The following is a 47,329-nucleotide window of genomic DNA, read 5'->3' as shown; positions in this document are numbered from 1 at the left end:
TCGCGGTACTTTCATCACTCCGTCACCCCATCACAATTATAAGTAGTACGGGAATATTAACCCGTTGGCCATCGACTGTCCCTTTCGGGTTCGCCTTAGGACCCGACTAACCCTCAGCTGATTAGCATAGCTGAGGAAACCTTAGTCTTTCGGTGTGCGGGTTTCTCGCCCGCATTATCGTTACTTATGCCTACATTTTCTTTTCTAAACAGTCCAGCAATACTCACATATCACCTTCAACCCAGTTTAGAATGCTCCCCTACCACTTGTATATACATACAAATCCATAGCTTCGGTAGTATACTTATGCCCGATTATTATCCATGCTCGTCCGCTCGACTAGTGAGCTGTTACGCACTCTTTAAATGAATGGCTGCTTCCAAGCCAACATCCTAGCTGTCTGGGCAGACAAACCTCGTTTTTTCAACTTAGCATACATTTGGGGACCTTAGCTGATGGTCTGGGTTCTTTCCCTCTCGGACATGGACCTTAGCACCCATGCCCTCACTGCTGAAAATCATTATATAGCATTCGGAGTTTGTCAGGAATTGGTAGGCGGTGAAGCCCCCGCATCCAATCAGTAGCTCTACCTCTATATAACTAAATCAGCGCTGCACCTAAATGCATTTCGGGGAGTACGAGCTATTTCCGAGTTTGATTGGCCTTTCACCCCTACCCACAGGTCATCCGAAGACTTTTCAACGTCAACCGGTTCGGACCTCCACTGTGTGTTACCACAGCTTCATCCTGCCCATGGGTAGATCACACGGTTTCGCGTCTACCACTACTGACTATAGCGCCCTATTCAGACTCGCTTTCGCTACGGATCCACACCTGAAGTGCTTATCCTTGCCAGCAACGGTAACTCGTAGGCTCATTATGCAAAAGGCACGCCGTCACCCCACTTAAGGGCTCCGACCGCTTGTAGGCGTATGGTTTCAGGATCTTTTTCACTCCGTTATTCACGGTTCTTTTCACCTTTCCCTCACGGTACTGGTTCACTATCGGTCTCTCAGGAGTATTTAGCCTTAGCGGATGGTCCCGCCAGATTCAGACAGGGTTTCACGTGCCCCGCCCTACTCAGGATACCACTATTCTTATCTTCTCTTACTTGTACGGGACTATCACCCTATATCGTTAACCTTTCCAGGTTATTCCAATTCAATCCGCAAGAAATATCGTGGTCCTACAACCCCAAAACTGCCGTAACAGCTCTGGTTTGGGCTTTTCCGCGTTCGCTCGCCACTACTTACGGAATCACTTTTGTTTTCTTCTCCTCCGCCTACTTAGATGTTTCAGTTCAGCGGGTTCGCCCATCTATCGATGTACTATGTCTTCAACATAGTGGGTTGCCCCATTCGGATATTTACGGATCAATTCGTATGTGCCAATCCCCGTAACTTTTCGCAGCTTATCACGTCCTTCTTCGCCTCTGAGAGCCTAGGCATCCCCCATACGCCCTTATTTTGCTTATTGTACTTACTTTTTTTAAAATATACCTTAACGGTACACCCTAAATTCTGTGCTTTCTAATTTTTTTGTTTTCTTATCTCAATATGTCAATGAACGGTTTCTTTTAGAGGAAAGAGTCTAGAACAAAGATCAAAGACAACGTCTTTTATCTTGATTCTTGTTTCTCTTTTCTACCTCCTAAGATAGTGGAGAATATCGGAGTCGAACCGATGACCTCCTGCGTGCAAGGCAGGCGCTCTAGCCAGCTGAGCTAATCCCCCATTCTTTCTTATTTTGAATGTTGAATTTCGAATTTTGAATTAATCCCTAATCCAAATCCCAACTTCCAGAATTTCCTTATAAGTAAAAATTGTAGTCCCGGGCAGACTCGAACTGCCGACCCCTACATTATCAGTGTAGTACTCTAACCAGCTGAGCTACGAGACTATTTTTAAATTATTTTAAATTTTGAACGTTAAATTTTAAATGATATATCTAAAATCTAAGCATCACTCTTTAAAAATAGTATAAACTCTTTTTTTTACTTATTCTTCTTTTTTTTTGAACTAACAGCGAGAGTAAAATCTCTTGTATGCATAAACCCTAATTATCGTGTCTCTAGAAAGGAGGTGTTCCAGCCGCACCTTCCGGTACGGCTACCTTGTTACGACTTAGCCCCAGTTACCAGTTTTACCCTAGGCAGCTCCTTGCGGTCACCGACTTCAGGTACCCCCAGCTTCCATGGCTTGACGGGCGGTGTGTACAAGGCCCGGGAACGTATTCACCGGATCATGGCTGATATCCGATTACTAGCGATTCCAGCTTCACGGAGTCGAGTTGCAGACTCCGATCCGAACTGTGACCGGTTTTATAGATTCGCTCCTGGTCACCCAGTGGCTGCTCTCTGTACCGGCCATTGTAGCACGTGTGTAGCCCAGGACGTAAGGGCCGTGATGATTTGACGTCATCCCCACCTTCCTCTCGGTTTGCACCGGCAGTCTCGTTAGAGTTCCCGACATGACTCGCTGGCAACTAACAACAGGGGTTGCGCTCGTTATAGGACTTAACCTGACACCTCACGGCACGAGCTGACGACAACCATGCAGCACCTTGTAATGTGTCCGAAGAAAAATCTGTTTCCAAATCTGTCACACTACATTTAAGCCCTGGTAAGGTTCCTCGCGTATCATCGAATTAAACCACATGCTCCACCGCTTGTGCGGGCCCCCGTCAATTCCTTTGAGTTTCAAACTTGCGTTCGTACTCCCCAGGTGGGATACTTATCACTTTCGCTTAGCCACTGAGCTTGCGCCCAACAGCTAGTATCCATCGTTTACGGCGTGGACTACCAGGGTATCTAATCCTGTTCGCTCCCCACGCTTTCGTCCATCAGCGTCAATATATTGATAGTAACCTGCCTTCGCAATTGGTATTCCATGTAATATCTAAGCATTTCACCGCTACACTACATATTCTAGTTACTTCCCAATAATTCAAGTCTTGCAGTATCAATGGCCGTTTGATCGTTAAGCGACCAGATTTCACCACTGACTTACAAAACCGCCTACGGACCCTTTAAACCCAATGATTCCGGATAACGCTTGGATCCTCCGTATTACCGCGGCTGCTGGCACGGAGTTAGCCGATCCTTATTCCTACAGTACCGTCAATCTACCACACGTGGTAGGGTTTCTTCCTGTATAAAAGCAGTTTACACACCATAGATGCTTCATCCTGCACGCGGCATGGCTGGATCAGGCTTGCGCCCATTGTCCAATATTCCTCACTGCTGCCTCCCGTAGGAGTCTGGTCCGTGTCTCAGTACCAGTGTGGGGGATCTCCCTCTCAGGACCCCTACCCATCATCGTCTTGGTAAGCCGTTACCTTACCAACTAACTAATGGGACGCATGCTCATCTTGTACCGTTGGAACTTTAATAATCAAATGATGCCATTCAATAATACTATGAGGTATTAATCCAAATTTCTCTGGGCTATCCCTCTGTACAAGGTAGATTGCATACGCGTTACGCACCCGTGCGCCGGTCTCAGGTTAGCAAGCTAACCCTACCCCTCGACTTGCATGTGTTAGGCCTGCCGCTAGCGTTCATCCTGAGCCAGGATCAAACTCTTCATCGTATATTTTTAATATTTTACGATAATCTCTAGGTCTAATTTGTTATACTCGAAAAATCTTACTCTCTCTTTGTATGCTGTCAATCCAATATGTCTATGAACTTAATTCTCTTTGTTTTACCACTAACGCGTCTCCTTGTTAGCGGCTGCAAAACTAAAAATTCTTTTTGTTTCTCGCAAGATTTTTTTGAAGTTTTTTTTTGAAAAAATTTTCTTCGTTTATCTTACTCAATATCTTTAAGAACTTCCCTGTTTTGCGGGTGGCAAAGGTAAATCACTTTTTTATTTCTCGCAAATCTTTTTTGACTTTTTTTCTAACCTTAGTCAATCCCAATCTGCCGTACTATACTTCAATGAACTCCCTTATTGCGGCTGCAAAACTAGAACCTTTTTCCATCTTTACAAACTTTATCAAACCTTTTTTTAAATCTTTTTCTTAACAACCTCATTACAAAGACATAACAGCAATACCTTTTTTTCTTTCTCCAGGGCTTTGCTCGCGCAAATCCAAGGATTGGGCAGGTTTTACGCATTTTTAAACTATATATACCGGGTAAAAAAACACCTGACAGATTCCAAAAACCTATCAGGTGAGGTGAAATTAGTACAATCATACCTATATATAGGTGCGTTTTCTGAAAAATAATGCCCGATAGCTTATCAAAAACTGTCGGGCATATAAAAAATATCGTATATTATTTCTTTTTTAGTCGAAACGAATTGCTTTTACCGGTGATATCTTCGTAATAATATAAGACGGAATCAGCAAAACCAGCAAACAGACGACTATTGTTCCCAGGTTTAATAGTAAAACCGGAAGCACCTCAATTACTACCGGCGCTTCGGTAACATAATAATTCTCCGGATTCAGTTTTACAATTCCAAAATATTTCTGAATCAACAACAATCCGATTCCGATTCCATTACCCCAAAGCAGTCCTCTTATAATAAGGTATAATGCATTGTATAAAAATATTTTTCGAATCATCCAGTTATCGGCACCAATCGATTTTAGAATTCCGATCATTTGTGTACGCTCCAAAATAAGTACCAACAAAGCCACTACCATATTAATTGTCGCCACAACCACCATCACGATTAGTATCACTACTATATTAAAGTCGAACAATTTCAGCCATTCAAATATATTATAATATTTCTCTTGAATCGTTCTACTATTATAGGTAGGCGGAATTTCAGCGTAAATCGCCTCACCCTTTTCTTTTATCTTCGAAAAATCATCAATAAAAACTTCAAACTCCCCTACGTCATCTTTACTCCATTTATTGATACGCTGCACATGTCGGATATCACCTATTATATAAGACGCATCAAACTCCTGAAATCCGGAATTATAAATCCCGACGATTTCGAAACGACGCAGGTTGGGTAATTTATTTCCTTCTTCCTTCATAAAAAAGGTATTAAACTTATCCCCTAACTTTAATTGTAAGCGATCTGCCAGGTATTTTGAAATGATCACTTCATTATTAAGTGCCTCTTTTAAATTCGGAATCCGACCGGCAACAATATACTCTTGAAGATCATTCCATCGGAAATCCTTCCCAACACCTTTAAACACGATCCCTTCGAAAGCCGTCTCCGTTCGTATAATCCCCGCTTTGGACGCTGTGGCCTGTACATGACTGATACCCTCTATATTTTTAAACTTCGGATAAAACGATTGGTGAATCGAAATGGGTTCCACACTTACCTCGGACTGATTATCATCGTAGTTGGTAATAATCACATGCCCGTTAAAGGCCGCGATTTTCTGGCGTATTTTTTGCTGCAATCCAACGCCCGTCGCCACGGAAACAATCATCATAATGATTCCGATGGCAATAGCTGCAATTGCAATTTTTATTATTGGTGCAGATATACTACTTTTATAGTTTTTAGTAGTAATTAGGCGTTTTGCTATAAAATATTCTAATCTCAAAACTTATGGTATCAAATTCCGTTTTCAAAAATACAGTTTTATTCTTGGTTTTAGCGATAGTATCCTGCGGAAATTCTGCGATTAAGCACAAAGATCCGAAAACTAATCCGACAAACGAGGCCACAACTACCAATCGACCAAAGGAACCGATTCTTACCGGAGCCGATAATTTTGAGAAATACCAGTCACTTCTTAGCGGCAAGAAAATTGGCATTGTAACCAATCCGACCAGTATTGTCAACTACAACGGCGACAAACAAAAGCTAAGTAAGCCGCTTCATCTGGTTGACTTTCTATTGAAAAGCAAATTGGATGTTATAAAAATATTTGCACCGGAACATGGTTTCCGCGGAACCGCCGATGCAGGAGAATTGATCAAAGACGGAAAAGACACGCAAACCGGTTTGCCGATCATCTCCTTATATGGTAACAATAAAAAGCCAAAACCGGAACAATTAAAGCAAATTGATGTTATGGTTTTTGACCTGCAAGATGTGGGCGCTCGTTTTTACACCTATATCTCCTCCTTACATTATGTAATGGAAGCCTGTGCCGAAGAAAACATTCCTTTAATTGTCCTGGATCGTCCGAACCCGAACGGTAGTATAATTGATGGTCCAATATTGGAAAAAGAATTTACCAGCTTTGTAGGCATGCATCCGATTCCGGTTTTACATGGGATGACTATCGGGGAATATGCCCGAATGATCAATGGGGAAAAATGGCTAAAAAACGGGGCACAATGTCAGTTAGAAGTTATTGCCTGTACAAACTATAAACGGACTATGCCGTATAGCCTACCGGTAAAACCGTCGCCCAACCTTCCTAATGATCAATCCATCAACCTATATGCCAGTCTTTGTTTGTTTGAAGGCACCAATGTGAGCATGGGACGGGGTACCGACAAACAATTTCAGATTTACGGTTCTCCATTTCTGCCAAAATCCGAATTTAGTTTTACGCCCGGGCCGAATTTAGGAGCTAAAGATCCGGTACATAACGGTAAAATGTGTTATGGCGAAGACCTCTCAGGTATTCCAAAGGTAACCAAGCTCGAACTAAAATGGCTGATCAAAGCCTATCAAGAAACATCCGATAAAAAAGTATTCTTTAACAACTTCTTTTCCAAACTAGCCGGAACGCAAAAATTACAACAGCAAATTGAATCCGGATTGCCCGAAACAGCCATTCGGAAGTCCTGGGAAAAAGGTCTGAATTCCTTTAAAAAAATGCGCACCGCCTACCTTATATATGAAGACTAATTTTTCAGTTGCTTGAAATTCCCGATTAAAAATACCATTTCCCGACGCACGTTCTTAATTACCTCGCTTATTGTGATCGTAATTACGACCGTTGCGGTCTTTATTTTAAGCAATCTGATAACCCAAATCACCGAAAAATCCAATGAAGAAATTGCCCAGCGTAGTTTCCTAAAAAAATACGAAGTCTTACAACAGGAATTCGGTCGCTTGCTGGAACAAAAGAAAAACGTACAGGAAGTCCTTAAAATAAGTAATGATCAAAACATAATCAACAACCTTACGGTACTCAATGCGATTCAACTAAGCAATCCGGTTGTATTATGCAATTGGTTTCAGATTAACAACGGTACGATTTACACCAACGATTCTGAAAAAGGTACTTTCCAAAAGCACCTGAATCTTTTGGTTGATCCTTCTGATAAAGAAGAGAACTCCAGCATACTTTTAAAACAGGGCGATACCTTAATATGGCGCAACTATTTTAAAATTAAAAAAGACGCCGCCACTACCATTCGTTATGGTTATGATATTGATTTAAAAAAACTACACGACTATTTTGCATTAATCGATGGTAATGCGCCCAACTATGCGTTTGTTTTCGACCAAAACGGAACCTGTATCTTCCACCCGGAAGCGGAGAAAAACGGTAAAAACATTTTTGATTTTACCAGTCTGAATCCTTCGGATACGCTTATCACGAACAAATCCGGATTTAATGAAACCGTCGCTTTATCGGAATACCTGCAACTGGATGTAATACGGTTTGTAAAGCCTTTAAAACTGGAAGGCATTAACTGGTATGTGTGTATCAACTTCCCGAAAATGATCGCCGATGAAAATGTAAATAAAGTCAAACAACATGCCTCGGCCATATATTTGATCACTACATTTATTCTGGTTTTTATCTTTTACCTTTTTAATCGTGCCAACCGAAAAGAATATCTGGAAAAAGAAGCCCTGGTTGCTGATAAAAACAATCTTTTACTGGAAAACGAAAAGGTTCACAAAGAAAATGCATTGATTCAGTTACAACAACTCAAGGAACAAATCAATCCGCATTTTCTGTTCAATACGCTCAATTCCTTATATATGTTAATTGACGTTGATGCGCCAAAGGCTAAAAAATTCACTTTAAACCTGTCGAAAATATACCGTTACCTGATTGACCCGCCACAGGAAAATATTGTCCCGTTAAGCGATGAACTTTCTTTTATCGAGCAATACATCTTTTTACAGATGACCCGTTTTAATCAGGAGCTACAATTTTCGATTGAAATTGAGGACGATTCGGGACTAATCAAAAACATTCCGTATTTATCGTTACAGATTTGTATTGAAAATGTAATTAAACACAATTTGGCCACCATAGCATCGCCTTTAAAATCCCGCATTATTGTTAAAAAAGATGCTGTATTTATTATCAATAATTTACAAAAAAAGACCAGTACTGAACAAAGTAATAATTTTGGCTTAAAATACTTACAAAGTATCTATAATTATTATTCTAAAAAAGACTTCAAAACCTTTGAAGAAAATGGAGAATTTATTTGCATTCTACCACTAATTGAGTAAGAATAAGTCATTCACTCCCAAATTAGAGCCACTCACTCCGTTTTGTTTTTATATCGTCACAGGAACTTCTAAATTTCGAGACAATTATTTAACCAAAACTTAACATAAATGAAAAAAAAGACACTCATATCAAGCACAAAATATGTATTGGTATTGTTGTTTTTATTGAGTAATGTTACTGCATTTTCCCAGAAAAAGAAACAAAAAGAAACAAAAACAGAAACTACTAAAGACACAATTGCAAAAACCAAAGGTTATGCTGAATTACTAAAAAAAGGATCCTTGAAAAAGGGGCTTTTTAACGTTATTCAGGTAAAGACCGACATTTATTTCGAAATCCCCGACAGTTTGATGGGGCGGGAATTTCTGGTGGTAAATAAATTGTCTCAGGTTCCGATGCAGGTGAATGAGGCTGGATTAAACAAAGGAATGAATTACGAAAACAAAGTAATCTCGTTCTATAAAGATACCGTTGCCAAAAAGGTATGGGTAAAATCGTCACTTCCAAAAGTTTCCTCTCCGGAAACGGATGCCATTACGGCATCGGTAAAGGATAACTTTTCCGAATCAATCATTGAAGTTTTTGATATCGAAACCAAAAACAGTGATTCCACCTCGGTAGTGATCAAAGTAAACAAAGTATTCGACGGAAAACAAAAAAGCTTTAACGATGTACTGAGTAACATCGGATTTGGCGGATCGGTCAAATCGGATCTGTCGTATATCGAAGCTGTTAAAACCTTTCCGGGTAATATTGTTGTAAAATCGCAATTAACGACCTCTGTAAGTGAAGGCGGACCTGCTTTATCCGTAACTTTAGGGGTGACTAGCAATATTGTTTTGTTGGATAAAGTCCCGATGAAGCCCCGTTTTCTGGATAAGCGAATCGGGTACTTTACCGAAAAACACTGGTATTTTAATGACAACCAGCATGCGATGGTTGAGAAAGAATTAATTACGCGATGGCGATTGGAGCCGAAAAAAGAAGATGAAGCGCGTTATTTAAAAGGGGAGTTAGTAGAACCGAAAAAACCGATTGTATACTATATCGATCCGTCCACACCAAAACAGTGGCGTCAATATATTATAGACGGTGTTCATGACTGGCAGGCCGCTTTTGAGAGAGCCGGATTTAAAAATGCCGTAATCGCCAAAGAACCAACGGAAAGCGATACGGATTTTGACATTGATGACGTTCGTTATTCCGTTATCACGTATGCAGCTTCCCCAAAAGCAAATGCCATGGGACCATCGGTTGTGGATCCAAGAAGTGGTGAGATTATTGAAGCCGACATTATCTGGTGGCACAATGTAATGACCTCATTACACAGCTGGATGCGAATTCAAACGGGACCAATTGACCCGAAAGCCAGAGAGAACAAATTCAGCGATACTCATATGGGAGAAGCGATTCGTTTTGTATCCTCACACGAAGTGGGTCACACGTTTGGTTTAAAACACAATATGGGTGCTTCGTTTGCTTTTGAAGTGGATTCATTGCGTTCGAAAGTCTTTACCGAAAAAATGGGAGGAACCGCTCCATCGATCATGGATTATGCCCGTTACAATTATGTGGCACAACCGGAAGACGGTGTAACGGCAATCACCCCGAAAATTGGTGAATATGACAAATATGCTATTGAATGGGGGTATCGTTGGTATCCGAATGAATCGGAGGAAAAGACAAAGCTAAGTGCTTTGATTGGCAAACATCAGAACGATCCGATGTATTTCTACGGAGAGCAACAGGATGGTGGTGCCATTATCGATCCGCGCTCACAGTCGGAAGATTTAGGAAACGATGCTGTTAAAGCAAGCGAATATGGATTGAAAAATCTGAAACGCGTTGTAGACAATATTTTAACCTGGACGTATGAAAAGGATGCTTCCTATTATGAAACCGGAAAACTGTATATCGGAACAATCGGTCAATGGCAATTATACAACCGTCATGTTTTAAACAATATCGGAGGTGTATACCTGAACACTACCGTTCACGGTGATCACAAATCCAGTTATGTTCCGGTTTCGGCTACGATGCAACGTAAAGCAACCGATTATTTGCTTCGAAATGTGATTACAATTCCGCAATGGTTGTTTTTTAATCCGATCCTTGACAAAACCAATCCTTTAAAAGATTCTCCTGTGGGTCCCTACGAATACACACCGTATACCCTTTCGAGAGAATTACAATATGGAATACTATACGATCTGTTTAGCGACGAGCGTTTACTTCGTATGATTGAAAATGAGCTTTACCAGCGAAATGGCGCAAAAGACAAATTGTTTACCGTTAGTGATCTTTTTAAACGTGTTCATCAACAGGTATTCAGTGGTACAATTCAAAATAAATCACTATCGATCTTGGAACGTATGACACAGAAAAATTATGTAGATGTATTGATCGTTTCGACCAATAAATTATTCGAAAAGACAGATGCTAAAAAATTAATGTTTACCAAAACGCTGAACATGCCAATGCTTTGCAATCATGTTCATGAAGACCAGATGATACGGAACATTAATCAGTCATCATTAAAAAGAGTTACCGAAGTAACCTCTGAAAAGAAAGGAGAACTAAACAAGGTATTACAACTTTTAAAACTAAAGAAAAACACTGGAAATCTGGAAACCCGAAACCACTATTCGGATTTAATCAATCGAATTGAAAAAGCACTAAACAATCCTCTATAAACTAACAATTCAAAAATGAAAAGACTATTAATTTTAATGACACTCCTCCTCTCCCTTGCGGGATATTCCCAAGAGAGCAGGACGATTACAGGAAAGGTAATCGATGCACAGGACAAGTTACCAATGCCTGGCGTTTCGATTTATGTAGAAAATAAATCGATAGCCACCAAAACCGGTCAAAGCGGAATTATTGAAAGTACCGGCGTGGGTACGGTAACCGACATGGACGGTAATTTTAAACTGGAAATCACCAAAGATGTAAAAAGCCTGCGCGTTAGTTTTATAGGTTATGAATCCTACCTGATCGATTTGACTTCACAAAGCCACTATACTGTTAATCTGAAGTCCGATTTAAATCAATTACAGGAAGTAGTTGTAACCGGTTATCAAAAAATTGAAAAGCGTAAGCTAACCTCTGCTTTGGTAAAAGTAGATATGGAAAATATCCAACAAGCCGGTGTAGCCAGCGTCGACCAACTTTTAATAGGTCAGGTTGCCGGTGTAGCCATAACACCAGGTAACGGAGCACCGGGAGGCGCTGCAAAAATCCGAATCAGGGGAACGGCTTCACTATCCGGTCCTCAGGATCCGTTATGGGTATTGGATGGACTTCCATTAGAAGGGAACGATGCTCCAAAATTTAATGACAAAGAGAATATTGATCAACTAAATAATTTTTCAATTGCCGGTTTAAATCCGGATGATATTAAAGACATTACCATCCTAAAAGATGCTGCCGCTACCGCCATATATGGAGCGCGTGCTGCTAACGGAGTAATTGTAATTACAACCAAAAAAGGTAGAAAAGGACGTATGGCGGTTAATTTTACTGCCAATACATTCGTAACACAAAAGCCTGATTTTTCAAAGTTAAACCTGATGGATGCCAACCAAAAGGTTGATTTCGAACTCGGTTTGGCTAGTCGTCCGGAATTAACATACCGCGATGATAAAGGTGCTATTTCGCGTATTTTGAACACCAGTGGTGAGCTAGGTGCCTACCGTGCCGGTGGTTTTTCGGCTCTGACACCTGGAACACAGCAGGCGATCAATGCGTTACGTGCCAACCAAACCAACTGGGGTGATTTATTATACCGTACAGCTGTGAACCAACAATATGGATTGAGCTTGTCTGGTGGTGGTGAAAAATCGGATTACTATTTTTCATTAGGGTATTACGACGAAAAAGGAGCCACTATCGGAACCGGATTCGAACGTTATAACATTACCTTGAAAAACAATTATGAAGTATCGGATAAATTAAAAGTAGGCGTTGGCCTTTTCGGAACGCAGAGTAAAAACACCTCGTATATTTCCGATACAGATGCTTTTACCAACCCGGGAAATTATTCAAGAAATGCCAACCCGTATTTGTCACCATTGGATGCCGACGGTAACTATGTGTACGACAAAGATATTCAGGGTTATTCGGATCGTTATGTACCGTTTAACTTTCTGGAGGAGCGTAACAACACTTCCTATCAATTAAAAACGAGAGCGTTAAAAGCGATTTTCGATTTGGAATACAAGGTAACCGACGATTTAAAGTTAACCTCTCAAATCGGTTTACAAATGGACAATTCCGACACTGAAAAATATGCCGGTAAGGAAACGTATTTCACCCGTAAGGAACGTGAAAAAACGAGACGTTTTAAAAACGGAGGCTTTTATTATTTCCTTCCGGATGGTGGAATCATCCAGAATTGGGACACTGATTTTTTCCAGTATAACATTAAAACACAGTTAACCTATAACAAAACACTTGGCGAGAAACACGAACTGGATCTTTTGGTAGGTAACGAATTACGCAGAACATACAATACGAATATTTATTCCAGAGGCTACGGTTACAACCGTCAAACCGGAACAACATCACAAATCCTGTTCCCGGACCAATCATTAGCAGATAGCCCTGAATACAAAACATACGCCAGAACCCATAACGAAAATGCCTTTGCATCGTTTTATGCTACGGCATCCTATACCTACGACAGAAAATATACTGTTTTCGGAAGTGTACGTTATGATGGTTCCGACTTATTTGGTGTAGATCCGAAGTATAAATATTTACCATTATGGTCTATTTCCGGATCATGGTTGGCTTCGGAAGAAAGCTTCCTGAAAGACAATGTTCCGACGATCAGCAACCTTCGTTTTAGAGGTTCTTATGGTCTACAAGGAAATATCGACAAAAACACCTCGCCATTTGTAGTAGGAAACTACGGAAATGTGAGTATTCTTCCGGGACAAACGGAACAAACTATTGTCGTAACGAGTCCGCCAAACAGTAAATTACGTTGGGAAAAAACCGAAAACGTAAACGTTGGTTTCGATTTAGGCGTATTGAAAAACCGTATCAGCGTGGCCGCCGACATGTATGGACGTAAGAGTACCGACCTTTTAGGCGTACGTGCTTTACCGCTTGAAAACGGTTTCGAATATACCAATATGAACTGGGCTCAGGTTACCAATAAAGGTTATGAGATCTCATTAACCACAAAAAATATTGACAACCAGAATTTCAAATGGACGACCAATTTCAATTTAGCACACAACAAAAGTAATATCGACCGTATAGAAGTACGTGCCAACAGTTATTTACCATCCGGTGAAGGTTATCCGGTAAATGCCGTATTTGCATTGAAAACCGCAGGAATCGACGCCAATGGTTACCCTCAGTTTGTAGGTAGCGACGGGCAAGTGGTGAGTGCTATAGAGTTCTTCCAGTTATACGATCCGTATGCCGATATTATACCAGGTGAATTAGCGCAATCCCGTTTAACCGAGAATGCAGATAAATTCAGAAGTTTATTCTCCTATGTAGGAGATCGTGATCCAAAATACACCGGAGGTTTGATCAACACATTTAAAATTAAAAACTTTGATGTAACGGTTTCGGCCGCGTTCAACTTAAAACAAACGGTAGTAAAAACACCGCCCTACAACGGAACACAGCTTGACAGAGGTCAGAACTATACTACTGATGTCCTGAATGCCTGGTCACCAACCAATACCGGTTCAAATTTACCAGGTATCGTTGGAAAAGGAGATCCGTTTACCGACAACTCCTGGATGGCCTATCAATGGTTTTCAAGTAGTAACCCAATAAACACCTATGCGTTATTGGATACCTGGGTAGAAGAAATGAGTTATATGCGAATCAGCAGTATCCGTTTGGGATATTCCCTACCGAAAACGGTTACGGATAAAATGAATATTCAGAATGTACGTTTTAGTGTGGAAGGAAGAAACCTGTTTGTGATCAGTTCGGATTACAAAGGTTATTTTGATCCGGAAACCTTTGGTAACATCTATGCACAACCCATCCCCAGATCGGTAACGTTAGGGTTAAACGTAACTTTTTAAAATTAAGATCATGAAAAAACTATCAAAATATATCGTTCTGGCTTTAGCGGCAATCGGGATGACCAGTTGCGATGATTATCTGGATATCAAACCGGAAGGAAAAGTAATCCCGGAAACACTTCAGGATTTCAGAGCCGTGATGACCCGTGCTTATGGTGTATATCCACAACACAAATCACTCACAACTTTACGAGGTGACGAATTGTCCTTAAACGAGTTTGACGATCAGTTGGCCTATATCAAAGATATTTATATCTGGAAAGATGCGAATCCCGATCCGGTTACGACAAGTTTTCAATGGGCACAATTGTATAATGCTATTTTCTATACCAATGTGGTAATCAACGACGGTAGTTCCAAAATTCCAACATCCGATGAAAAAAATCAGTTATTAGGAGAAGCGCACGCGTTAAGAGCTCTTACTTATTTTGATCTGGTAAACCTTTTTGGCAAACCGTATAATGTGGCGACTTCGGGTTCCGATCGTGGCGTTCCGTTGGCATTACAAGTAGATTTGGAGCAGGATTTTATTCCGGAAAGCGTAGCGAATGTTTACAATCAGATTTTATCGGATATTGAACAGGCTAAAGGTTTATTAAACCAGCCGACACAAACCACCGGTTTAAACTATCGTTTTTCGAAAGCGGCTATTTATGCTTTGGAAGCGCGTGTGCGTTTGTATCGCAACGAATGGCAAAATGCTTTGGATGCAGCCAATACGGCACTGACCTATAAAAACCAGTTGGTTGATTTGAACACCACTGCTGTTCTTCCAAACAAATACAACACGGTTGAATCGGTTATGGCGTTGGAAGATAATTTTATCAACTCGCTAAAAAATGCCTCATTTGCATCAACCGATCTGATCGGAACCTTTAATCAAACAGGTGATTTACGTTTCCCGTTATATTTTCAGGCATCAGGCAGTCGTTTCAAATTCCTCAAAGGTGGTGAACAAGAACAGAAATGTACCTTCAGAACGGCAGAACTTTATCTGATTAAGGCGGAAGCACTTGTAAAATCAGGTGATTTGTCACAAGCGAAAGCAACCCTACTGACATTGGCGCAGAAACGTTATACACCGGCTGCTTATACGCCATTAGAGACACAGGTTAATGCGATGGCGGCAGATGCTTTTACCAGCTACCTGTATGAAGAAAGAAGACGAGAACTAACTGTTGAAGGCCACAGATGGTTCGACCTTCGAAGAGTAAACCAAAAACAGATTATACACCAGCTGGATGGAGAGAATTATACTCTGGTTCAAAACGATCCGAGGTATACTATTCCGTATCCGAAAAACGCACAGTTAAATAATCCAAATTTATAATTTCAAGAGGTCCCGGCAATAAACCGGGACTTTTTTTTACTTTTACATAAAAAAGTAAAAATGAAGATTGCTATTGTTGAGGATGAACACCTTGCTTCCGGTTATCTGAAAACCATTTTAGAACGACAGGAGATCCTTTCGATATCAGACATTACCATTCTCCCCTCCGTAAAAGAGGCCATTGCTTTTTTTAAGGAAAACACCGTTGATCTTGTTTTTATGGACATCCATTTAGGCGACGGTAAAAGTCTTGACATCTTTGAGACGATTTCCATTCCTAGTCCTATCATCTTCGTTACCGCTTATGATGCTTATGCGATCAAAGTGTTTAAACATTTTACGATCGACTATCTCCTTAAACCTTTTGAAGAGGCGGAATTACTGGAAGCCCTTTCCAAATACAAAAAAATAAAAAGTGCTTTCGATATTAACCAAACCGTACAATCGTTGGCAACTATCGAAGATAAAAGTACCGATCCGTATCAAAAACGCTTTCTGGTAAATCACGGTTATCGCTTTATCTCGATCAACGATTCCGATATCAGTTCATTTATGGGCTCTGGAAAACACCTGTTTATTTTTACAACAAACGGGACAAGTTTTTTATATGATGACACGATCAAGGATATTATCGGCAAATTAAATCCGGAGTTTTTCTTTAAAGTAAACCGGAAATATATCTTACACCGTTCGGCGATTAAAGAAGTTATCCGTCATTCCAGTCAAAAAGTGGAAATTGTAGTCGATGCTACCATCAAAGACAGTGCCCCGATATTGGTTAGCAAAAACGAAATCAATGCTTTTAAAAAGTGGTTGGATCAATAAAGATGAATCCTACTCCAATTAAAGTACAACCTGAATATCCGGATTGATTTTCAGTAACTGATTTAGAAAAGCATTTCTTTCTTTTGGTGAAATGATCACACTTTTCTTGCCCTGATATTTAATTTCGATACGATCGGTAATCGAATTGGCCGGAGCGCTCAGTATACTATCGGTTTTGGTAACCGAAACAATATCGGAAACCGCAATTTTTATATGCACCAGAAAACCCGATTTCACCACTAAAGTTGTATCGGTGATGATATATTTGGTCTGCCGCATCAGATAGGCTATAAAAATCCCGACAGCTAGAAGTATCAGCAAACCAGGCCACGCTCCTTTAGAAATAAAAACCATACCGGGTATGAGCAATGACATCGCCAGTATGAGTATAATTCCGGAATCTATTTTCGATCGGTAGACATTCATGTTATAAAGGTAGCTTTTTTTTCATTTCCTCCACTATATTATAGGCTGCCGGACATATGGCCACATTTTTTAGTGTCAGATTGGCAATTTGCTGGAATTTTTTTCGATCCGTATGCGGAAATTCCCGGCACGCTTTTGGCCGGACATCATAAATCATACAATAATTCTCATGATCCAGAAACGTACACGGCACACTTTGCAAAACATAATCGTTATCCTCATCGATGCGCAGGTACTTTTCGATAAACTGTTGCGGTTTTAAGCGAAAGTGTTTCGCAATTCGCTCCACATCAGCCAACGTAAACAAAGGCCCGGTCGTTTTACAGCAATTCGCACATTTCAGACAATCCGTTTTGCGGAATTCGGCATCGTGCAAATCCTGCATCACATAGTCCAGATTTTTGGGCGGCTTCTTTTTCAGCTTATCGAAATACTTTTTATTTTCGTTATGCTTATCTTTGGCAAGCTTAGGTAGATTTTTTATAACATTGTCCATATCGGAGATCATTCACCTGGCAAATAAACAAATAACCATTATAAGATACAAACTAAATAATGAAAGACCTTATTGGAAAAGCCATTCTGGATTATCAGACAAACAATGCGCCGGAAGACATTATTACCGAAACATCGATGACAGAAGCCGACAGTATGTCTGTAGCTTATTTATTCCGCGGTTATGAGGATATGCCTGGTATTGAACAAAAAGCATTACAGTTGGTCAAAGGAAAAATATTGGATGTAGGTTGTGGTGCCGGAAGTCACAGTTTGTACTTACAGGAAAAAGGATTGGACATCACGGCAATCGACATATCCGAAAATGCCGTGGAAGCTTGTCGGCTAAGAGGCTTGCAAAACGTATCGGTTCAGGACGTCATGACACTATCCGAAACGACACAATACGATACGATTTTATTGTTGATGAACGGTACCGGATTGTGTGGCAAACTCAATCGTGTGGCCAGCTTTTTACAAAAACTAAAATCCCTTTTAACGGCAAACGGACAAATCCTGATCGATAGTTCCGATATTATTTATATGTTTGACGAAGATGAGGACGGAGGCAAATGGATTCCGTCGGACATGGAATATTATGGCGAACTGGTTTTCCAGGTGCGTTATAAAGGCCAACAAGAGGATGCTTTTGACTGGGTTTATATCGATTACAACACCTTACAAAATGCGGCGCATGCCAATGGCTTACAATGTGAGCTGGTCAAAGAAGGAGAACATTACGACTATCTCGCCCGACTGACACATCTTAAATTATAACATAAAAAAAGAGCCCGAATATGGGCTCTTTTTTGTTTTATATAGGAATAAAAATACCGTTATTATTGCATGTATTTCATCATCATACCTTGTAGTGAACTTCCCCACTCCTGACTAGCCGCCATGTTTTTCTCTGCGATTACACCAGCTTTATCAGTCATTTTTTTACCTACCGGTGTTTCATAGAATTTCAAGATTTGCTTGATATCGTCATGAGAATACTCTTCCATATATACCTTAGCGATTTTATCATATAAAGACGGTAAAGAAGCATCAAATTCAATCAGGAAAGCAGCTTGTTTTTCCTTTGGAATCATTTTCAGGATCTGGTCTTTAGCCAATTTCATCTGACTTGCCGAACCGGTTACTTCAATTACCTTTAATACGTCTTTTTTGAAGGCCTCATTGGTTTGTGCCATTCCGATTTGCGCTGCAAGTACCAAGGCAAATGTTAAAACTATTTTTTTCATCGTTTTTTAATTAATTAATGGTCGATAAATATAAGTCTTTTTATGGAATATTCAAATATTTATGCGTTTGCAGCGAAACCCTCCATTTTGGATTATTCATCACATAATCGACAATTAAAGGCGTCATTTCTTCCTTTTTACTCCACTCCGGTTGCAGGAACAATATGGCCTTATCGTTTACTTTGGCTGCCTGTTCTTCGGCAAATAAAAAGTCGTGTTTATTATGAATAATCATCTTTAATTCATGCGCCTGCGCATACACATCTTCCTGAGGCAATTTTGTCTTTTTTGGAGACAAACAAATCCAATCCCAGGTTCCGGATAGCGGATAAGCTCCCGAAGTCTCAATATGAACTCTAAGATCCTGCTCTTTTAATTTCGCCGTTAACGGTTCCATATTCCAGGTTAACGGTTCTCCACCGGTAATCACAACGGTTTCTGCATATTTTTTAGCATTGGCTACAATCAGATCCGTTTCGGTTGGCGGATGCAATTCGGCATTCCAGCTTTCCTTTACATCACACCAGTGGCATCCTACGTCACAACCACCTATTCGGATAAAATAAGCCGCCGTTCCGGTGTGATATCCTTCCCCCTGAATGGTGTAAAATTCCTCCATTAAAGGCAACATCTCACCTTTTTCTACCGCTAATTGAATTTCTTTTTTCAGCATTTTTTCTAAAATAGTCTGCAAAGATACGGATTTTGCTTTTTTATCGCTGTAAAACATAAAAAGCTTATTCAGAATTAACTAAAGTTTATCAATTGACTGAAACACAAAATAAAAAGCCGATGAAAATTCATCGGCTTCTCTACTATAACAAACGGTTGTTATTACAATTTTTTCAAGGTATCGGTAGCGTATTTGTTACCTGGTTCCAATACTAATAACTCCTTAAGGTTTTCTATAGCTTTGGCTTTTTCACCATTGTTGGCATAGTAGGCTCCAACATACGTATAGGCTTCGATCAGGTTGTTTTTAGCTTTTTCCGTTTCTCCTTTTTCTTTTACAATTTTAACATATTGCTCGTATGATGAAACCATTACTTTTTTAGATTCCGGCGTATCCATCACACGGTTTACTTTGGCTTTGTATAAGTGTGCATCCTGAGTTGTTGGCGAAGCTGCAATTACATTTGTAAAGGCTGCATCTGCTTTTACCAACTCGTCTTTTGGCGATGTTTTCTCATCATAATCAAAGTATAGTGCATATCCTAAATAGAAGTTATCATACAGGAAGTTTTTCGATTTTTGGTTTTTAACCGCCACTTCGAAGATTTTTCCGGCTTCTCTATAGAATTTCTCTTTGAAAAGTTTTAATCCGATTTCGTTTAATTCAGTAGCAATAACAGGATCTTTTTCAACCGCTTTGTTAAGCTCTTCTATTCCCTGATCGTACATTCCTTTTTCATATTTTCCATCTGCTCCTTTAGACAAAGCGATTTTAGCCAAACCTAAATACAGGTAATCTCTGGCGATAATTTTCTTCGCTTCCACTTTAGAAATATACTCATTTAAAGCTTTCACACTTTCCTGGTGGTTTCCATTTTCGTGAGCCGAGTATCCTAAATAACGTAAGATTCTAGGATTTACTTTGTCTAACTGTTGCATTTTTTTGGCTTCCGCTTCCAAAGCTTTATAATCTTTTGCTAAAATCAGGAAGTCGGCATGACGCATACGAGACTCTAACGAATAATCGGTCAAGCTCATATATTTCTCATAGTACTCCAATGCTTTTTTCACATAAGCATTATAGTTTGATGTTTCACTAGCACCCCAGTGGTAATACGTTTCCGCTAATTCTCTGTAAACCGGACCATAATTAGGATTTGTAGCCACGATTTCGTTGAATGATTTTACTGCTTCCGGGAATGCTTTTGCATTTTTAGTGATCACCGCCAATTTGATTTTAGCCATCAACAAGGTGTTATCATAATCGTAGGCGTTACGATAAGCGCTATACGCTTCGTTGGTATTACGTTCTCCGTAATACGCATCACCCAGACTTAAATACGCCTGCGCGGATTTTGGATCAACAACTAAAACTTTTTTCAGGTTTTCAACTGCTTTTTTATAATCCGGTCTTTCCGATTTTGTATAGGCTCTACCGATTAATAAAAATTCTTCGGTATCTTTCTTTTTAATATCTTTTGTGGCTTTGGCAAAATTAGCTTCCGCCCCAAAACCATCACCGTTATCCAGGTTAATTTCTCCCAGACCGATGTAGTTGATAGCACCTTTATCTTTGGCTGCCAAACCTTTTTCAAAGAAAATTTTAGCGGAGTCGGTCGCTTGTTCGTTAAGATATAAATCTCCAAGATAGAAAAAGTTTCTACCATTATTTGGATCCGACACTACTAACGATTTTAATATCTTTTTTGCTTTTTCATACTGCTCTGCATCAACTGCTTTTTTCGCCTGCTCCAAATCCTGTGCAAAAGTGGCTGTACCAATCACAGACAGTAACAAACTAAAAACTTTTACATTCTTCATTTTTATAGTCTTATTTATTATTATTTGGTTTTCTAAATTTAATTACGCACCTGGATTTCCCTTGTTGGCATAATAGCGGGTACCAGTCCAGACTTTAGCATAATGCGTTGACCTTTCTGCCCTGCTACAAAAGAGGCAAACCCCATGCCTAAACCGGTTGTTCCCTGAAAATTTAACATATATAATTTTCGGGTAACCGGGTATTCTCCAGTTGCAATGTTATTTTGTGTTGGTTTAAAGAACTTATTATTCTTAAGTTTATTGTTATTTACCCCTAAAACTTTAACATTTAAAACGGCATTTTGCAATTCCCGTGGCGTTTGTAACAACCAGTTAACGCCAATAACACCAACCGCATCGCTATGGTCGGCGATATAATTGAGTAATTCTCCGTTTGATTTTAGTGAGAAAACGCCATTTGCAGGCAATTCTTTTACTCCGGCAAATTCTTTTAGCGTTCTAACCGTACTGGAATTGGCATTATCAAACACCAGGTTTTTGATTTTTGTGGACTTTTTCCCCAACATCACGGACACAATTTCCTCAGTTGTAATCGTCGAATCGGCCTGTTTGGCATTTACAATAAACGCCACGGCATCGGTTCCGATTTCGGTAATACGGGGAATAATTTGTTTGCTTCTGAAATTTTTCAATTCCAGCGAATCCAGAGTTCGGGGTAAAACGACGATCTGGGATTTCTGCTGGTAAATGGATTGTAGTATTTCGGTCTCCGTTTTTTGTTCCAGCGTTAGTTTTGCCCGATCGTATTCATTTTGAAAAAGTATTGCTTCGTCATCAATAATCGGAAAGATGGTTTCCTCAACCAGAACCGTTGCTTTACCGGATACCGGAGTTTCATCAAATTCCTCGGTCGCAGCTTCTGATTTTTTACATCCCATCTGGATAGCAAGCAAGCTAATCCCGAAAAGTAATCCCAATCTAAAAATATTCTTTTTCATAAAGAAAATCAACTCAATTTTGAATAAGGTTAGCTACAAAGTTAGTCCTTTTTTACTAGTACCGAAATTGAAGTTGCTAAATTAAAGTTATAATTTACTTAATTATCATCCTGTTGTAATAGCCTAACAAAACGAATTGCGGCATAAACAATCAGTATCACGGCCAATATAACCCTATTCCTGTATGGTAGCTCCACCGGCATTGATTTCCAGATGATCAGTGTTGCAGCCATAAAAAGATACAAACACAGGAAGACAAGTCCTAAAACAAACAGAAATCGCTGTTTAGGCGATTTCTGTCTAAAATTTTGATATATATTCATAGAAAATTATTATTCTCCTACTTGAATTGTAATTGGTAAGTTATACGCTACACGAACAGCTCTACCATTCTGAACTCCCGGTTTCCACTTAGGAGCGTTTTGTAACATACGAATTGCTTCTTTACCCATTCCGTAACCCGGATCTCTCAGCACTTTAATATCGGTTAAGCTACCGTCTTTTTCTACAACGAAACCAACAATAACCCGCAATACTTTCACGCCTTCGTCTACCTCCGGTGATCTAAAGTTTTTCTGAACGTATTTGTTGAATCCGGCCATACCTCCTGGGAATTCCGGCGCCACTTCTACGGCCATATATACTTTGTTCGGGTTTTCTTCTACGATATCAGAACCTTTCGGTCCTTCTCCGGATGGTTTATCGATATTGATATCCCCGGCTTCTTTATCCCCTTTGATATTCTTTTGTCCAGGGTCGGCCGTTTCCAGGTCTTTTACCGTTGGCGGATCTTCATCACGAACCAATTTTTTATCCACAACCTTTGGTGGTGGGAATTTCACCTGATCGTTAATCGATTTTGGTGGTTCCGGCGGTGGTGGTGGTAATACCGGTTCATCTTTTGGTGGAGGTGGCAATAAAGCCGTCTCGATCACCTTGTCCAGCTTCTCCTCTTTTTTGCTACTAAGTGTATCGGAAAGATATCTGGTAACCAAAGGAGCGCTAACCGCAGAACCGAACAACAAAATCCCGATAGCCAGAGCTCTTGTTGTGGTTTTAGGGTTTTCTGAACGTAACTGATAGGCACCGTAAGCCTTGTTTCGGCCTTCGAAAACCATATCAATCCACCCTTTTTTAAATATGTTTAATCTTGACATAATTTCGTTTTTTAAAATTAGCGCAAAGGAATTAATTCATTCCTTCTTTGTCTAACATTTTAAGTTCTTCAGGTGTAATATCCACAATTGCATAAGTCGGAACCGAAGTAATTGCCATTTCATCCAAAATATCCACTAAGTTTTTATAGTTGGATTTTTCTGTTGGTTTGATTACTACGATCAGACCTTTTTTCGGATCAGCTCCGTAGATTCCTTTAACTTTCTCAATCTGATCTAAAATCACCTTACGAATTCCTTCTTTTCCAAAACCAGCTGCTGTTGGCCCTTCAAGAGGCGAACCCGGCTGACCTTTAAACCATAAGATTTTATTGTCTTTTCCGATCAAAATCGTTAACGAACGATCATCAGGAACTGTTAATTCAACATTATCCTTTTTATCTGGATCTTTATCCGGCATTGCCAAATTCATTGACTGAGGTTTTGACAACGAAGTCGTTAACATAAAGAAAGTAATCAATAAGAATGCCAAATCCACCATCGCTGTCAAATCGACACCGGCGTCTTGTTTTTTACTTCTTACTTTCTTGCCTTTACCGTCACCGCCGCCTGTATTTAATTCTGCCATTTCTACAGTTTCTTTTTAAATTAAAAATCTTCGCTTCTCAAACCGGTAACCAGGAAAAACCTGTTTACTTTTTGTTTCTGTAGAATATCGATTACCCTTTTTACGGTTGGATATTCTTCTTTCGCATCACCTTTGATAGCAATCTTAAGCTCGGCATTGTTTAACTCTTTTGTCGCTAAACGGGCTGCAAGTAACCACTCTCTTAATTGATTGTCGGTCGAATCATACGGAATACCTGGTTGAAGACCTTCTTTATTACGCTCTTCTCCGGTTAAAGCCAATAATTGCTTTAAACTACCAACTGGCACTCCAAATCCATCTACAAGAGAGAATTGTTTTTTCTCCTTGTCTGAAAATTCTATATTGTATTTTTCACCTATCTTTTCCAAAGTCAGAATTCTGATATCCTTACCTACTACTCCGAAGAATACTTTTTCCTTACCTACGGTGATGGTTGCCAAATCGGAATCCGGCAATTTTGTTTGTACCGTAGAAGCAGGCGTATCTACCGGAAGTGGCTCAGGAAGCTTTGCTGTAGATGTCATTACAAAGAAAGACAAGAGTAGGAACGCCACGTCACACATCGCGGTCATGTCGATCCTAGTGCTCTTCTTTTTCATTTTTGCTTTAGCCATTCTCTATTAGAATTATAATTGCAGTCAAAACAATTGACCTTTTCACTGCAACTGATTATTAAATTAACTCTTTACTCAATTATGCGTTGTTACGCGCTTTGAAACGTCTGTAAGTTTGCGTGATTGCAAAACCAGCCTCGTCGATAGAGTAAGTTAATTTATCAATCTTAGATGTAAAGATGTTGTAAGAGATAATCGCTAAAGTAGACGTACCAATACCAGTAGCCGTGTTGATAAGTGCTTCCGAGATACCTGTTGCTAATGCTGCCTGATCCGGCGCACCTGCTGCAGCTAATCCAGAGAACGCTTTAATCATACCCGATACCGTTCCCAATAGACCCATTAACGTACCGATAGATACTAAAGTCGCGATAATTGTTAAGTTTTTCTCTAACATTGGCATTTCCAATGAAGTAGCTTCTTCGATTTCTTTCTGGATTGTTTCAGTAGCTTTTTCGCTATCAAATCCTTCTTTTTTAACTTCTTGGTATTTCGTTAAACCAGCTCTAACTACGTTAGCTACTGATCCTTGTTGTGTATCACATTCTGCGATAGCTTCTTCAATTTTACCTTGGTTGATTAACCCCTGTACATTTTTAACGAAAGATTCGATATTCCCTTTACCAGCTGCTTTAGAGATAACGAAGAAACGTTCGATTGAAAATACTACAGTCATCAAAAACAATCCCATTAACACAGGAACGATGTATCCACCTTTGAATACCATTCCTAGATAGTTTCCGGGTAGTGGATGACCATTAGGATCACCATTAACAAAGTTTGATGGATGACCCATTACGAATTTCCAAATCAAAATTCCGATTACGATACAGATTACGATAGCGAAACCTGCAAATAAACTTGATCCGTTAGAGCTAGCTCCCTTCCCAACATTTTCGTTAGATACTTTTGTCATTTTTTTTAATTTTTAGTTTTTTGATTTTATTATAACTACCTTCTTACAAAATGAATATTTTCGCCTTATAAGATTCGCAAATTTATGTTTTTAGAGTAAATAAAAAAATAAAAAGCATTTTTTTTAAGCACGTACAACAAATTATTTAACAATGAGTATACTTTTCTTTTTAAATTCCCAAACAACTATTAACATAACTTTAAATTAATAACGCTTTATTGTTACTATTATTCTTTCAGTATTGTTATCTTTTACTGTTTTTTTATAATAAAGCCGTAATTTCATCATCATAAAGCCATAAACAGGAACAAAATGGTTTTGTATATTTGTAATAAGTCAATTTCGTAATACTATTGCTACAATCAACATGACAGCTACCAAATTTTCAGAATCCATACGTACTGGATACGACTGTAAAGGAGAACATATCATACTGGGAGGCGCCCTTCTAAATGGTGAAGGCGTTCCGGATACACTGATAAAAATCCCATTAAAAACCATCAACCGCCACGGATTGATCGCCGGTGCTACCGGAACCGGAAAAACCAAGACCATACAAGTACTTTCCGAACAATTATCTCAAAACGGAATTCCCGTAGTGATGATGGATATCAAAGGTGACTTTAGTGGTATCGCTATGCCCGGTGAAGTAAAACCTTTTATTACCGAACGCCATGAAAAAATGGGCATTCCTTACGAAACCAAAGCGTTTCCGGTAGAATTACTCACCTTATCCAAACAAGACGGTGTTCGTTTACGGGCTACAGTTTCCGAATTCGGACCAGTACTATTCTCCCGTATTCTGGATTTAAACGATACCCAAAGCGGTGTGGTTTCCGTTATTTTTAAATATTGTGATGATCATCAGATACCTTTATTGGATCTGAAAGATTTTAAAAAGTTGCTACAATATGCTACTGAGGAAGGTAAAGCCGAATTCGAAAAGGAATACGGTCGGATTTCAACGGCTTCTACCGGTTCCATTTTACGAAAAATCATTGAACTGGAACAACAAGGTGCCGATATTTTCTTTGGGGAATTGTCGTTTGACATCAACGATCTGATGCGAATCGACAGCAACGGGAATGGCTATATCAACATCATCCGACTTACTGATATACAGGATAAACCCAAGCTTTTTTCGACTTTTATGCTTTGTTTATTAGCCGAAATCTACAGTCAGATGCCGGAACAAGGCGATAGCGGACGTCCGGAGCTTGTTATTTTTATTGACGAAGCCCACTTAATATTTGATCAGGCCAGCAAAGCCTTATTGGATCAGATTGAAACCATCGTAAAACTAATCCGTTCCAAAGGAATTGGGATTTACTTTATCACCCAAAATCCGACCGATGTTCCGAATGGCGTTTTGGCGCAATTGGGTCTTAAAATACAACATGCCTTACGTGCCTTTACCGCCAACGACCGTAAAGCGATTAAAATGACTGCTGAAAATTATCCGCTTTCTGAGTTTTACAAAACCGACGAAGTAATCACGCAATTGGGAATTGGTGAAGCTTTGGTTACCGCTTTAAACGAAAAAGGGATTCCAACTCCATTGGCCGCTTGTATGATGCGCGCACCGATGAGTCGTATGGACATTCTGACTCAAAGTGAGATCGATACGATCAACAACAATTCGAAACTGGTTAAAAAATATCAGGAAACAATTGACCGCGAGAGCGCTTATGAAATCCTGAACAAAAAAATCGAAACCGCTCAGGAAGCCGCTGTTCAGGAACAGCAACGCAAGACCGAAGCAAAAGAAGCGCAGCGTTCGGAACCGCGTCAGGGTTCGGCTATGAACCCGATCGTAAAAGTACTAACAAGCGCCACTTTTATACGAGGTGCTTTTGGCATCCTTTCCAAAATACTTAACAAATAACCATGAAAGGCTATCTAACTATAGGATTATTAATTCTCTCCAATATTTTTATGACTCTGGCCTGGTATGGTCATTTAAAATTTAAAGAATTGAAATGGTTTGAAAATGCCGGATTGATCACCATTGTATTGATCAGTTGGGGATTGGCGCTTTTTGAATATATGTTCCAGGTTCCGGCCAATAAAATTGGGTTTCAGGGTAACGGTGGACCGTTTAGTCTGATGCAATTAAAAGTAATTCAGGAAGTCATCACACTTGTCATATTCGTGATTTTCTCCCTGCTGTTCTTTAAAAACGAAACGTTCCGCTGGAACCATGCCGTTGGTTTTTGCTTTCTGATACTGGCTGTATATTTTATCTTTAAAAAATAACCGATTATGAAAAAATATCAAATCCAAAGCGCTCCGTTTATAGTTCCCACGACAGACGGTAAGCATATTGAAGAACATCACGGTAAAATCGCTACCGGCAATACCGAAATTTCGATTGCCCGTATGATCGCACCGCCACATTGGAGCGAACCGTTCCAGACACCCGAATTTGACGAATACACTTATATCATTACAGGCAAAAAACAATTTATCATCGAAGGTGATACAATTATTCTGGAAGCAGGTCAATCGATCCGAATTGAAAAAAATGCCCGAATCCAATATTCCAATCCGTTTGACGAGCCTTGCGAATACCTTTCGGTGTGCTTACCGGCTTTTACAATCGAAGCCGTACATCGTGAAGAATAAAATAGCACACCTGACAGGTTTTAAAAACCTCTCAGGTGTAACTAATAAAAAGGGTTACTCTAGAATAAAGTAACCCTTTTTATATTACGACTGTTGTAACAGTTCTAAAATTTTCTTTTCGACTTCTTCCGTTTCCCATTGGGTTTCGATACCCGGAATTTTCATGATCTCTTCCATTATGGCATTCTGATGATTTCCAATTGCCAATGCTTCCGAATACGGTCGGTAGCTAAACGTTACCCGATCATATAACGGCAACCATTTTTCCGGATGTTTTAACGCAAACCACTTTTCGATTTTCTTTTGTAGCAGGAATTTTTCATCGGCCGTTTTCGTACTCATTTCCATAAAATTACGGTACGACAATTCGGCAATAGCATCGGCATTAGGCTTACGAATTACCTGATATTCTTTAAAAATAGTCTCCCAATCATCTCCAAACTGCTCCATCAATCCGGCTAAACAGGTAATATCTTCAAAACCGGCATTCATCCCTTGTCCGTAAAACGGTACAATAGCATGTGCCGCATCACCGATTAACGCGACTTTATCGCCATACGTCCACGGATAACACCGCATGGTTACCAAGGAACTGGTAGGATTTTTAAAGAAATCATTAACCAACTCCGGGATTACCTGTAAGGTATCCGGGAAATATTGCTGAAAGAACCCTTCCACTGCTTCCCTGTCGTGAAGCGCTTCAAAGGAATTTTCTCCTTCAAATGGCATAAATAAAGTACAGGTAAAACTTCCGTCCATATTCGGCAAAGCGATCAACATAAAAGCCCCGCGCGGCCATATATGAAACGAATTTTTATCGAGTTTATGTGTCCCGTCCGGATTGGCGGGTATATTTAATTCTTTATAACCGGTGTCGAGAAAATCCTGAGAATAATCAAAACGGTTTTGGCGTTGCATGCGGTGACGTACTCTCGAAAAAGCACCATCAGCACCGAAAACTTTATCGTATTTCAGTTCTTCCCAGGCCCCTTTTTCGGTTTCGCCGATATGAAGTGTCGCATCGGCCAGTGTTACATCCCAGATTTTCTTTTCAAAAAAGAACTCCACGCCGACTTCTTCAGCCAGTGTCAGCATCAAACGGTTTAATCCGCCTCTTGAAATCGAATAAATACTTTCGCCATCAATTCCGTAAGGCTGATAGGCCAGCTCTTTATCTACCAGATGTATCGCTCTTTTATCCATCGGAATGGCTACTTCCCGAATACGATCTCCTATTCCTGCGCCATCCAGTGCTTTCCAACCTCTGTGTGACATCGCCAAATTGATTGATCGGCCGGAAAAGGCTATTTTCCGAACATCCGGGCTTCTATCATAAACGTGAACAACATGTCCCGCTTTTCTCAGATATATTCCCAATAATGTTCCTACCAAGCCAGAGCCAACAATGGCTATACGTTGCTGCGTTTGCATGAAATCTGTTGTAAATAATTGGCGTAAAAATACTTAATAAATAAAGAACCACAGCCGTTTTATACTGATTTTATTATAATTTTCACTTTTACCGGAAACCCAAATTCCACCCTTTCACAAAATCTTTAAAAAACAACAAGAACCTTAATTTTTTATTAAATTTTAAACATTTTCGAATAAATAGTATTATTTTTAAGATAACAACTTAAAAACTATTTATTATGAAAGATTTAGTCTGGTTAATTATAGTTGTCTTACTACTGGGATGGCTGGTTGGTTATTTCGGTTTTCGGGAAGCTGTTGGCAGTTTCATCCATATTTTATTAATACTGGCCGTTATTGGTATTTTATACCGATTGGCGACCGGCAAAAAACTATAAAAACAAAAAATCCCCGAATGGGGATTTTTTTATCGGTTGAATTTTATTTTTTGTCCGACGTTTCGTTTTTGCGATTTAGCCAGAACACCACACATATGAAACAACATTCTTGCTCCAACATTTCCGTCCCAGTCATCATCACCCGGAGCGACTTCCACCAGGTCAAAACCAATGATTTCTTTATTCGTTTCCGCCAATCGGCTTAACAAATAAGCTGCCTGCTCAAACGAGAATCCTCCCGGTACCGGTGTTCCCGTATTCGGGCAATACCATGGATACATACCGTCGATATCAAAGGAAATACACACTTTTTCCGGCAAGGATGCAATGATATCATCACATTGCTGCGCCCAGGTTTTCCCTTCAAACGTTTCGGCTTTCAAGTCCATATCGGTATGTACCAATACGCGGTTTCCTTCTTTTTGAGCCACTTCGACTTCCTGTTCGCAGAAATCGCGGATGCCAACCTGAACAATTTTAGAAACCTGCGGAATTTGCAATGTATTATACATAATCGAAGCATGCGAATAAGTAAACCCTTCGTAGGCAATTCGCAAATCCATATGTGCATCCAAATGCAGAATACCAAAACTTTCGTGTTGTGATGCCAACGCCTCATAGTATCCTAACGGTGTACTGTGATCACCGCCAAGTAAAACCACTTTTTTACCTTGTTTCATCCAATGTAAAACACGGTCTTTCACCTCGTTTTTCAAGTCTTTACACACCTTATTGATCTTATCCAAATCCGATTGTAAAGCCGGGAATGTTGCAACATCTTCACCTGCTTCCAATGCTTCGATAATCGGTTGCGCCAGACTTTTATATTTTGCGGAATTCGTCGCCCAGTGTTCCGGCGCTTCATCCATATATATTCCTAATTTCCACAATTCCGGAAACTCCTGATGTTGTAAATCTACCTGAAAAGAAGCGTCTAAAATGGCATTCGGTCCTTCAGAAGTTCCCGCTCCGTAGCTCACGGTAACTTCCCACGGCACCGGTACAATTATAATCTCACTTTCTTCGGCAGTAAAGGGTAATCCAAATACACTTGCATCGGCCAATCCCGGTTGTGACGGATCAAAACTTTCTATTTTTTGCTGTTTGTTCATTTTACTTTTTATAATGGTACGTTTACAACTAATGTGTACAAAGATAGTAGCATTAGCAGAATTCAGAAAAAAATATTTCCAAAAAAAAGACCAGAGATTTCCGGTCTTTTTAGATTTTATAACTATTTGCTTTTATTCAAAATTCCTTCGCGTAAAATTTGTCCAAATTCATACATGTCTTCGAACGAACAATAGAACGGTACCGGAGCCAAACGGATCACATTCGGTTCCCGCCAGTCGGTGATCACGCCATTTTTCATCAGATAATCAAAAAGTGCTCTTCCTTCACCATGTAAAAACACCGACAACTGACACGCTCTTTGCGTCGGATCGGACGGTGTGATTACTTCGAATTCACTTTCCACTTCTTTATCCACTTCCTGAAGAATAAATTCCAGATAAGCCGTTAGCAAATCTCTTTTTTCGATTAGCTTGTCCATTCCTACTTCGGCAAACATTTCGACAGATGCCAAATACGGCGCCAACGAGATTACCGGTAAGTTACTAATTTGCCATCCATCGGCACCACGAACCGGATCGAATTGCGGCTCCATTTTAAAACGGCGCTCTTTATTATGTCCCCACCATCCGGCAAAACGTGGCAAGCTGGTATCGTTATGATGCATTTCGTGGATAAAACAACCGGAAGCATTTCCCGGTCCGGAGTTCATATATTTATAACTACACCAAGCCGCAAAATCAACATTCCAGTCGTGTAATTGTAATTTAATATTTCCCGCTGCATGCGCCAGATCCCAACCTACATACGCGCCATATTTATGACCCGCTTCGGTAATCGTTTTCATATCAAAAACCTGTCCGGTATAATAATTCACTCCACCAATCAACACCAAAGCCAACTCATCACCTACCTCATCGATCTTCGCCAACACATCTTCCAGGCGGATATTGTGCTCCCCTTCTCTGCGTTTGATTTCCACGATGGTATCTTTTGGATCCAAGCCATGAAAATGCACCTGACTTTGGAACATGTATTGATCACTTGGAAATGCTTTTTCCTCGCAAATGATTTTATATTTTTTAGCTGTTGGTCGGTAAAACGTTACCATCAACAAATGCAGATTTACTGTTAGGGTATTCATTACCGTCACCTCGCTTGGTTTGGCTCCCACCACCGTACTTAAAGGCGCGGCAAAACGTTCGTGATAATCCCACCACGGTTTGTCAGCATAAAAATGACCTTCTACCGCCAGATTTCCCCAATCGTCCATGATCTCATCCACATAGGCTTTGGTTCTTTTAGGTTGTAATCCCAAAGAATTACCGGTAAAATAGATTACCTGTTTTCCATTTACCTTCGGAAAAATAAATTCGCTTCGATACTTTGCCAATACATCTTTTTCATCCAGCTGTCTCGCAAATTCACGTGTATTTTGAAATGTCATTGTTTATTATTTTGGTTTCGCGTAAAAATAAGAAAAAATAAATTTTTGCGTTTGTTATTACAATACAGATATTTCATACATTTATAACAATTAAATATTTTTTAGTGATGAAAAACAATGTTAATTCCCTTATTATAGGAATAGCGGTTGTTCTGGCAGCGTTCCTGTTTTCCAACGCCTTTAAAAACAGAAACCAAAGCAACGACACCATTAGTGTAACCGGGCTTGGCAAAAAAGATTTTGTATCGGATCTGATTGTATGGAGCAGTTCTTTTTCCAAAAAGAATATGAACCTCAAAGAGGCTTATGCCGCACTCGATAAAGATCGCGAAATCATTAAATCGTATCTGATTTCAAAAGGAATTCCGGAAAGTAATATTGTTTTTTCGGCGGTTAACATCAATAAGGATTTCGAATATACCTATGACGGTAACGGCAATACGCGCCAACAGATTTTTACCGGTTTTTCACTTTCTCAGAATGTGCAAATCGAAAGTAAGGAAGTTGATAAAGTAGAAGGTATTTCCCGTGAGGTAACCGAATTGATCAACTCTGGTGTGGAATTGTATTCCAATCCACCGGAATATTATTACACCAAACTGGCGGAACTAAAACTGGAAATGATTGCCGAGGCGACCAAAGATGCGAATGCACGTGCTCAGAAAATTGCCGAAAATGCCGATGCCAAACTGGGCAATCTAAAAAAATCGGATATGGGTGTTTTCCAAATCATTGCACAAAACTCATCGGAAGAATACTCCTGGGGCGGTTCGTTTAATACGGCTTCTAAAAAGAAAACCGCTAATATTACCATGAAATTGGTCTATCAGGTTCGATAATTCCTGTAAAGCCATAAAAAAAGCGTTCCTCGGAACGCTTTTTTTATGGCTTTACAGGATTAACATCGCATCACCGTAAGAATAGAATTTGTATTTTTCTTTAACCGCCTCTTCATAGGCTTTTTTCATTAAATCGTGACCACAGAAAGCCGAGATCATCATTAATAAGGTTGACTTTGGTGTATGGAAATTGGTAATCATACAATCGGCTACGCTAAAGTCGTAAGGAGGGAAAATAAATTTATTGGTCCATCCTTCGTACGGGTTTAATGTTTTGGCCGACGAAACCGAACTTTCCATGGCACGCATGGTCGTTGTTCCGACAGCACATACTTTTTTCTTGTTCGATTTTGCTTTGTTTACGATTTCGCAAGCCTCTTCGGTAATACGCAATTCTTCCGAATCCATTTTGTGTTTGGACAAATCTTCCACCTCAACCGGGTTAAAAGTTCCCAAACCTACGTGTAATGTAATTTCGGCAAAATTAATTCCTTTGATTTCCAAACGCTTCATCAAGTGTTTAGAAAAGTGTAATCCAGCCGTTGGAGCCGCTACAGCACCTTCTTCTTTCGCATAGATCGTCTGGTATCGTTCGGCATCTTCCGGCGTTACGGCACGGTTGATGTATTTCGGAATTGGCGTTTCCCCTAATTCCAACAATTTTGCTCTGAACTCCTCGTAAGAACCGTCGTAAAGAAAACGAAGTGTTCTTCCTCTGGAAGTGGTATTATCAATAACTTCCGCTACTAACGAATCGTCATCGCCGAAATATAATTTATTACCAATACGGATTTTACGAGCCGGATCTACCAATACATCCCACAAACGTTGTTCCGCATTTAATTCTCGTAACAAAAACACCTCAATTCTCGCTCCTGTTTTTTCTTTATTTCCATACAGACGCGCCGGAAAAACCTTGGTATTATTCAGCACCATTACATCACCTTCTTCAAAATAATCCAGGATATCTTTAAAAAGTTTATGCTCGATGGTTTGCGTTTTTCTGTTGACAACCATCAAACGCGCTTCGTCTCTGTTTTCGGCAGGAAACTCTGCAAGCAATTCAGCCGGCAAATTGAAATTAAAATGAGATAACTTCATTGTACAAATTTTAAATTGAGTGCAAATATACTATCGCGAGACAGGGGTTGTCAAGTGTTTTAAGTTTTATTTTTTAAAACCCTTATTTTACAGCACTTGTTCCGCTATCCGGAAACCGGTTTTACGAAGATCGTCCCAAAAACCGGGATAGGATTTGGAAACCACTTCGGCCTCACTAATGATCAATGATGTTTTTAATGCCAATGGTGCAAAAGCCATGGCCATCCGATGGTCCTGATAGGTTTGTATTACCACATCCGATTGTATTGTTTCGGATACTTCCAAAGTCAGACTATCGTCGGTTACCGCAATCACGGCGCCGAGTTTGGTCAGTTCGTTTTGCAAGGCCACCAGACGGTCGGTTTCTTTTATTTTGAGCGTATGCAATCCGGTAAGACGACACGCTTTATGGAGTCCGAAACTGGTTACTGCTATGGTTTGCGCGATATCCGGTGTGTTCTTCAAATCGAAAGTCACACGCTCCGAATTGGTGGCTGTGATTTTCCGTAAGGTAACTTTATCGTTTTCAAAAACCGATTCCACACCAAAATGACGGTAAATTGCCACTAAATCGCTATCGCCCTGAAAGCTGTTTTCCTTATAACTGGACAAGGTGATTTCTGTTCCGACCTTCGCCATTGCTACTATGGAATAGTAATAGGATGCCGAACTCCAATCGCTTTCCACTGTACTTATTTGCGGTGCAATTTCTTTTTTTGGCTGAACCGTGATACGATTGCCTTCAAAAGTTGTTTCAATTCCTATTTCCTGTAATAGCGACAAGGTCATTTGGATATACGGAATGGATGTTAGTTCACCTTCCAGAGTCAACTCCAAACCCTTTTCAAGACGTGGTGCGACTAAAAGCAAAGCCGAAATATACTGACTGCTTACATTCGCTTTCAGACTTACTTTCGATTCTGTCATTTTTTTTCCGGAGATTCGAATGGGCGGATAGCCTTCGTTTTTTTCGTAGGCTATATTAGCTCCCAATTGCCGTAAGGCATCGACCAAAATGGAAATGGGGCGTTCCTGCATTCGTGTCGATCCGGTAAGTACGACTTCGCGATTTTCCTGAGTTGCGAAAAAGGCCGTCAGGAAACGCATGGCTGTACCGGCATGATGAATATCAATCACGGATCCCTCCGACTCCAGCGCTTTGATCATCATCAAACTGTCATCTGAATTGGACACGTTGTTCAATTTCAGATTCGGATACAAGGCCTGAAGTAATAACAAACGATTGGTTTCACTTTTGGAACCTGTAATCGCAATTTGGGATTTGAGGTTGACGTCAGATTGTCGGAGTTGTACATCCATAATTTTATAGCACGCTATAGGCGTTTTATTTTAATTTTTCGTTGTTGTGATGGCGATCGTGATCTCTTTTGGTTTTCATATCCATCTTCTTATCGAACGCCGCCTGTAAATCCACACCGGTTTGGTTGGCCAGACATAAAACCACAAAAACCACATCGGCCAGTTCTTCGCCCAGATCTTTGTTTTTATCACTTTCCTTTTCGGATTGTTCGCCATAACGACGCGCGATGATTCGGGCTACTTCACCTACTTCTTCGGTTAACTGCGCCATATTGGTCAGCTCATTAAAATAGCGTACCCCGTGATTTTTAATCCAGTTATCAACGTCCAGTTGTGCGTTTTTTAAATCCATTTTTATGCTTTTTTAAGTACAATTTTTTCGGTTTCTTTTTCAATCATTGCTTTGTAGAAGTTTTTTAATCCTTCGTAATGCGTTGCCGGGATTAAGGACCATTTGATATCCAAAGTAGCCACTAATTGAATTTTGTTCCCGGATGCCGTGATATTAAAATTATAACTTCCCATATCCTCTTCCATAAACATACTGATGGCTTCCGGAACCGATTCTACAACATATCCTTCCGGCAACGTTAAATTGATCATGTATTTTTCCTGATGAGGAAAGGAGAAATCAATCGGATATTCTCGTTTATCCTGTTTAAACGGATTTTGTGTTTTTGCCACAAATACCATCGGATCGATATAAATTTTATCTCCAATTTTCTCTACGATACCATCGTGTGTAAAGTTATAATCTTCCACAACCGGTTTGGTCAAATCTGCTTTATTTGCGACTTTATACGATTCGATTTGCAATCCCGGATGTTCTTTTTCAATTTTCTCCAGGTATTTTTCTTCATCTATATTTCCGTAGGCTCTTCTATAAAGGTAGGCGAAATAGTCGAACTGCTGTTCGCGGTACATTCCTTTTAACACCCCGTCACTTCCAATAGTTGCCATGATATTGGTTACGTTTTTAGACAAATTTGTCGGCACCAATTCCACATCATCAGATGTACCATCTTTGCGCACTATTCTACCAAACCAGTTTAAAGCACGTAATGGCAATACATTTGGCGTGGCTATTTTATCGGTTGCATCCAGAAAAACCAGTCCTTTTGCTGTTTGTACACCTGCAATCACATAATTATAAGCATTCCTATTGGGCAAAAGCGCAATACCATTATTTCGGGTGCTTAACAAAATAGGATTGACGTCGATACCGGCTTCCCGTAACATTGCTACCAATATCAGGTTGATATCGGCCGTATTTCCTACTTTTTCTTTATAGGCGGTACGCACTCCTTTTTCGCAATAATATCCAACAACCTCATTCCAGTTCATTCTGCTTTTTACAAAATTGAATACTGTTGTTATTTTTTCATCCGGATTGGTCACTCCTTTTAAAATGGCAGCCAAATCGTCTTCAAAATAGCTTCTCTTGCCCAATTGGCTACCAAAATCCCCTAAATAGATATCTCTTACGATGGTAGCCCAATCGGTCGAATAATCTTTATACGGTTGGTTTGGATATTTAATCGACATCAATTCATGTAGGATCGCCGAGCGATAGTTATTAATGTTATTGATATAACTTTCGTCGGCCATCGCCGGGATATCTTTTAAAGTATAAGTATTTATAAACTCCTGATAACTTTGGCTCGTTTGTGATGTAACAAACCCATATCCTGTATTTTCTTTTTCTTTTTTCTGAATGGTCTGCCCTTTACTTGTTTTATCCATTTTCGGAATGAGCGTACCTTTCATTTGTGATTTATAGATAAAGAACTCCGGAATTTGTGTTACATATTCCGAATAGTTCACCGGGATTCCCATCTGAAAACTCCAGTCACATAATGTTCCAATAAAAGGCGATTCCTGAACATATTTAAACTCAATAACCGATAGCTCCTTTACATTAGGAAATACAATTTTATTTCGTTCCTTATAATCATTGAGTTTCTCAACAAATATTCCTTCGTTTTTCAGTTTTGTTTTTTCAATTTTACCATCAACCAAATTATAGGTATAGGCATTCGAAAACGCAACATTCTCTTTTAGATTATTGTTGATATAGTTATCGATTACAAAAGTAGCCCAGTCATATCCTTCTTTTTTATAAATTTTAAGACGAATTTCCACTTCCGTAACGACTTTATTTCCATTTAGAATATCAAAATAGGTTCGTCCTTTTTTATACAAAATGGCAGCTTCGGCTTTTGGATCTTTCGGATGTTCCGCTTGTTTTAATTCTTCGACCGATACTTTTCCTAAATCAAACTTTTGGGAAAAAGCACTTATCGATAAAAGGAGTACTATGGTTTGAAATACTAGTTTTTTTCTCATTACTATTTATTTGTTTTTGATTAAGCTTATTTTGGCATTATCATTCCGTGCTGTGATTTCCATAAACTTACGGAACTCTTCGTATTCTTCTTTAGGGTATTTTCCCCTTTTTAACAATAAAGAACGTATGACTACCACTTTATCCGTACCCTGAAGGGTGTACTCCGTTTTATAATCGCCGTATTTAGTATTGAGTATGGTATTTTGCGGCAATCCTTCCACAACATAACCTTGCGGTAATTGTATGATTATCTCATCATAATCCTGATAGCCGCGTTCTATCTGAAAAGGCAGCTTGCGGGATCGGTATCGTTGTGGCACCAGTCGGTTTACGTTAAAAGCATTCGCCGGAAACAGGATTCGTTCGCCGGAAAGGGTTGCATAGTGTTCGGCCTGAACATTTACCGTTTCTTTAAATTGGACGTTATCCCGATCGTCTTCAAACTGCAAGGTATTCACTTTCAGATTCTCGATATTGAAAAAATAGTTTTTATAAAATTTATCCTGTTCTTCTTTTGCTTTTCGCGACAACAGGTATTTGCTTTCATATTGTGTTCCGCCGGAGAGAATTACAACTTCTCCTTTAAAATCCCCTTGTGCATCCACAACAAAACTTCCTTTGGATTTCTGACTATTTTCCACATCGGATGTCTCATCTGTTTTAACCAATTCGCCACCTTCCGGTTTTATTAGTAAAGCCATACGCCCGTCGGTAAATTTTCCTTGATAGCCAAATGGTGTTGTCTGACTCGTACATTCCATGAAATAATTTTTGTCTTCGTATGGGATTGTTAAGATCGCATGATTCCCCTGGATTGAAACAAGATCATCCAATACGTCTTGCCTTTGTATTCCGCCATAAATCACAGTATAAAACGACGGAATTCCTACGACTTCCAATAAGGCTTTGGTATAATTGGACAACGCTTTACAATCGCCATATCCCAAACGATCCACATCGGCAGCTTTCATTGGTTTCCATCCGCCAATACCCACCTGAACACTGATATAACGGGTTTTATCCTGTACATATTTATAGATTTTTTTGGCTTTCGCAATCGGATCTTTTTCCTGTTCTACCAGTTTTTTAATACTAAGTTGTGTTTCAAGTGGTATTTCTTTTACATCGTTAAGCAATTTTTCATTCATCCATAGACCGAAATCCTTCCAGCTATCTGCAACGCCTTCGGTTCCTTCCAAGGCGAATTTATTCAACCCAAAGCGGACAAAAGGGAACAACTTAGTAACCGAAGGCGCATATTCTTCGTATCGCAATGCCGGTATATTTTCGATAACATATATCCTACTCGCTTGTGTCTGGATTTTCTTAACGTCAAAACCCGAAAAATTATATTCCTTACTTTTCAGTTCCATATCGGTTGGATAACTGATTCTGTATTCACTTTTCATCAGACTTTGATTATACGCATTCACCGGTAACCACGGTCGTATAACCCCAGTATTGTTGGTTTCTATTTCGCTTTTTACTTCAATCGTAAATGGATAGCCGGTTGGTGTATAATCCATAGACAACGCTCTGTTATCGGTAAAAACCGAAAAACCGTCGGCCACACTATGATCTATAAAATCTTTCTTTTTAATCCGCTTTATTTCTTTCCCATTGGTATCGTATACAATAGCCTCCAGATTTGTAATTTTTGATGACTTGTCATAATAAAATGTGCGATCTACACTACTAAGCCCATTGGCATCCAATACGGTAACAATTTGTCGGGTCAGTATCAACATACTTTTTACAGACGTAACCCGTATTGCGGTTTCATCAAGGCGAACTACCGCACTGGCATTAACCTTAAGACTATCGGGAATCCCCATTACACTATAGTCATATTGCTGTGCAAAAGTCAGGGTAGTCATAAGGTAGAATATGACTAACAGGCATTTTTTTATCATGTTAGATTTCGTATACTTTACTTACTCTTTATTTTTAGTATCAATAACAATCGTCACCGGTCCGTCATTAAGCAATCGCACTTTCATATCGGCTCCGAATTGACCGGTTTGAACCGGTTTACCTAATTCCATTTCCATTTGTTTTACGAAAGCTTCGTATAAGGGTATCGCCACATCCGGTTTAGATGCTTTGATATACGAAGGTCGGTTGCCTTTTTTGGTTTGGGCATGCAGTGTGAACTGACTTACCACTATGATGTCTCCATTGGTATCTTTTAACGACAGGTTCATCACCTCGTTTTCATCGCCAAATATGCGAAGGTTGGCGATTTTGGCAGTTAGCCAGTCGCTATCTTCTTTGGTATCGGCATCTTCTATTCCAATCAGCACCAACAACCCCTTTTGGATGTCGGCTACTGTTATTCCGTCAATGGTAACAGACGCTTCCGTTACCCGTTGTATTACTGCTTTCATTCGGTATCCTGTGCTTTTCCTTCTCCGTAAATATCGGTTCGGTAATGTTCGTCATCACCTTCTAAAATCTGGATATAACTTTTATACCGCGACCAGGCGATCTCATCGTTATCCAATGCTTCCTTAACGGCGCAATGCGGTTCTTCTTTATGAAGACAATTATTAAACTTACACTGATCTTTCAAGGCAAAAAACTCCGGAAAATAATCTCCGATTTCCTGTTTTTCCATATCGACAATTCCAAAACCGCGGATACCCGGTGTATCGATAATCCGGGCGCCAAACGAAAGGTCGAACATTTCGGCGAATGTCGTGGTATGTTGTCCTTGTTGATGCTGATCGGATATTGCTTTCGTTTTAAGATTCAACGACGGTTCCAACGCATTGACCAAAGTCGATTTTCCTACTCCGGAATGTCCCGAAAACATCGATACCTTGTCTTTCATCATGGCCTTTAACGCGTCGATTCCTTTCCCTTCGGCTGCCGAAACACGCAGGCATTTATACCCTATATTGGAATAGACATATTGCAAATACAACTGTTCGTCGAGCGTCGCTTCATCGTAGGTATCGATTTTGTTAAAAATCAGAACCGCTTCAATACCATAGGCTTCGGCCGTAACCAGAAAACGATCGATAAAACTCGTTGTGGTTGGCGGATTGTTAATCGTCACCAAAAGGAATACGATATCGATATTGGAGGCGATAATATGGGTTTGCTTGGACAAATTAACCGACTTTCGAACAATATAGTTTTTTCGGTCGTGAATGTTATGAATAATTCCCGCCACTTCGTCTGTGGATTGATCCAGATCAAAATCGACCACATCACCAACGGCAATAGGATTGGTACTCTTAATGCCTTTCATTCGGAATTTTCCTTTTATACGGCATTCAAAAACCTGATTGTCTTCGGTTTTAACACTGTACCAACTTCCTGTAGATTTATAAACGATTCCTGTCATGCCGCAAAGATAACTATCTTATTATTACAAAAAAAGGTTGCTTTTGAGGGCAACCTTTTCTGATTTTAATTATTGTAAAACCATTCGACCTAATTTGTCCTGCGATTTTCGGGACGCATAGATCAGGAATTCCTTTTCATTTTTTCTGTAAAAAATACCCGGACGGATTACCAATTCGTTTTTGATGGCTTCTTCCGGATCTTTTCTGGTGATCACACCGCTATCGCTAAACATAAAGATTGTCGGAACCGCATTATTGTAATTCCCCAATGATTTAATCTCTTCGATATCGGTAATTCCTTTGTTCTTTTTATTATCGTTAAAAAGGATACTCAACTGACCGTCTTTGTAAATCGGAATAGCACTTAGGTATTCTGGTCCTTTCCCCATAACGCCTAATGGGAATGACAATCCTAATGCTACGTTAAAGTTTCCGGAACCGCCCAATCCTGCAAAAATATTCAGTGACGCCACGGTAACGGTTGCCGCCTGTTCTTTTGCTACAACATTACTCCAATCCAGTGATCCGTCTGGTTTCAATGCCATCACGATCATTTCGTTTGTGGTATAAGTAATGGGCTGTACGCCTAACGGACCAATTCCTTGTCGCTGACCTACATAAATAAAACGGTATTCAGAAATAACAATAAGTCCGCCGTCATTTTTCTCGATGATCGAGTGAATCATATACAACGGTTTTAAATCCTTCCCTTTTTTCGCACGACGCTCGCCCAATAATTTTACTTTGGTAGCATAGTCAAACTCATTAAATTTCAGGTTATCGTTGGTATTCTTATCCAGATTAATAGTTGCGCTATAAACCCCTTTAAGCTCTTTATTTGCTTTTCCGTTGTCTCTTACGCTTGAATAAAATCCAACCAATTGTACGGTGTTTTTACTGGTAGAAATCATTTTACAGTTAATAATTTCTTTTCCGGTAAAGTTGATATCCACTACTTCTTTTTTATAACCGTTTTGGTTTTTAAATGCGAATACCTGGAATTTTTCTACTTTTTCCTTTTTCTTTTTATCGCGGTAGCTCTCGTTGATCACTAAAAACACATCGTCTTTCGTGTTGATATCGAAATCCGAAATTGTAAACTCATAATCTTTCTGATCGTCGTTATAACTTACCTTTTCAATATTAGAGAAAACCGTTTTTAAATTCGGATCAAACATCTTCAATTCATATTTCAAAGCATCTTCTTTTTCGTAAAGCGCCGTATGCATGGCTAGCAACATATGCTCATCCGGCGATACTTTGAAATAAAAACCACCTCTGTCGGAACTTTTTGCCACTTCGGCCTCGAACATGGTTGTCATGTTCTTGCTTAATTTTCCATCTTCGGAATATTCAATTCCCACCAACGTAAAGATTTTGTCTTTTCTATGGTACACACTTCCAATCACATATAGCTTACCGTTTAGAATAACGATCTCTTCAAAATCGATATCCTTGTCTTTTAACTCCGGTAGCAAAATTGGTTTGTTCGAAAGCAGTTTCATTCCGCTTGCATCGAAAATCTTTAGGAAATAATCACTTTTCCCTTTTAATCCAAGTGCATAAATCTTGTTATTGGTCTCCCCAATAATTTTAATAATTTTCCCTTTCTCTTCAGTAATTTCTTCACCATAGGTAATGGAAACATTTTCCATTTTGTATTGTGAAAAAGCCGAAAAAGTTGTCATTAAGGTTACTACAAATAGTAATAGTTTTTTCATATAAGGCTTGTTAAAAAATTTCGCGATATTACGAAATTTTACTAATTAAGCCGTTAACTATTTATTATTTTCTCCTGATGCGCGATACTCTCCTGGTGAATGGCTTTAAACATCTTAAGGATAAACTCCTCACTTAGACCACGTTCTTCGCCTTCCAAGACCATTTTACCCAGAATTTCATTCCAGCGTTTGTTTTGCAATACGGCTACGTTGCGTTCTTTTTTTAACGCACCAATACTGTCGGCAATCTTCATTCGCTTCCCTAATATATTCAGCAATTTGCTGTCGATTTCGTCAATCTGCGTGCGCAATCCTTCCAATTTCTGGTTGTACTCGTCGGCTTCATCGGTTATTTTACGGATTCGTAAATCTTTAAAAATCTGTTTTAAAGCCGATGGCGTTACTTGTTGTGCGGCGTCGCTCCAAGCGTTATCCGGATCGATATGTGTTTCGATGATCAGTCCGTCATAATTCAGATCAAGTGCCTGTTGTGAGACTTCCAGTATCATATCCCGTTTTCCGGTGATATGCGACGGATCACAAATTAGCGGCAAATCCGGGAATTTGCTTTGCAACTCAATTGGCAACTGCCACTCCGGATTGTTTCGGTATTTTGTTTTTTCGTAAGTCGAAAATCCTCTGTGGATTACGCCTAATTTTTTGATATTGGCATTGTACAAACGTTCCACTCCTCCAAGCCATAACGCCAAATCGGGATTTACCGGATTTTTAACCAGTACAATTTTATCGGTATCTTTTAACGCATCGGCAATTTCCTGAACGGCAAACGGGTTTACAGTCGTTCTGGCCCCAATCCACAATACATCTACATCGTGTTCCAAAGCCAGTTGCACATGATTTGCATTAGCTACCTCAACGGCCAACAACAAACCGGTTTCCGCTTTGGCGCGCTGCAACCATTTTAATCCGATGGCGCCTACGCCTTCGAAACCACCCGGACGTGTACGCGGTTTCCAGATTCCTGCTCTGAAAACACTTACATCCGAATCCTTTAATTCGTGTGCTATTTTTAATACCTGTTCTTCTGTTTCGGCACTACATGGCCCGGCAATCACCAACGGGTGATTCAAATTGAAAGCGTCCAACCATGTTCTCATTGCAGCATTATTCTCCATAACTCAATTCTTTTTTTAAATGTATTCCTTTTAAAATTTCTTTTATCGCATTTGTTTGTTCCATTTCGGCATAAACCGAATCATAATCACCGGTTTCCAACAGGTTTTTAAAATGATTCAGGTTTTCAATATATTCGGATAATGATTTCAGCACCATTGTCCGGTTTTGTTTAAAAATAGGCGCCCACATAGCCGGCGAACTTTTAGCCAGTCGGACGGTACTTTCGAATCCGCTTCCTGCCATATCGAAAATATCTCTTTCGTTCTGCTCTTCTGCTATAACGGTTTTCCCCAACATAAAAGAACTGATGTGCGACAGATGCGACACATAAGCAATGTGTTTATCGTGTGCTTTTGGGTCCATATAGCGGATTCGCATCTTTATTTTTTTAAACAATTGCAGGGCTTTCTCCTGAATTGCAAAAGCTGTTTTTTCAATTTCGCAAATGATATTTGTTTTTCCTTCAAATAGCCCTTCAAAGGCTGCCGACGGTCCTGAAAACTCCGTACCCGCTATCGGATGCGTGGCTATAAAATTACGCCTTTTCGGATGGTTTTCAACGACTTTACAGATTTGTTCTTTTGTCGACCCCACATCCAGCACGACGGCATTCTCCTTTATCCGATCCAGTACTTCCGGCAAGACATCCACCGCCTTGTCCACCGGGATGGCCAAAACCACCCAATCGGCTTCCGACAATTGTTCCCAGTCGGCCTGACGATCGATGATGCCGCGTTCCAATGCTTCTTTAACATGGCTTTCATCAGTATCAATTCCAAAGAAAACCGCCTGTTCATTTTGTTTTCGAAAGTCGAGTGCCAACGATCCGCCAATCAGCCCCAGACCAATTATAAAAACTTTTTCTTCTGCCTTCATCTATTCAAATCGCTTTAGAATTTCTTTAATTTTTTCTTCCGGAATACATAACGAAAATCGGATGTATCCTTCGCCATTACTCCCGAAAATCGTTCCGGGTGCTATAAACAGGTTTTTATCGTATAACAATTTGTCGACAAAAGCTTCCGCCGATTTTTCTTCTGGTGGTAATTTCGCCCAGACAAACAATCCGACGCTATTAGTATCGAACGTGCAGTTTAATTTTCGCGCCAGTTTAAAAACAAGATTCCGTCTGGTTTGATACACTTCGTTTTGTTTTGCAAACCAGTCGGCATCGCTTTGCAACGCCGCAATCGCTCCTTTCTGAATACCGTAAAACATTCCGCTGTCCATATTGCTCTTCACTTTTAGCACCGCCTGAATTACCTTTTTTTCCCCCATAACCATTCCTACACGCCAACCGGCCATATTAAAGGTTTTACTAAGCGAATTCAGTTCCATCGCCACCTCCATCGCTCCGGGAATACTCAAAATAGATTCCGGATTCTCGTTTAGTATAAAACTATACGGATTGTCATTTACAATCAGAATCCGGTGTTTTTTGGCAAAGGCAATCAGTTTTTCAAACAACATACGATTCCCTGTAGCTCCTGTTGGCATATGCGGATAGCTTACCCACATGAGTTTTACCCGTGAAAGGTCTTGTTTTTCCAGGACTTTAAAATCGGGTTCCCAGTTTCGTTCGGCAGACAAATCATAGAAAACACTTTCGGCGCCGACCAAATTGGCTACCGATGCATAGGTTGGATAACCCGGATTTGGGATCAGCACACCGTCTCCTTCATTTAGGAACGCCATGGCAATATGCAGGATTCCCTCTTTTGATCCCATTAACGGCAATATTTCCGAATCCGGATTTAGGTTTACTTTAAAATGCGTCGCATAAAAATTGGCCATCGCCTGACGGAGTTCCGGTAATCCCTGATAACTTTGGTATTGGTGTGCAGCTGGTTGCAACATGGCTTCCTGTACGGCTTCCATTACCGCAGTTGCCGGCGCCAGATCCGGACTACCAATTCCCATATTAATCACTGGTTTTCCTTTGGCTTGCAACTCCCGTACTTCCCGCAGTTTTTGCGAGAAATAGTATTCCTGAACCTGATCTAATCTTTTTGCTGTTGTAATCATACTACTCCTTTTTTATATTCCCCTAAAACCTTAAATTCTTTCGTTATTTGCTGCAAAGTAGTTCTTGCCTTTTCATAATCGGCATACTTGTCGAACGTGACATCGATAAAGAAAGAATACTGCCAGGGCTTTTCGATAATTGGCATCGACTGTATTTTGGTAAGGCTCAACCTGTACTCGTTCATAACATTCAGAATTCCGGCCAGACTTCCCTGCATATCTTCCAATTCAAACTTCAACGAAACCTTATTAATATCCGGTTTCGGAATAACCGAATTTTGTGCTTTTACAATCACAAAACGGGTTTTATTACTGGTTATCGTATGGATATTTTCGGCCAATACGGGAAGCTCATACAGCTCGGAAGCCACTTTACTGGCCACTGCTCCGATTCCGGAGAGTTCTTTTTCGCGGATTCTTCGCGCGGTATCGGCGGTATCGGCATCTTCCACCAGTCGGATATGCGGATAACGGCTAAAAAACTTTTTACATTGCAATAACGCCATCGGATGGGAATGTACTTCCCGGATATCGTCGATCGTTTGTCCCGGCAACGCCATCAGATTCATCCGGATATCCAGATAATGCTCCCCGATAATGTGCAGTTTATTAAAATCAATAAGTGCATAATTCGGAATAATCGATCCGGCAATCGAATTTTCCAATGCCATGATTCCCAGATTACGATCGTCGTCGAGTACATTTTTCACCAATTCGTCGAACGACATACATTCGATAAGGTTTTTACTTTCGTTAAAGTATTCTTTCGCTACCTGATGGTGGAAGGAACCTTTGATTCCCTGTATTGCAATTTTCCTTTCCATAAGCCAAAAAAAAATCCCGATGGAAAACATCGGGATTGTATTATAGTGTTATAATTCTTTCGTATACTTCGATCAAATAACCATATGACAATCCCTTTCTTCTTTCCAGAAAAAATAAAAGAAATTGTTATAATAAAAAGTGTTACTTGAATTCATGGTTTTTTTGCCATTGTATTTGAATGACAAAATTAGAAAAAAAATATTTTCCCCTGTCCG

38 protein-coding genes, 2 tRNA genes and 2 rRNA genes (1 of these 42 running past the window's edge) are annotated in these 47,329 nt (G+C 39.8%); 12 read left to right on the top strand and 30 right to left on the bottom strand.

Going from position 1 to position 47,329, the window contains the following annotated elements; translation table 11 throughout:
• The 5 genes from ABFU83_RS00455 to ABFU83_RS00435 form a co-directional block, all read right to left on the bottom strand.
• Nucleotides 1-1,476 (bottom strand): 23S ribosomal RNA (locus ABFU83_RS00455); it reaches 1,405 nt to the left of the window's first position.
• A gap of 183 nt (nucleotides 1,477-1,659) precedes the next feature.
• Nucleotides 1,660-1,733 (bottom strand) — tRNA-Ala (locus ABFU83_RS00450).
• Nucleotides 1,734-1,825: 92 nt separating this feature from the next.
• Nucleotides 1,826-1,899: transfer RNA gene (locus ABFU83_RS00445), tRNA-Ile, on the bottom strand.
• Between the two features lie 175 nt (nucleotides 1,900-2,074).
• A 16S ribosomal RNA gene (locus ABFU83_RS00440) occupies nucleotides 2,075-3,590 on the bottom strand.
• The 16S and 23S rRNA genes sit together here with 2 tRNA genes alongside, the layout of an rRNA operon.
• Nucleotides 3,591-4,293: 703 nt before the next feature.
• Complete coding sequence (locus ABFU83_RS00435; protein WP_347068041.1) at nucleotides 4,294-5,529, bottom strand: FtsX-like permease family protein; 1,236 nt, start codon at nucleotides 5,527-5,529, stop codon at nucleotides 4,294-4,296.
• A gap of 5 nt (nucleotides 5,530-5,534) precedes the next feature.
• On the opposite strand from ABFU83_RS00435, the gene ABFU83_RS00430 reads away from it, so the two are divergent.
• From ABFU83_RS00430 to ABFU83_RS00405, 6 genes are all read left to right on the top strand, one after another.
• Complete coding sequence (locus tag ABFU83_RS00430; protein WP_347068040.1) at nucleotides 5,535-6,791, top strand: DUF1343 domain-containing protein; 1,257 nt, start codon at nucleotides 5,535-5,537, stop codon at nucleotides 6,789-6,791.
• Between the two features lie 12 nt (nucleotides 6,792-6,803).
• Entirely contained in the window at nucleotides 6,804-8,363 is a 1,560-nt protein-coding gene (locus ABFU83_RS00425) for a histidine kinase (RefSeq protein WP_347068038.1), read from the top strand.
• A gap of 108 nt (nucleotides 8,364-8,471) precedes the next feature.
• Complete coding sequence (locus ABFU83_RS00420; protein ID WP_347068036.1) at nucleotides 8,472-11,057, top strand: zinc-dependent metalloprotease; 2,586 nt, start codon at nucleotides 8,472-8,474, stop codon at nucleotides 11,055-11,057.
• 15 nt (nucleotides 11,058-11,072) lie between these two features.
• The gene (locus ABFU83_RS00415; RefSeq protein WP_347068034.1) at nucleotides 11,073-14,423 is read left to right on the top strand and encodes a SusC/RagA family TonB-linked outer membrane protein; all 3,351 of its coding nucleotides are present in this window, start codon (nucleotides 11,073-11,075) and stop codon (nucleotides 14,421-14,423) included.
• A 10-nt stretch (nucleotides 14,424-14,433) separates the two neighbouring features.
• On the top strand, nucleotides 14,434-15,753 hold the full coding sequence (locus ABFU83_RS00410; protein WP_347068032.1) for a RagB/SusD family nutrient uptake outer membrane protein: 1,320 nt from the start codon (nucleotides 14,434-14,436) through the stop codon (nucleotides 15,751-15,753).
• A 60-nt stretch (nucleotides 15,754-15,813) separates the two neighbouring features.
• Nucleotides 15,814-16,578 carry a LytTR family DNA-binding domain-containing protein gene (locus tag ABFU83_RS00405; protein WP_347068030.1) on the top strand — a complete coding sequence of 255 codons (765 nt, stop codon included), beginning with the start codon at nucleotides 15,814-15,816 and terminating at the stop codon, nucleotides 16,576-16,578.
• An 18-nt stretch (nucleotides 16,579-16,596) separates the two neighbouring features.
• Here ABFU83_RS00405 and ABFU83_RS00400 read toward each other — a convergent pair whose 3' ends face one another.
• Complete coding sequence (locus tag ABFU83_RS00400; RefSeq protein WP_347068028.1) at nucleotides 16,597-17,004, bottom strand: PH domain-containing protein; 408 nt, start codon at nucleotides 17,002-17,004, stop codon at nucleotides 16,597-16,599.
• Between the two features lies 1 nt (nucleotide 17,005).
• A complete protein-coding gene (locus ABFU83_RS00395; protein ID WP_347068026.1) occupies nucleotides 17,006-17,500 on the bottom strand; it encodes a YkgJ family cysteine cluster protein in 495 nt (164 codons plus the stop codon).
• Nucleotides 17,501-17,559: 59 nt separating this feature from the next.
• On the opposite strand from ABFU83_RS00395, the gene ABFU83_RS00390 reads away from it, so the two are divergent.
• Complete coding sequence (locus ABFU83_RS00390) at nucleotides 17,560-18,276, top strand: class I SAM-dependent methyltransferase (RefSeq protein ID WP_347068024.1); 717 nt, start codon at nucleotides 17,560-17,562, stop codon at nucleotides 18,274-18,276.
• A 62-nt stretch (nucleotides 18,277-18,338) separates the two neighbouring features.
• On the opposite strand, the gene ABFU83_RS00385 is transcribed toward ABFU83_RS00390, so the two are convergent.
• From ABFU83_RS00385 to ABFU83_RS00350, 8 genes are all read right to left on the bottom strand, one after another.
• On the bottom strand, nucleotides 18,339-18,746 hold the full coding sequence (locus tag ABFU83_RS00385) for a DUF2059 domain-containing protein (RefSeq protein ID WP_347068022.1): 408 nt from the start codon (nucleotides 18,744-18,746) through the stop codon (nucleotides 18,339-18,341).
• Nucleotides 18,747-18,786: 40 nt separating this feature from the next.
• Nucleotides 18,787-19,419 (bottom strand): 7-carboxy-7-deazaguanine synthase QueE, encoded by a 633-nt coding sequence (locus ABFU83_RS00380; protein ID WP_347070186.1) that lies wholly within the window; start codon nucleotides 19,417-19,419, stop codon nucleotides 18,787-18,789.
• Nucleotides 19,420-19,580: 161 nt separating this feature from the next.
• A complete protein-coding gene (locus ABFU83_RS00375) occupies nucleotides 19,581-21,239 on the bottom strand; it encodes a tetratricopeptide repeat protein (protein ID WP_347068020.1) in 1,659 nt (552 codons plus the stop codon).
• 38 nt (nucleotides 21,240-21,277) lie between these two features.
• The gene (locus ABFU83_RS00370; RefSeq protein ID WP_347068018.1) at nucleotides 21,278-22,198 is read right to left on the bottom strand and encodes a substrate-binding domain-containing protein; all 921 of its coding nucleotides are present in this window, start codon (nucleotides 22,196-22,198) and stop codon (nucleotides 21,278-21,280) included.
• A gap of 332 nt (nucleotides 22,199-22,530) precedes the next feature.
• Nucleotides 22,531-23,355, bottom strand: a complete 825-nt coding sequence (locus tag ABFU83_RS00365; protein WP_300484734.1) for an energy transducer TonB — start codon at nucleotides 23,353-23,355, stop codon at nucleotides 22,531-22,533.
• A 31-nt stretch (nucleotides 23,356-23,386) separates the two neighbouring features.
• Complete coding sequence (locus tag ABFU83_RS00360; protein WP_347068015.1) at nucleotides 23,387-23,941, bottom strand: biopolymer transporter ExbD; 555 nt, start codon at nucleotides 23,939-23,941, stop codon at nucleotides 23,387-23,389.
• Nucleotides 23,942-23,961: 20 nt separating this feature from the next.
• On the bottom strand, nucleotides 23,962-24,576 hold the full coding sequence (locus ABFU83_RS00355) for a biopolymer transporter ExbD (protein WP_347068013.1): 615 nt from the start codon (nucleotides 24,574-24,576) through the stop codon (nucleotides 23,962-23,964).
• Between the two features lie 79 nt (nucleotides 24,577-24,655).
• The gene (locus ABFU83_RS00350) at nucleotides 24,656-25,492 is read right to left on the bottom strand and encodes a MotA/TolQ/ExbB proton channel family protein (protein ID WP_347068012.1); all 837 of its coding nucleotides are present in this window, start codon (nucleotides 25,490-25,492) and stop codon (nucleotides 24,656-24,658) included.
• A 367-nt stretch (nucleotides 25,493-25,859) separates the two neighbouring features.
• Between ABFU83_RS00350 and ABFU83_RS00345 the strand changes: the two genes are divergently transcribed.
• From ABFU83_RS00345 to ABFU83_RS00335, 3 genes are read left to right on the top strand one after another with little or no spacing between them, the layout of a single operon-like run.
• Nucleotides 25,860-27,377, top strand: coding sequence for a helicase HerA-like domain-containing protein (locus tag ABFU83_RS00345; protein WP_347068010.1), 1,518 nt, complete (start codon nucleotides 25,860-25,862; stop codon nucleotides 27,375-27,377).
• 2 nt (nucleotides 27,378-27,379) lie between these two features.
• Nucleotides 27,380-27,748, top strand: coding sequence for a DMT family protein (locus ABFU83_RS00340; RefSeq protein WP_136403604.1), 369 nt, complete (start codon nucleotides 27,380-27,382; stop codon nucleotides 27,746-27,748).
• A 6-nt stretch (nucleotides 27,749-27,754) separates the two neighbouring features.
• Nucleotides 27,755-28,117 (top strand): cupin domain-containing protein, encoded by a 363-nt coding sequence (locus tag ABFU83_RS00335; RefSeq protein ID WP_347068007.1) that lies wholly within the window; start codon nucleotides 27,755-27,757, stop codon nucleotides 28,115-28,117.
• A gap of 84 nt (nucleotides 28,118-28,201) precedes the next feature.
• On the opposite strand, the gene ABFU83_RS00330 is transcribed toward ABFU83_RS00335, so the two are convergent.
• Entirely contained in the window at nucleotides 28,202-29,548 is a 1,347-nt protein-coding gene (locus ABFU83_RS00330) for an NAD(P)/FAD-dependent oxidoreductase (protein WP_347068005.1), read from the bottom strand.
• 221 nt (nucleotides 29,549-29,769) lie between these two features.
• Here ABFU83_RS00330 and ABFU83_RS00325 point away from each other — a divergent pair, with 221 nt between their 5' ends.
• A complete protein-coding gene (locus ABFU83_RS00325) occupies nucleotides 29,770-29,928 on the top strand; it encodes a lmo0937 family membrane protein (RefSeq protein ID WP_347068003.1) in 159 nt (52 codons plus the stop codon).
• Between the two features lie 29 nt (nucleotides 29,929-29,957).
• Here the strand turns inward: ABFU83_RS00325 and ABFU83_RS00320 are convergent, their stop codons facing one another.
• Together ABFU83_RS00320 and kynU are read right to left on the bottom strand one after the other, a co-directional pair.
• Nucleotides 29,958-31,040, bottom strand: coding sequence for an agmatinase family protein (locus tag ABFU83_RS00320; protein ID WP_136403608.1), 1,083 nt, complete (start codon nucleotides 31,038-31,040; stop codon nucleotides 29,958-29,960).
• Between the two features lie 122 nt (nucleotides 31,041-31,162).
• On the bottom strand, nucleotides 31,163-32,446 hold the full coding sequence (kynU, locus tag ABFU83_RS00315) for a kynureninase (RefSeq protein WP_347068002.1): 1,284 nt from the start codon (nucleotides 32,444-32,446) through the stop codon (nucleotides 31,163-31,165).
• A 107-nt stretch (nucleotides 32,447-32,553) separates the two neighbouring features.
• Here kynU and ABFU83_RS00310 point away from each other — a divergent pair, with 107 nt between their 5' ends.
• Nucleotides 32,554-33,285: an SIMPL domain-containing protein gene (locus ABFU83_RS00310; RefSeq protein ID WP_347068000.1), complete on the top strand. Its 732-nt coding sequence runs from the start codon at nucleotides 32,554-32,556 to the stop codon at nucleotides 33,283-33,285.
• A gap of 51 nt (nucleotides 33,286-33,336) precedes the next feature.
• Here ABFU83_RS00310 and queA read toward each other — a convergent pair whose 3' ends face one another.
• From queA to ABFU83_RS00250, 12 genes are all read right to left on the bottom strand, one after another.
• Nucleotides 33,337-34,386 carry a tRNA preQ1(34) S-adenosylmethionine ribosyltransferase-isomerase QueA gene (gene queA, locus ABFU83_RS00305; protein WP_347067999.1) on the bottom strand — a complete coding sequence of 350 codons (1,050 nt, stop codon included), beginning with the start codon at nucleotides 34,384-34,386 and terminating at the stop codon, nucleotides 33,337-33,339.
• A gap of 87 nt (nucleotides 34,387-34,473) precedes the next feature.
• The gene (gene aroA, locus ABFU83_RS00300) at nucleotides 34,474-35,706 is read right to left on the bottom strand and encodes a 3-phosphoshikimate 1-carboxyvinyltransferase (protein ID WP_347067998.1); all 1,233 of its coding nucleotides are present in this window, start codon (nucleotides 35,704-35,706) and stop codon (nucleotides 34,474-34,476) included.
• A gap of 25 nt (nucleotides 35,707-35,731) precedes the next feature.
• Nucleotides 35,732-36,058, bottom strand: coding sequence for a nucleotide pyrophosphohydrolase (locus ABFU83_RS00295; RefSeq protein ID WP_347067996.1), 327 nt, complete (start codon nucleotides 36,056-36,058; stop codon nucleotides 35,732-35,734).
• A 2-nt stretch (nucleotides 36,059-36,060) separates the two neighbouring features.
• The gene (locus ABFU83_RS00290; RefSeq protein ID WP_347067995.1) at nucleotides 36,061-38,052 is read right to left on the bottom strand and encodes a transglutaminase domain-containing protein; all 1,992 of its coding nucleotides are present in this window, start codon (nucleotides 38,050-38,052) and stop codon (nucleotides 36,061-36,063) included.
• A gap of 6 nt (nucleotides 38,053-38,058) precedes the next feature.
• Entirely contained in the window at nucleotides 38,059-39,930 is a 1,872-nt protein-coding gene (locus ABFU83_RS00285; protein ID WP_347067993.1) for a DUF3857 domain-containing protein, read from the bottom strand.
• Nucleotides 39,931-39,987: 57 nt separating this feature from the next.
• Nucleotides 39,988-40,440 carry a D-aminoacyl-tRNA deacylase gene (gene dtd, locus ABFU83_RS00280; protein WP_347067991.1) on the bottom strand — a complete coding sequence of 151 codons (453 nt, stop codon included), beginning with the start codon at nucleotides 40,438-40,440 and terminating at the stop codon, nucleotides 39,988-39,990.
• A complete protein-coding gene (rsgA, locus tag ABFU83_RS00275; protein WP_347067989.1) occupies nucleotides 40,437-41,405 on the bottom strand; it encodes a ribosome small subunit-dependent GTPase A in 969 nt (322 codons plus the stop codon). Before rsgA ends, dtd begins: the two co-directional genes overlap by 4 nt.
• A 508-nt stretch (nucleotides 41,406-41,913) precedes the next feature.
• Entirely contained in the window at nucleotides 41,914-42,039 is a 126-nt protein-coding gene (locus ABFU83_RS17740; protein WP_367576068.1) for a 3-alpha domain-containing protein, read from the bottom strand.
• Nucleotides 42,040-43,180: 1,141 nt separating this feature from the next.
• A complete protein-coding gene (locus ABFU83_RS00265) occupies nucleotides 43,181-44,263 on the bottom strand; it encodes a bifunctional 3-deoxy-7-phosphoheptulonate synthase/chorismate mutase type II (protein WP_347067986.1) in 1,083 nt (360 codons plus the stop codon).
• Entirely contained in the window at nucleotides 44,253-45,140 is an 888-nt protein-coding gene (locus ABFU83_RS00260; protein ID WP_347067985.1) for a prephenate dehydrogenase, read from the bottom strand. The genes ABFU83_RS00265 and ABFU83_RS00260 overlap by 11 nt, the downstream gene beginning before the upstream one ends.
• A complete protein-coding gene (locus ABFU83_RS00255) occupies nucleotides 45,141-46,289 on the bottom strand; it encodes an aminotransferase class I/II-fold pyridoxal phosphate-dependent enzyme (RefSeq protein WP_347067983.1) in 1,149 nt (382 codons plus the stop codon). It abuts the gene before it with no gap.
• Entirely contained in the window at nucleotides 46,286-47,113 is an 828-nt protein-coding gene (locus ABFU83_RS00250) for a prephenate dehydratase (RefSeq protein ID WP_347067982.1), read from the bottom strand. Before ABFU83_RS00250 ends, ABFU83_RS00255 begins: the two co-directional genes overlap by 4 nt.
• Nucleotides 47,114-47,329: the final 216 nt, after the last annotated feature.

This window comes from Flavobacterium sp. WV_118_3 (assembly GCF_039778605.1).
Taxonomy (GTDB): Bacteria; Bacteroidota; Bacteroidia; order Flavobacteriales; family Flavobacteriaceae; genus Flavobacterium.
The sequence above is the reverse complement of the archived record's forward strand: the minus strand, read 5'-3'. Positions and strand labels throughout refer to the sequence as shown.

What these genes read in the sequence shown, in the direction of transcription:
- ABFU83_RS00430 (WP_347068040.1), top strand. Translation starts at nt 5,535, where the DNA reads ATGGTATCAAATTCCGTTTTCAAAAATACAGTTTTATTCTTGGTTTTA.
- ABFU83_RS00420 (WP_347068036.1), top strand. Translation starts at nt 8,472, where the DNA reads ATGAAAAAAAAGACACTCATATCAAGCACAAAATATGTATTGGTATTG.
- ABFU83_RS00415 (WP_347068034.1), top strand. Translation starts at nt 11,073, where the DNA reads ATGAAAAGACTATTAATTTTAATGACACTCCTCCTCTCCCTTGCGGGA.
- ABFU83_RS00410 (WP_347068032.1), top strand. Translation starts at nt 14,434, where the DNA reads ATGAAAAAACTATCAAAATATATCGTTCTGGCTTTAGCGGCAATCGGG.
- ABFU83_RS00405 (WP_347068030.1), top strand. Translation starts at nt 15,814, where the DNA reads ATGAAGATTGCTATTGTTGAGGATGAACACCTTGCTTCCGGTTATCTG.
- ABFU83_RS00400 (WP_347068028.1), bottom strand. Translation starts at nt 17,004, where the DNA reads ATGAATGTCTACCGATCGAAAATAGATTCCGGAATTATACTCATACTG.
- ABFU83_RS00395 (WP_347068026.1), bottom strand. Translation starts at nt 17,500, where the DNA reads ATGGACAATGTTATAAAAAATCTACCTAAGCTTGCCAAAGATAAGCAT.
- ABFU83_RS00390 (WP_347068024.1), top strand. Translation starts at nt 17,560, where the DNA reads ATGAAAGACCTTATTGGAAAAGCCATTCTGGATTATCAGACAAACAAT.
- ABFU83_RS00385 (WP_347068022.1), bottom strand. Translation starts at nt 18,746, where the DNA reads ATGAAAAAAATAGTTTTAACATTTGCCTTGGTACTTGCAGCGCAAATC.
- ABFU83_RS00380 (WP_347070186.1), bottom strand. Translation starts at nt 19,419, where the DNA reads ATGCTGAAAAAAGAAATTCAATTAGCGGTAGAAAAAGGTGAGATGTTG.
- ABFU83_RS00375 (WP_347068020.1), bottom strand. Translation starts at nt 21,239, where the DNA reads ATGAAGAATGTAAAAGTTTTTAGTTTGTTACTGTCTGTGATTGGTACA.
- ABFU83_RS00370 (WP_347068018.1), bottom strand. Translation starts at nt 22,198, where the DNA reads ATGAAAAAGAATATTTTTAGATTGGGATTACTTTTCGGGATTAGCTTG.
- ABFU83_RS00365 (WP_300484734.1), bottom strand. Translation starts at nt 23,355, where the DNA reads ATGTCAAGATTAAACATATTTAAAAAAGGGTGGATTGATATGGTTTTC.
- ABFU83_RS00360 (WP_347068015.1), bottom strand. Translation starts at nt 23,941, where the DNA reads ATGGCAGAATTAAATACAGGCGGCGGTGACGGTAAAGGCAAGAAAGTA.
- ABFU83_RS00355 (WP_347068013.1), bottom strand. Translation starts at nt 24,576, where the DNA reads ATGGCTAAAGCAAAAATGAAAAAGAAGAGCACTAGGATCGACATGACC.
- ABFU83_RS00350 (WP_347068012.1), bottom strand. Translation starts at nt 25,492, where the DNA reads ATGACAAAAGTATCTAACGAAAATGTTGGGAAGGGAGCTAGCTCTAAC.
- ABFU83_RS00345 (WP_347068010.1), top strand. Translation starts at nt 25,860, where the DNA reads ATGACAGCTACCAAATTTTCAGAATCCATACGTACTGGATACGACTGT.
- ABFU83_RS00340 (WP_136403604.1), top strand. Translation starts at nt 27,380, where the DNA reads ATGAAAGGCTATCTAACTATAGGATTATTAATTCTCTCCAATATTTTT.
- ABFU83_RS00335 (WP_347068007.1), top strand. Translation starts at nt 27,755, where the DNA reads ATGAAAAAATATCAAATCCAAAGCGCTCCGTTTATAGTTCCCACGACA.
- ABFU83_RS00330 (WP_347068005.1), bottom strand. Translation starts at nt 29,548, where the DNA reads ATGCAAACGCAGCAACGTATAGCCATTGTTGGCTCTGGCTTGGTAGGA.
- ABFU83_RS00325 (WP_347068003.1), top strand. Translation starts at nt 29,770, where the DNA reads ATGAAAGATTTAGTCTGGTTAATTATAGTTGTCTTACTACTGGGATGG.
- ABFU83_RS00320 (WP_136403608.1), bottom strand. Translation starts at nt 31,040, where the DNA reads ATGAACAAACAGCAAAAAATAGAAAGTTTTGATCCGTCACAACCGGGA.
- kynU (WP_347068002.1), bottom strand. Translation starts at nt 32,446, where the DNA reads ATGACATTTCAAAATACACGTGAATTTGCGAGACAGCTGGATGAAAAA.
- ABFU83_RS00310 (WP_347068000.1), top strand. Translation starts at nt 32,554, where the DNA reads ATGAAAAACAATGTTAATTCCCTTATTATAGGAATAGCGGTTGTTCTG.
- queA (WP_347067999.1), bottom strand. Translation starts at nt 34,386, where the DNA reads ATGAAGTTATCTCATTTTAATTTCAATTTGCCGGCTGAATTGCTTGCA.
- aroA (WP_347067998.1), bottom strand. Translation starts at nt 35,706, where the DNA reads ATGGATGTACAACTCCGACAATCTGACGTCAACCTCAAATCCCAAATT.
- ABFU83_RS00295 (WP_347067996.1), bottom strand. Translation starts at nt 36,058, where the DNA reads ATGGATTTAAAAAACGCACAACTGGACGTTGATAACTGGATTAAAAAT.
- ABFU83_RS00290 (WP_347067995.1), bottom strand. Translation starts at nt 38,052, where the DNA reads ATGAGAAAAAAACTAGTATTTCAAACCATAGTACTCCTTTTATCGATA.
- ABFU83_RS00285 (WP_347067993.1), bottom strand. Translation starts at nt 39,930, where the DNA reads ATGACTACCCTGACTTTTGCACAGCAATATGACTATAGTGTAATGGGG.
- dtd (WP_347067991.1), bottom strand. Translation starts at nt 40,440, where the DNA reads ATGAAAGCAGTAATACAACGGGTAACGGAAGCGTCTGTTACCATTGAC.
- rsgA (WP_347067989.1), bottom strand. Translation starts at nt 41,405, where the DNA reads ATGACAGGAATCGTTTATAAATCTACAGGAAGTTGGTACAGTGTTAAA.
- ABFU83_RS00265 (WP_347067986.1), bottom strand. Translation starts at nt 44,263, where the DNA reads ATGGAGAATAATGCTGCAATGAGAACATGGTTGGACGCTTTCAATTTG.
- ABFU83_RS00260 (WP_347067985.1), bottom strand. Translation starts at nt 45,140, where the DNA reads ATGAAGGCAGAAGAAAAAGTTTTTATAATTGGTCTGGGGCTGATTGGC.
- ABFU83_RS00255 (WP_347067983.1), bottom strand. Translation starts at nt 46,289, where the DNA reads ATGATTACAACAGCAAAAAGATTAGATCAGGTTCAGGAATACTATTTC.
- ABFU83_RS00250 (WP_347067982.1), bottom strand. Translation starts at nt 47,113, where the DNA reads ATGGAAAGGAAAATTGCAATACAGGGAATCAAAGGTTCCTTCCACCAT.